Origin of the sequence: Actimicrobium sp. GrIS 1.19 (genome assembly GCF_035984655.1) — a bacterium.
Taxonomy (GTDB): Bacteria; Pseudomonadota; Gammaproteobacteria; order Burkholderiales; family Burkholderiaceae_D; genus Actimicrobium.
Genome location: NZ_JAXCHT010000018.1, coordinates 1 through 57,671 on the forward strand (window position 1 = coordinate 1; position 57,671 = coordinate 57,671).

At 58.8% G+C, this 57,671-nt stretch carries 50 protein-coding genes, 1 tRNA gene and 1 pseudogene (1 of these 52 running past the window's edge); 12 read left to right on the top strand and 40 right to left on the bottom strand.

Features of this window, described 5'->3' with window-relative positions; genetic code table 11:
* Positions 1-644 precede the first annotated feature (644 nt).
* Both RCH09_RS13150 and RCH09_RS13155 read right to left on the bottom strand, forming a co-directional pair.
* The gene (locus RCH09_RS13150; protein WP_326941564.1) at positions 645-992 is read right to left on the bottom strand and encodes a hypothetical protein; all 348 of its coding nucleotides are present in this window, start codon (positions 990-992) and stop codon (positions 645-647) included.
* A 60-nt stretch (positions 993-1,052) separates the two neighbouring features.
* Entirely contained in the window at positions 1,053-1,469 is a 417-nt protein-coding gene (locus RCH09_RS13155) for a ParB/RepB/Spo0J family partition protein (RefSeq protein ID WP_326941565.1), read from the bottom strand.
* Here RCH09_RS13155 and RCH09_RS13160 point away from each other — a divergent pair.
* The 6 genes and pseudogenes from RCH09_RS13160 (at position 1,468) to RCH09_RS13185 (ending at position 5,171) form a co-directional block, all read left to right on the top strand.
* Complete coding sequence (locus RCH09_RS13160) at positions 1,468-1,650, top strand: hypothetical protein (protein WP_326941566.1); 183 nt, start codon at positions 1,468-1,470, stop codon at positions 1,648-1,650. The two genes, RCH09_RS13155 and RCH09_RS13160, sit on opposite strands and share 2 nt — an antisense overlap.
* 228 nt (positions 1,651-1,878) lie before the next feature.
* Positions 1,879-2,094 (top strand): annotated as a pseudogene (locus tag RCH09_RS13165) (transposase); the annotation flags it as partial.
* A gap of 595 nt (positions 2,095-2,689) precedes the next feature.
* Positions 2,690-2,980 carry a nucleotidyltransferase family protein gene (locus RCH09_RS13170; protein WP_326941646.1) on the top strand — a complete coding sequence of 97 codons (291 nt, stop codon included), beginning with the start codon at positions 2,690-2,692 and terminating at the stop codon, positions 2,978-2,980.
* Positions 2,977-3,336, top strand: coding sequence for a HepT-like ribonuclease domain-containing protein (locus RCH09_RS13175; protein WP_326941567.1), 360 nt, complete (start codon positions 2,977-2,979; stop codon positions 3,334-3,336). The genes RCH09_RS13170 and RCH09_RS13175 overlap by 4 nt, the downstream gene beginning before the upstream one ends.
* Positions 3,337-3,657: 321 nt before the next feature.
* Positions 3,658-4,257, top strand: a complete 600-nt coding sequence (locus RCH09_RS13180; protein ID WP_326941568.1) for a type IV toxin-antitoxin system AbiEi family antitoxin domain-containing protein — start codon at positions 3,658-3,660, stop codon at positions 4,255-4,257.
* Entirely contained in the window at positions 4,254-5,171 is a 918-nt protein-coding gene (locus RCH09_RS13185) for a nucleotidyl transferase AbiEii/AbiGii toxin family protein (RefSeq protein WP_326941569.1), read from the top strand. Before RCH09_RS13180 ends, RCH09_RS13185 begins: the two co-directional genes overlap by 4 nt.
* A gap of 39 nt (positions 5,172-5,210) precedes the next feature.
* Here the strand turns inward: RCH09_RS13185 and RCH09_RS13190 are convergent, their stop codons facing one another.
* Genes RCH09_RS13190 through gspG form a run of 11 tightly spaced genes read right to left on the bottom strand, consistent with a single transcriptional unit; the run spans position 5,211 to position 14,995 of the window.
* Entirely contained in the window at positions 5,211-5,807 is a 597-nt protein-coding gene (locus RCH09_RS13190) for a type II secretion system protein (RefSeq protein WP_326941570.1), read from the bottom strand.
* A 6-nt stretch (positions 5,808-5,813) separates the two neighbouring features.
* Complete coding sequence (locus RCH09_RS13195) at positions 5,814-6,212, bottom strand: type II secretion system protein (RefSeq protein WP_326941571.1); 399 nt, start codon at positions 6,210-6,212, stop codon at positions 5,814-5,816.
* A 5-nt stretch (positions 6,213-6,217) separates the two neighbouring features.
* Positions 6,218-6,697 carry a type II secretion system protein gene (locus RCH09_RS13200; protein ID WP_326941572.1) on the bottom strand — a complete coding sequence of 160 codons (480 nt, stop codon included), beginning with the start codon at positions 6,695-6,697 and terminating at the stop codon, positions 6,218-6,220.
* 10 nt (positions 6,698-6,707) lie between these two features.
* The gene (locus RCH09_RS13205) at positions 6,708-9,134 is read right to left on the bottom strand and encodes a secretin N-terminal domain-containing protein (protein ID WP_326941573.1); all 2,427 of its coding nucleotides are present in this window, start codon (positions 9,132-9,134) and stop codon (positions 6,708-6,710) included.
* Complete coding sequence (locus tag RCH09_RS13210; protein WP_326941574.1) at positions 9,134-9,667, bottom strand: hypothetical protein; 534 nt, start codon at positions 9,665-9,667, stop codon at positions 9,134-9,136. The genes RCH09_RS13205 and RCH09_RS13210 overlap by 1 nt, the downstream gene beginning before the upstream one ends.
* Positions 9,664-10,263, bottom strand: coding sequence for a hypothetical protein (locus RCH09_RS13215; protein WP_326941575.1), 600 nt, complete (start codon positions 10,261-10,263; stop codon positions 9,664-9,666). Before RCH09_RS13215 ends, RCH09_RS13210 begins: the two co-directional genes overlap by 4 nt.
* The gene (locus tag RCH09_RS13220; RefSeq protein ID WP_326941576.1) at positions 10,260-10,811 is read right to left on the bottom strand and encodes a PilN domain-containing protein; all 552 of its coding nucleotides are present in this window, start codon (positions 10,809-10,811) and stop codon (positions 10,260-10,262) included. Before RCH09_RS13220 ends, RCH09_RS13215 begins: the two co-directional genes overlap by 4 nt.
* Entirely contained in the window at positions 10,808-11,644 is an 837-nt protein-coding gene (locus tag RCH09_RS13225; protein WP_326941577.1) for a hypothetical protein, read from the bottom strand. Before RCH09_RS13225 ends, RCH09_RS13220 begins: the two co-directional genes overlap by 4 nt.
* Positions 11,637-13,337 (bottom strand): GspE/PulE family protein, encoded by a 1,701-nt coding sequence (locus RCH09_RS13230; RefSeq protein ID WP_326941578.1) that lies wholly within the window; start codon positions 13,335-13,337, stop codon positions 11,637-11,639. Before RCH09_RS13230 ends, RCH09_RS13225 begins: the two co-directional genes overlap by 8 nt.
* A complete protein-coding gene (locus RCH09_RS13235; protein ID WP_326941579.1) occupies positions 13,334-14,527 on the bottom strand; it encodes a type II secretion system F family protein in 1,194 nt (397 codons plus the stop codon). Before RCH09_RS13235 ends, RCH09_RS13230 begins: the two co-directional genes overlap by 4 nt.
* A gap of 21 nt (positions 14,528-14,548) precedes the next feature.
* On the bottom strand, positions 14,549-14,995 hold the full coding sequence (gene gspG / locus RCH09_RS13240) for a type II secretion system major pseudopilin GspG (RefSeq protein ID WP_326941580.1): 447 nt from the start codon (positions 14,993-14,995) through the stop codon (positions 14,549-14,551).
* 61 nt (positions 14,996-15,056) lie between these two features.
* Here gspG and RCH09_RS13245 point away from each other — a divergent pair, with 61 nt between their 5' ends.
* Positions 15,057-15,194 (top strand): hypothetical protein, encoded by a 138-nt coding sequence (locus RCH09_RS13245; protein ID WP_326941581.1) that lies wholly within the window; start codon positions 15,057-15,059, stop codon positions 15,192-15,194.
* A 1-nt stretch (position 15,195) separates the two neighbouring features.
* Here RCH09_RS13245 and RCH09_RS13250 read toward each other — a convergent pair whose 3' ends face one another.
* From RCH09_RS13250 to petA, 27 genes are all read right to left on the bottom strand, one after another.
* A complete protein-coding gene (locus tag RCH09_RS13250) occupies positions 15,196-15,585 on the bottom strand; it encodes a tetratricopeptide repeat protein (RefSeq protein WP_326941582.1) in 390 nt (129 codons plus the stop codon).
* Entirely contained in the window at positions 15,575-16,840 is a 1,266-nt protein-coding gene (locus tag RCH09_RS13255) for an RNA-guided endonuclease InsQ/TnpB family protein (protein ID WP_326941647.1), read from the bottom strand. Before RCH09_RS13255 ends, RCH09_RS13250 begins: the two co-directional genes overlap by 11 nt.
* A gap of 236 nt (positions 16,841-17,076) precedes the next feature.
* A complete protein-coding gene (locus tag RCH09_RS13260) occupies positions 17,077-17,721 on the bottom strand; it encodes a hypothetical protein (protein WP_326941583.1) in 645 nt (214 codons plus the stop codon).
* Positions 17,722-17,732: 11 nt separating this feature from the next.
* Positions 17,733-19,409 carry a putative porin gene (locus tag RCH09_RS13265; RefSeq protein WP_326941584.1) on the bottom strand — a complete coding sequence of 559 codons (1,677 nt, stop codon included), beginning with the start codon at positions 19,407-19,409 and terminating at the stop codon, positions 17,733-17,735.
* 38 nt (positions 19,410-19,447) lie between these two features.
* Complete coding sequence (locus RCH09_RS13270) at positions 19,448-20,137, bottom strand: energy transducer TonB (protein ID WP_326941585.1); 690 nt, start codon at positions 20,135-20,137, stop codon at positions 19,448-19,450.
* 1 nt (position 20,138) lies between these two features.
* Entirely contained in the window at positions 20,139-20,546 is a 408-nt protein-coding gene (locus RCH09_RS13275; RefSeq protein WP_326941586.1) for an ExbD/TolR family protein, read from the bottom strand.
* A gap of 9 nt (positions 20,547-20,555) precedes the next feature.
* Positions 20,556-20,960 carry an ExbD/TolR family protein gene (locus RCH09_RS13280; RefSeq protein ID WP_326941587.1) on the bottom strand — a complete coding sequence of 135 codons (405 nt, stop codon included), beginning with the start codon at positions 20,958-20,960 and terminating at the stop codon, positions 20,556-20,558.
* A gap of 12 nt (positions 20,961-20,972) precedes the next feature.
* Positions 20,973-22,703, bottom strand: a complete 1,731-nt coding sequence (locus tag RCH09_RS13285; protein WP_326941588.1) for a DUF2341 domain-containing protein — start codon at positions 22,701-22,703, stop codon at positions 20,973-20,975.
* A gap of 15 nt (positions 22,704-22,718) precedes the next feature.
* On the bottom strand, positions 22,719-33,359 hold the full coding sequence (locus tag RCH09_RS13290; RefSeq protein ID WP_326941589.1) for a filamentous haemagglutinin family protein: 10,641 nt from the start codon (positions 33,357-33,359) through the stop codon (positions 22,719-22,721).
* A complete protein-coding gene (locus tag RCH09_RS13295) occupies positions 33,359-34,927 on the bottom strand; it encodes a ShlB/FhaC/HecB family hemolysin secretion/activation protein (RefSeq protein WP_326941590.1) in 1,569 nt (522 codons plus the stop codon). Before RCH09_RS13295 ends, RCH09_RS13290 begins: the two co-directional genes overlap by 1 nt.
* Positions 34,928-35,215: 288 nt before the next feature.
* A complete protein-coding gene (locus RCH09_RS13300; RefSeq protein WP_326941591.1) occupies positions 35,216-36,577 on the bottom strand; it encodes a hypothetical protein in 1,362 nt (453 codons plus the stop codon).
* 81 nt (positions 36,578-36,658) lie between these two features.
* Positions 36,659-37,447, bottom strand: coding sequence for a PEPxxWA-CTERM sorting domain-containing protein (locus RCH09_RS13305; protein WP_326941592.1), 789 nt, complete (start codon positions 37,445-37,447; stop codon positions 36,659-36,661).
* Between the two features lie 432 nt (positions 37,448-37,879).
* Entirely contained in the window at positions 37,880-40,249 is a 2,370-nt protein-coding gene (locus tag RCH09_RS13310) for an O-linked N-acetylglucosamine transferase family protein (protein ID WP_326941593.1), read from the bottom strand.
* Positions 40,250-40,306: 57 nt separating this feature from the next.
* Positions 40,307-42,160, bottom strand: coding sequence for a GGDEF domain-containing protein (locus RCH09_RS13315; protein WP_326941594.1), 1,854 nt, complete (start codon positions 42,158-42,160; stop codon positions 40,307-40,309).
* A gap of 151 nt (positions 42,161-42,311) precedes the next feature.
* Positions 42,312-42,812 carry an arsenate reductase ArsC gene (locus tag RCH09_RS13320; RefSeq protein ID WP_326941595.1) on the bottom strand — a complete coding sequence of 167 codons (501 nt, stop codon included), beginning with the start codon at positions 42,810-42,812 and terminating at the stop codon, positions 42,312-42,314.
* A gap of 54 nt (positions 42,813-42,866) precedes the next feature.
* Positions 42,867-43,634, bottom strand: a complete 768-nt coding sequence (gene epsA, locus RCH09_RS13325; protein ID WP_326941596.1) for an XrtB/PEP-CTERM-associated transcriptional regulator EpsA — start codon at positions 43,632-43,634, stop codon at positions 42,867-42,869.
* A 122-nt stretch (positions 43,635-43,756) separates the two neighbouring features.
* The gene (gene phoB, locus RCH09_RS13330) at positions 43,757-44,497 is read right to left on the bottom strand and encodes a phosphate regulon transcriptional regulator PhoB (RefSeq protein WP_326941597.1); all 741 of its coding nucleotides are present in this window, start codon (positions 44,495-44,497) and stop codon (positions 43,757-43,759) included.
* A gap of 253 nt (positions 44,498-44,750) precedes the next feature.
* Entirely contained in the window at positions 44,751-46,109 is a 1,359-nt protein-coding gene (locus RCH09_RS13335; RefSeq protein ID WP_326941648.1) for an undecaprenyl-phosphate glucose phosphotransferase, read from the bottom strand.
* A 49-nt stretch (positions 46,110-46,158) separates the two neighbouring features.
* On the bottom strand, positions 46,159-47,478 hold the full coding sequence (gene epsL, locus RCH09_RS13340; protein ID WP_326941598.1) for an XrtB/PEP-CTERM-associated polysaccharide biosynthesis outer membrane protein EpsL: 1,320 nt from the start codon (positions 47,476-47,478) through the stop codon (positions 46,159-46,161).
* A gap of 98 nt (positions 47,479-47,576) precedes the next feature.
* Positions 47,577-48,368 (bottom strand): CAAX prenyl protease-related protein, encoded by a 792-nt coding sequence (locus RCH09_RS13345; protein WP_326941599.1) that lies wholly within the window; start codon positions 48,366-48,368, stop codon positions 47,577-47,579.
* A gap of 399 nt (positions 48,369-48,767) precedes the next feature.
* Positions 48,768-49,346: an FxDxF family PEP-CTERM protein gene (locus RCH09_RS13350; protein WP_326941600.1), complete on the bottom strand. Its 579-nt coding sequence runs from the start codon at positions 49,344-49,346 to the stop codon at positions 48,768-48,770.
* 253 nt (positions 49,347-49,599) lie between these two features.
* A tRNA-Thr gene (locus tag RCH09_RS13355) sits at positions 49,600-49,675 on the bottom strand.
* Positions 49,676-49,704: 29 nt separating this feature from the next.
* On the bottom strand, positions 49,705-50,220 hold the full coding sequence (locus RCH09_RS13360) for a ClpXP protease specificity-enhancing factor (protein ID WP_326941601.1): 516 nt from the start codon (positions 50,218-50,220) through the stop codon (positions 49,705-49,707).
* Positions 50,221-50,343: 123 nt separating this feature from the next.
* Positions 50,344-50,955 (bottom strand): glutathione S-transferase N-terminal domain-containing protein, encoded by a 612-nt coding sequence (locus tag RCH09_RS13365; RefSeq protein ID WP_326941602.1) that lies wholly within the window; start codon positions 50,953-50,955, stop codon positions 50,344-50,346.
* 82 nt (positions 50,956-51,037) lie between these two features.
* Entirely contained in the window at positions 51,038-51,802 is a 765-nt protein-coding gene (locus tag RCH09_RS13370) for a cytochrome c1 (RefSeq protein ID WP_326941603.1), read from the bottom strand.
* A gap of 18 nt (positions 51,803-51,820) precedes the next feature.
* Positions 51,821-53,227 (bottom strand): cytochrome b, encoded by a 1,407-nt coding sequence (locus tag RCH09_RS13375; protein ID WP_326941649.1) that lies wholly within the window; start codon positions 53,225-53,227, stop codon positions 51,821-51,823.
* Positions 53,227-53,841 carry a ubiquinol-cytochrome c reductase iron-sulfur subunit gene (gene petA / locus RCH09_RS13380; RefSeq protein WP_326941604.1) on the bottom strand — a complete coding sequence of 205 codons (615 nt, stop codon included), beginning with the start codon at positions 53,839-53,841 and terminating at the stop codon, positions 53,227-53,229. The genes RCH09_RS13375 and petA overlap by 1 nt, the downstream gene beginning before the upstream one ends.
* On the opposite strand from petA, the gene RCH09_RS13385 reads away from it, so the two are divergent.
* From RCH09_RS13385 to RCH09_RS13405, 5 genes are all read left to right on the top strand, one after another.
* Complete coding sequence (locus tag RCH09_RS13385) at positions 53,824-54,147, top strand: hypothetical protein (RefSeq protein WP_326941605.1); 324 nt, start codon at positions 53,824-53,826, stop codon at positions 54,145-54,147. The two genes, petA and RCH09_RS13385, sit on opposite strands and share 18 nt — an antisense overlap.
* A gap of 138 nt (positions 54,148-54,285) precedes the next feature.
* Entirely contained in the window at positions 54,286-55,491 is a 1,206-nt protein-coding gene (locus RCH09_RS13390) for an RNA-guided endonuclease InsQ/TnpB family protein (protein ID WP_442785037.1), read from the top strand.
* A gap of 107 nt (positions 55,492-55,598) precedes the next feature.
* Positions 55,599-56,012, top strand: a complete 414-nt coding sequence (gene mscL, locus RCH09_RS13395) for a large conductance mechanosensitive channel protein MscL (protein ID WP_442785038.1) — start codon at positions 55,599-55,601, stop codon at positions 56,010-56,012.
* A gap of 89 nt (positions 56,013-56,101) precedes the next feature.
* A complete protein-coding gene (locus tag RCH09_RS13400; protein WP_326941608.1) occupies positions 56,102-57,262 on the top strand; it encodes a Do family serine endopeptidase in 1,161 nt (386 codons plus the stop codon).
* A 6-nt stretch (positions 57,263-57,268) separates the two neighbouring features.
* Positions 57,269-57,671: the 5' portion of a DUF2461 domain-containing protein gene (locus tag RCH09_RS13405; protein WP_326941609.1), read on the top strand. It continues 266 nt past the right edge of the window; the window shows 403 of its 669 coding nt (coding positions 1-403); its start codon is at positions 57,269-57,271; the stop codon falls past the right edge of the window.

The following is a 57,671-nucleotide window of genomic DNA, read 5'->3' on the forward strand; positions in this document are numbered from 1 at the left end:
GATTTGGCTTGGATTGAAAGATGTTCATGTTGCTGTTCGAACGATGCGTGCTCTACGACGACTTGGCGATCAGACGACTTGTGTATAACGAGGTGCCCTAAAACTGGTTTGCAGCACAGTGCCGCCCTGCCCGGTTTTTCCAAAAAAATAGCTTTACGTATAGGCCAGGGGAAAAAAGCGCGAAAAATTTTCCTGTCCCACTTTATCTTCGAATTCCGCATCATTCGTCTTGCGTAAAAATGATGCCCTATAGAAACACAATCTAGCATAGGCTAGGTCACGAGACCTTGCAAGCGGAAAAATTTCCCCACATTTGATTTATGGACGCAATGTGCGAATTTCTAAAAACCAAAAAATTGTTTCTAAGTGCATGAATTTAAATGGTATTTAATTATTTATAGGAAAAATAGAGGAAATCAGATTTCCCCGTTTACGATTTCTGGACGCGTCGCATCGGTCATTTATTGATCATTCAGATCCGCAGAAACGAATTTTTGACAACCTTTCAGTTATCCAATGGCCTGAGCACGCACCTATGCACGCTGCCAAGCTATTTTTTCCATCGCGCACGTAAAAATCCAGGGGCAGGATGAGGGAACGCCTGTTGGTGGACAAGGCGCTCCCTGGATAATCAGCAAGCGGGATTACGACTCACTTGATGAATCTTGTTTCAGATTGGTTTCCTTGTCTACGATCACCTTAATTAAATTCATGACGCGGCGACCTATGAAAGGATCATCGAATTTCAAATCCAGAGCAATTCGTCGTTTGTCCCATTTTTTGATATGACTGATCTGATGGTCGCCCAATGCGACTGGATACTTTCTCAATGTCTCAGTTTGCTTGCGAATTTTATTCGTTTTATATCCTTGACGCTGACGAACAACGTCACCGCGAGTCGCCCGGTCACTGAGTGCCGCTTCCGCGTCATCGATAACGATTTCACTTCTCACGATGCGTTCGCGCTGCATCAATTCGTAGAGGATACTCATTTCGAGCCGTTCTGGATTTGACTTCACCATACTGAGAATTGGCGCTGGCAATTTCAGAAGTTAGATTGTCTTGTTGACAGTAGGCTGTGGCAGACCGAGCGAAGTGGAGATTTCAGTTTCACTCCGGCATACGCCGATATCGAGAAAACTTTTCCATGAGAAAGCATTGCCGATCACGCTCTGCGGATGGCGATCAACATTCTCTTTGTAAGACAATTCATACAACTCTTTGTCCGTCACGGGGCCGCGCATAATGATCTTGATGGTGTCGATGCCGGCGGCGGTTAATGCCTTCCACCGATAATGCCCGGCGATGAGATGCATCTTTCCATCTCGGCGAGTTCCAGTTGCGGGAACAATTTGCACATCCGCTTTCATCTGCTTGGCAAACATAACAAACGGTGGTGCATGCCTGTTCGTCTTCAATAAGGTATTGGCGCTGCAGCAGGAGAATTCCGCCGCCTGCGGGAAATTCATGCTCTATGAATCGATGGCAAAGGTGCTTTCCGGCTGGCGTAACAGCAATGAGACACTTTGGCTGACTGACCCGCCCAACCACCAGTTGCAGCACGCGCGGAAAGACATCGTCCGCACGTACCAGAACTTCTTTGCCGGCCGCGCCGAATTCCCCGCATTCAAAAAGAATGGGCCGCAGTGACAGCTTCCGTTACCTCGACGCCAAGCAATTGAAGGTGAAGCCAGGCAACGCCAGGATTTTCCTGCATAAGCTCGGCTGGGCCCGCTACTGCAACAGCCGCGATATCGTCGGCAGTATAAAGAACATCACCGTGTCGTCGAAAGGCGGCAAATGGTTCGCGTCGATTCAGACCGAGCTTGAAGTCGTCGAGCCGGTGCCATCGCCCACCAGCGCCGTCGGTGCTGTTGTTGGCAACGCGGCAGCAATGAAAACACCAATGGCTTGCTGCGCCAATACATGCCCAAAGGCACCGACCTGTCGCACCTGACGCAGGATGATCTCGACGCCATTGCTTACCAGATGAATACCCGGTCGCACAAAGTCCACGACTACCGCAGTCCGCTCGAAATCTACGGCGAGATTATCGACAATTTGAAACAGGCCGAATCGGCTACGATCCATTAACGTGTTGCACTTGGTTCTTGACTCCGCCCATGGTAATGTCGGCAACCGGCTCAATTGAAACTCTAGGCAGGAACGCACTCGCCAAGGCGTGGTTAAATAGGGCGATTCACGTTCAGCGCTGCGGCGAATTTTGGCCGCCAGCTGGGGTACATGCTCTACTGGATCGGCGGGTTTTTCATGAAAGTGCCTGTCCACTACAAAAGTCAGACCTGCCCGTGCTGTGGACAGGTCGACAAAAATACCCGCAAGACCGAGTCGGAGTTTCTCCGTACCGCGTGCTGGCGCGAGAACAATGCAGATGTAGTTGGCGCGATCAACTTGCTTGACGGCGCATAAGTACAATTTTGTAACGCAGGGCAGGACACGGCGAGGGTTCCCGCCTGGTGCGCAAGCACTGCCCGGATCGCCTGTGAAGTAATCGGAGCAGTTAGACCGTCAACAACAGGAACCCACCAAAGCGACGTGCAAACGGTTTTGCATGCGCAGCCGCAATCCCTTTCCTTCGCGCACAAGCAGCAGCAGCAGCAGCAAGGCTGTGGTTCGGGAGGGTGTCAAGTGTTGCTTTATTGTTAAACAGGATTATGCTGCGGGACTTATGAAACCATCTGAAGCATTGGCGTCCAACCGCGCCAAAATCCGCCTTGTCGTCGAGTCGCACCGCGCCCGCAATGCGCGGGTATTCGGTTCGGTCTTGCGCGGCGAGGATACTGACAGTAGCGATCTCGATATCCTCATTGACCCGACGCCGGAAACGACGCTGATGGATGTGGCCGCCATCCAGGTCGAACTGCAACGTCTGCTTGGCGTGTCGGTTGATGTGCTGACGCCCAAGGCGTTGCCGGACAAGTTCCGCAGCCTGGTTCTTGCCGAGGCAATTCCGGTATGACCAAAACGTTGCGCGTCGCGGACTACCTCAACCACATCCTGAAGGCGATCGAGCGCATAGACCGCTACACGGCGGACATGGACGAGGTGGCATTTCTGAACAGCGAACTGGTGCAGGACGCTGTGATCCGCAACATCGAGATCATCGGTGAGGCATCGAACAACATCCAGCGCGTGGACGCGGCATTTGCTGCGCAGAACGGCAACATTCCCTGGCAGGTTATGTACACGATGCGCAATCGCGTCTCGCACGGCTACGACACGGTGGATCTGGAAATCCTCTGGAAGACGATTCAGGGCGACCTGCCGGTGCTGTATCAACAGGTGCAGGCGCTTGCGACGCGACGGTGTGATTAAGTCATTGCGCACCACGACAAAAAGCAGGCTGAACGCAAGCCGCGCACTCGATCCACGCCATGCAGACACCGTTATTTTTTGCGCGGCGGCGCCGGTTTCGGTGACGCTGGCGGCGCGGCAACCGGTGGCGCGGCCGCCGGCGCGGCAAGCGCGCCGGACTCGGCCAGATCGGTCTCGGACTGCGCCATGAACTTCCAATCCTGATAACTCGTGTGGGTCGTGAGCGGGCTGGGTCACGGTACGATTCCAATCGTCATTAACATTGTTCCGTTTTGTCGGTAATTATTGACAACTACTGATAAAACGGAACACCATCGCGACATGGAGAATAACCACCAACACATCCTCAATCTCGCCCAGACGCACGGTCTGATTCGTCCGCGCGACCTGGTCCGGCAAGGGCTGCCGCGTGTCGCCCTGACGCGCCTGGTGCAGCAAGGGCTACTGATTCGCGTGGGTCGCGGCCTGTACGCCCGTCCAGAGCGCCGCGTATCCGAGCATGGCGCACTGGCTGAAATCGCCAGCAAATATCCGCAAGCCGTCATTTGCCTGTTGTCGGCGCTACGCGTACACGACCTCACCACGCAATCACCGTTTGAGGTCTGGATCGCCATTCCCAACCGCGCGCGTGCGCCAAAAATCGTGTACCCACCGCTGCGGGTCGTGCGTTTTTCCGAAGCCACGCTGATCGACGGTATCGACGAACATCAAATCGACGGCGTGACCGTACGTGTGACCAATGTTGCCCGCACGGTGGTCGACTGCTTCAAGTTTCGTCACAAAATCGGCCTTGATGTGGCGCTGGAGGCATTGCAGGAGGCTTGGCGCGCCAAGCGGGTCGGCATGGATGCGCTTTGGCGCTATGCCAATCTGTGCCGGGTAGCGAACGTGATGCGGCCTTACCTGGAAAGTCTTCCATGAATGGCCGAAACATCGCGGCATCGGTACGTGCTCGTCTGCTCAACCGTGCACGTGAAATGGGGCAGGATTTCAATATCGTCCTCACCCGCTACGCCATTGAGCGCTTGCTTTACCGGATTAGCGTCTCAAACCACGCTGACCAATTCCTGCTCAAGGGTGCGCTGCTATTCGACCTGTGGTTCGACATTCCGCATCGCCCAACCCGGGACGCCGACTTTTTGGGCTTCGGATCGGCGGAGCTAGCGCACATCGAAAACGTCTTCAGGGAAATCTGCGCGATCGAAACACCAGACGGTGTGACGTTTCAGTCGAACTCCGTACGTGCCGCCGAGATCCGCAAAGACGCCAACTATGCTGGTGTGCGGGTACTGCTGCTTGGCGTGATTGATGGCGCCCGCTGCCAGATTCAGGTCGATATCGGATTCGGTGACGCTGTCACGCCGGGCCCGGAAGATGTGGTGTACCCGGTGATGCTGGCAGGATTCGCTGCACCGAAGCTGCGCGTCTACCCACACTACACAGTCGTGGCCGAAAAGTTCGAGGCACTGTCTACGCTCGGCATCGCCAACAGCCGCATGAAGGACTACTTCGATCTGTGGATACTGGTAATGCATGCGGACTTTGCTGGCGACACCCTCCGTCAAGCAATTCGGGCGACCTGCGACCGTCGTAAAACTGCCTTGTCCGGAAAAATTCCTTTTGGGCTTACCGAAGCGTTTGCGCAGGATCGGCAAAAGCAGACGCAGTGGCAGGCCTTCCTGGGAAAGAACCGGCTGGAAGCCCCGCGGTTGCATGATGTGATCAAGGGGCTTGCAACCTTCATGCTGTCGGTCATTGAAGCGGCCAGTGTCGACGTGGCGTTTCCAGCCCGGTGGCAGGCTGGCGGTCCGTGGCTATCTGCCGAGACAGGCTGAACGCAAGCCGCGCGCCCGATCCACGCCATGCAGACACCGTTATTTTTTGCGCGGCGGCGCCGGTTTCGGTGACGCTGGCGGCGCAGCAACCGGTGGCGCGGCCGCCGGCGCGGCAAGCGCGCCGGACTCGGCCAGATCGGTCTCGGACTGCGCCATGAACTTCCAGTCCTGATAACTCGTCTTGTTCTGAAAATGCTTGAACGGTTCGTCGAAATTGCCGACCTTGATCGGCGCGGCAGTTGACAGGCTGTAGACGCCGACGATGCCGACCCCGGCCGCCGACGGCGCCGTCAGCGTGCCCCAGCCCTCGACGCCGGTGATCGGATCGACATACAGCTTGCGCAGATGGCGGCGCACGTTTGGGTAGCGCGGATCCTTGATCAGGTCTTGCAGCGTCTGCGGCATGGTCATTTGGCCGGCCGGCGTGGTGGCGGCATAGCTGATCAGTGCGGCGCGGAATTCGGCGCCGATGTCGAGCAGTTCTTCTTCTGCGGCGCGCCGTCCGAGCAAGCCGCCGACCTGCAACGAGGCGGCCGAGGCGATGCCGATGATGGCGACCAGGATGATCAAGCTCAAATACGCAAAGCCAGCGGCGCGGCGCATCGGGGCAATCGGCTGGCGACGGGTTGCGCTCATCGCGGGTTACAGGTCGGCGTACGGTTTGCCGCTGTGGGTCTGGCCGACCGCGCCGCTCTTGATGTTGTAGACGCTGTCCTTGGTCGCGCCCTCCGGTGCAATCACGATCCAGGTGCTGCTGCTTTCGGTGATCGGATCGATCGGCAGCGCGCGCAGGTATTTTTTGTCGACCAGCTCGTCCAGCGTTTCGGGATAGCGCCCGGTGTCACCGTAAAACTTGTCGATGGTGTCGCGCGTGATGCGCAGGTTGTCGGCCAGGATGGTTTCCTTGGCGGTATCGATGCTCTGGAAATAGCGCGGCAACGCCACCGTCGCCAGCAGCGCGATGATGGCCAGCACCACCAGCAATTCGATCAGCGTGAAGCCGCGCGACACGACGTGGCGCGGGCGGGTGGAGTGTGGCATTGGCATCACCATTTTCGGTACGGCACTTTGTTCAGGCCGGTGTTGGGCGAGATCGAGTAGACATCGTAAATATCCTCGCCCTCCTGCGGGTCGGCGGCGTCGCTGTCGTAGCTGCGCTTGCCCCAGGATTGCGCTTCGGTCAGCGACATGTCGGGATTCATCGGGTCGCGCGGCAACCGCCGCAGAAAATAGATCTTGTGGTGCTTCGGATCAGTCAGGTCGGGCACGCCATCGACCAGCACGTCGAGGTCTTTCGGATAACCGCTGGCGCCGACCACCTTGAGCATGTGGCCTTCGTCGCCGGATTTCTTGTAGGCGTCGATGGCATGCCGGATGCTCCGCAGTGCGCGTCGCAATTCCTGTTCCTGGCTGCGTTGCACCGCCACCTGCGCCACCGGAATGGCCAGCGTCGACAGCACACCGAGAATCGCAAGCGTGACCAGCAGTTCGATCAGGGTGAAGCCGCGGGGACGGAGGATTCGCATGGCGCGAGGTTTACTGGATGCGCACGGTCTGCGCGGCTGGCGGGACTACCACCACGCCGCGTCCGGCCGCATCGAGTGGCGCAATCGACACGACCTGGATCGCGGAGGCGTCGGCCGGCAGCAACGAGCGGAAGGTGACGGTGGCAACCGTTCCGCTGGTGCCCGGCCAGACGCTGCCATTGGCGCGCGAGCCGTTGAGAAGGACTTGTCCTTTGGTGTCGACCTGATTGGTGAATTCGGTGCTTGCCCCGCCCTGCTTCAGGAAGTCGCCTTCGACCACCCGCACCACTTGCAGCACCTGCGGATCGAAGCCGAGCGTGACCGGCAGACTGCCGATCGCCGTGATCGACTGCATCGTCAGCTGGACCGCAAAGTTGCCGCCGACGCGCGACTCGGTCGGGCCGCGAAACGCGACCTGCGCGGCGTTGGCGGCGGTGTCGGCGCCGGCATCGGGCGCGGCGGCTGGGGCGGCCGGGATTGGGTTGTCGGCAGCGGGGGTGTTGAGTGGGGTGGGCGGAGTTACTGGCGCTGGCGCCGGCGCCGGTGCTGGCTGCGGCGCTTCGCGTTGCGGCGGTGCGATGGCGGTCGCGGTCGCCGCTTCACGATTGGCCGCGGCGGCAGCCGGCGCGTTGACCGCGCGTCCGCCGGAATCCGGCCGCTGGCGCAGGCTGGTTTCGGTGCCGGCGCGGAATTGCGCCGAATCGGCGTTCGGGTGCTGGATGTTGCGGATCAGGCGTGGCGTGATCGACAGCACAATCTCGGTCTTCTGGTTGTCGTCCGCCGCGGTGCCGAACAGGCGACCAAGGATCGGAATCTCGCCGACGAACGGCACCTTGCTGGCGCTGCGCCGGTCTTCGTCGTTGATCAGGCCGGCCAGCACCTGGGTTTCGCCGTCCTTCAGGCGCAGCACGGTGCTGGCAGTGCGGGTGCCGATCTGATAGGCCACCGTGCCGGACTTGGTTTGCAACTGGCTGACGATATTGCTTACTTCCAGCGCCACCTTGATGGCGACATCGTTGTCGAGATAGATGGTCGGCTCGACTTCGAGCTTCAGGCCGACATCGACGTAGGTGATCGACTCCGACACGAAGCCGGTGGCGGTCGCCGTGGTGGTGATGTTCGGTACGCGGTCGCCGATCAGGATCTTGGCCTTCTCGTGATTGCGCGCGCGAATGCGCGGATTGGCCAGCAGGTTGGAGTCGGTGTCGTCGGCGCGCGCCTTTACGGTGGCGGTCGGGCTGCCCACACCGATGGTCGAATTATTCTGATGCGCCAGATCGCGCAGCGCCAGGCCGGTGCCGCTGGCCAGCGACGTCGCCAGCGGGGTCAGCGTCAGGCTGTCGGGCCACTTGATGCCGAGCTCCTGCAGTCGGGTGCGCTTGACTTCGAGGATTTCGACTTCGAGCATGACTTCCGGCTCCGGCACATCATGCAGCGCCACCAGCTTGTCGGCCAGCTTGATGGCATCGGCCGAGTCGCGCACGATGAGCATGTTGAGCTTTTCATCGACCACCACATCCTTGGTCTTCAAGATGGTCTTCAGGGTGTTGGCCACCGTCTTGGCGTCGGCGTTGGTCAGGAAGAACGACTTGATCGCCATCTCCTGATAATCCTTTTGCTTGGCCACCGTGTTCGGATAAATCAGGATGGTGTTGGCGTCCAGCACCTGTTGTTCGAGCTGGTTGGTCAGCAGCGCGAAATACACGGCCGATTCGATGGTGCTGTTCTTCAAAAAGATCGAGGTCTTGACGTCGGTCTTGACGTCCTTGTCGAACAGGAAGTTCAGGCCCGAGGTGCGGGCGATGACCTCGAACACCTGCTTGATCGGCACATCCTTGAATTCGATCGAGATCTTCTTTTTGTAGGCGGCCGAGAGTTGCGATTCGACCGGCAGTCGGGCAGTCTTTTCGCCGATCGATGCCAACATCGCGCGCGCTGCATCATTGTTCGGGTTTTCGGTCGTGACCGTGTTCAGCTTGGCGCGCGCCAGATCGTAATCTTTCTTCTGGATTGCGGCATCGGCTTCGTCCAGCAATTGCCCATGCCGCGCACTCATCTCCAGATTGCGCAAGCCGTCGCGGGCACGTTCATTGGTGGCATCGAGGCGCTGCGCACGCAGATAAAAACTCTCCGCTTCGGGTCGCTTGCGGAGCGCTGCCATGCGATCGCCCTTTTCCAGATACGACTGGATGGCGCGCTCGCGGGTCTGAATGTATGCGGTGCGGTATTCGAAATTGGCCGGGTCGGCTTTGGCGGCGTCCTGAAACTTTTGCAGTCCCTCTTCGACCTTGTCCTGCGCGACCAGCGCTTTGCCATCGCGGAACGCGTTTTGCGCGGCGCAACCGACCACCAGCACCATCACCAGCATGCCTGTCAAAAAACGCCAACCGCTGCGTCGGCCGGATGCACTTGTACTGCGCGCGAGACGACTTGCCATCAGTCGGTTCCTCCAATGGTAAGACGTTGAACCTGCTTGAGCGGCAGATAGATAAGGGACAAGGTAGGCGGTGTGATCTTCTCGACGCGGTAGATGCCGTCGATGGTTTCATTGGCGCGCGCGATGTAGGTACTCTCGCCACGCGCCAGATAGACTTCCCAGACGCCGTCTTCGAATTTCTTGCCGAGATAGGTGAAGGTCAGCGGCGGCGCCACCGGTTTCGGCGGCGGCGCGGGCTTGACCTTCGGCGGCGGCGGTGGCGGCGGGGTCCAGTTGCGGCTGTTGAACAAGACGTCACCGCGACCACCGCCCTGTTCATCACGGATCAGCGACCCACGCGCCTGCAGGTCGCGAATCAGCACAGTGCGTTCGGCTTTCACGCTGCGCACCGGCTCGGCGCTTTTGGCGGCAACCGTGGCAGTCGGGCGGGTGACCGCTTCGGCCACTTCGCTGCTCGGGCTCTTGTCAGCAAAGAAGGCGAACAAGCCGGCGATCACCACTGCGGCCAGCATGGCCAGATGGCGCGGCTTCATCGCTGCACCTTCGCCATTTCCTGCGCAGCGGGACCGCCGGCCAGATACAGCGTGAAGCGCAATTTGGCATCCAGCACATCGCTGCCAATCGCTTCGCGCTTGAAGTTCATTTCATCGAGCGAGGCAAACGGAATCACCATCAACGTCTTTTCGCAAAATTGCCGGATCGCCGGATACGCGCCCTTGACCGGCAGCAGGATTTGATAGGTGTGGGTATCGCTGTTCTTGTCGAAGCCCGCCTTGTATTCGCCCTGGCTCAGGTTCAGGCCGGTCTTGGCGGCGACTGCGAACAGGGTCTTGATCTGCTGTTCGGCGTAGCGTCGCTCACCCAGCACTTCATAAAACTTCTCCAGGCGCTGATCGACCAGCGACAGTGGCTCGGCCGCTGGCTTGGTGGCGGCCACCAGCAACGCCGCCTGGGCGCGCGCCAGTTCGATCTGCTGCACTGCGCCCTGCGCGCGCAAATGCGGAACCAGCCACAACAACACGATTGCGCCGATCAGGCACAACAGCGCTGCCAGTCCCGCGCCCCAACCGATGCGCGCCAGCAGCAGGCGCAGACGCAACCCCAGCAGGTTGAATGCGGCGGCGTTCACGGTGCGGACTCCTGCCATTGCGCTTCAAACTGAAACCGCAGCGGCTTGTTGGCATCGAGTTCGTTGACCTCGTGCTTGATCAGCACCACGTTGGCGAAGAATGGCTGTTTCTTCAATTGCTCGATGTATTCGATCATGCCGCCGCTGGTTTTGGATTCGGCGATGCCCTTGATGCGCTGTTTCTTGGCGTCGGGTTCGAGCGACAGCAGCGCGATGGTGTCCGGTGTGGCGTCTTCGATCGCATCGAAAAAATCGGTCCACGGCAGGTTCAGTTGCAGGATCGCGGCATTGATGGCGTTGGCCTGGGCTTCCGGGATCTGGGCTTTTTTCGGTGGCGGCTTGCGCGTGGTGCGTTCGTTCAGACGCCACAGCGCCGATTGCAGCGCGGCCGTTTGCGCATTCTTGAAGCGCAGCGCGTCGAGCGTGAACACCAGCGCCGTGATGCACAGCACCAGTCCGGCCAGGCAGGCCAGCCACGTCCATGGCGCGGTGGTGAGCACCGCGCGGGCGAAGGTGCGCGGCGCGAAATCAATGCGGATCGGGCTCATCGGTATTGCCCTTTGTTGCCGGTCAGCGCCAGCGCAATGCCGGCCACCACCGAGTTGCCTTCGACATGGGCGTCGAGCCGGGTGCAGCGCACGCCGTCACTGCCCTGCACGGTCCAGTGCGCTGGCGCGTCGCCGCATAGCTGCAGCGCCGCCGGCATGGCCAGGTTCAGGCGCAGGGCTTCGCGCTGCAGATGGCGCGGCAGCCACTGGCGGTCGTGCAGCACCTCGTTGGTCATGGCAGTAGCGCGGACTGCACGCAGACGCTGCTGTGCAATGGCGCCGATGGTCAGTACATCGTCGTGCACGATGGCGAACCAGGCGTCGGGACGCAACTCCTTGCGCCAACGATTCCAGGCCGCGAAGAATTGCGGCGTGATGGCGAGCACTGTCAAATGCAGTTCCAGCGCCACCGTGCGCAGTTCCTGCAACAGCGCGCGCGGCATAGCGCAAGCCAGAAAGAGTTGGCGCGCATCCCAGTCGGCCGCCGCCTCCCAGCCGCTGATCGATTCGCCGTACAGGGTCTGAAACCGCAGCGCGCTGGCGGCTTCGCAATCGGCCAGGCGGGTGGTGTTGTCGGGCGGGGTGACGCTCCAGATGCGCACCAATGTGTCGGACAGCGTGACGGTCAGCGCCATGCCGCGACAGTTCGCCAGCACGCTGCGCAATCGCGCGACGCGCTTTTCCGATACGCTGAATTCGTCGTCGCTCCAGACGTGATCGGCCAGCACCGTGGTGCTCCGCTTCAGCCAGCCAGTGGTGCGCATCAGCGTCGCGCCCTGCGGCGACAGACCCAACTGCACGCTGGCGAGAGATTGTGTGATTCGCTCAAGCATGCAAGGTCACCCGCTTGATTTCATCGAGGGTGGTGGCGCCGCGTTTGACCAGATCAAGGGCGGCGTCACGCAGACTGCGGGTGCCGTTTAGGCGCGCGGCTTCCTTGATCTGGCGGATCGGGCGTTTTTCAATGACCAGTTCGCGGATCTCGTCGTTGAGCGTGAGGATTTCGGCGATCGATTTGCGGCCCTTGTAGCCGGTGCCGCGACAGTCACCGCAGCCTTTGCCATGCTTGAAGTCAAAATCCGACACCGCGCTGCGGCCCAGGTTGACGCGCGCCAGTTCGGCGTCCGATGGCACATACGGCATCGCGCAATGCGGGCAATTCATGCGCACCAGCCGTTGCGCCCAGATGCCGTTCAGCGCCGATACGAACGCATACGGATCGATGCCCATGTGGGTGAAGCGGCCGAACACGTCGAATACATTGTTTGCATGCACCGTGGTCAGCACCAAATGGCCGGTTAGCGCCGATTGCACGGCGATTTCGGCAGTTTCCTTGTCGCGGATTTCGCCGACCATGATCTTGTCCGGATCGTGTCGCAAAATCGAGCGCAAGCCCTTGGCGAAGGTCAGGCCCTTCTTTTCATTGACCGGAATCTGCAGGATGCCGGGCAGCTGGTATTCGACCGGGTCTTCGATGGTGATGATCTTGTCGCGGCCATTGTGGATTTCGGTCAGCGCAGCGTACAGCGTGGTGGTCTTGCCGGAGCCGGTCGGGCCGGTCACCAGCAGCATGCCGTAGGCTTCTTCGGCCAGTCCGCGCAAGGTCACCAGCGACGGCGCGTCGAAGCCGAGCGCTTCCAGCGTCAGCGCGCCGTAGGCTTCGACCATGGCGCGCTTGTCCAGAATCCGGATCACCGCATCTTCGCCGTGGATGCTTGGCATGATCGAGACGCGCAAGTCGATTTCGCGGCCGCCCGACTCAACCCGGAAGCTGCCGTCCTGCGGCACGCGGCGTTCAGCGATGTCGAGTTCGGCCAGTACTTTCAGGCGCGAGATGATGTGTTCGGCGACTTCGATGCCATTGACCGAGGTGGCGTGATCAAGCACGCCATCGACGCGGTATTTGACCGCCAGGCCGCTGGCGGTGCTTTCCAGATGGATGTCGGAGGCGCCGGCTTTCAGCGCGTCATACAGCGTCGAATTGACCAGCTTGACCGCCGGGCTGGCGGCTTCCGAGACCGAGGCGAACGACAGGATGGCGGCGGTCTTGCCGTCGCGCCGGGTGTCGCTGCCGGTATTGACCAGCGTGTCGACCGCGCGCGCGGATTCTTCCTGCTTGGACAGGTAGGCGGCAATATCCGATTGCAGCGCGAGGCGGTAGTCCGGCACGCAGCGCGCCATGGTTTCCAGCCAGGTCTGCAAGTCGATATCGAACGGGTCGGCAATGACGCCGAGCAGGCTGCCGTCGTTCAGGCGCAGCAACACGCAATGGCGCTGCAACGCTTTCGACAACGGCAGCAAATCGAAGGCCGGCGCGAACGACAGCATGTCAATGGTTTCCACCACCGCCAGGCCGAATGGCAGCGCCAGCGATTGCACCAGTTCACGCGGATCGCCGCCGAGCAGTTCCTCCAGTTCGGTGATCAGCGGACGTTGCGACTTGGCCGCCAGCGCGCGCGCGGTTTGCAGCAGCGCCGGGTCGATCTCGACCGGCGCGGCGTTGAATTGGTCGACTGCAGCGTTCAAGACATGCTCCCGGCCAGATCAAAGATCGGCATATACAACAAGACCACGATGCCGCCGACGATGATGCCGATGGCGGCCATCAGCAACGGTTCGAAGGTGCGCGTGAAACGGTCGATCCAGCGCGTGATTTCGCCGTCGTAGAAGGCGGCCGACTGGGTCAGCATCTTGCCCATTTCGCCGGAGCGCTCGCCAACGCGCAGCATGCGCAGCGAGATCGGCGTAGTCAGGTGGTTGTCTTCGAAGGCGGTCGACAGCGGGATACCGGACTGGATCGATTCTTTCGCCAGTTGCAGCCCCTGACGGATGGTGGCGGAGACCATGCCCTGCACGGTTTCCATCGCCGGCACGATCGGGATGCCGCCTTCGAGCAGCATGCCCATGGTCAGATACAGGCGCGACAGTTCATAGATGCGCACGCGCTCGCCGATGCCGGGCAGCCGGTTGATCAGGCGCGCCATGCCGCCATTCGACAAAAAGTGACGGCCGCCGATGATCAGCACCGACAGCGTGACGGCGATGCCGACCAACAGTGCCATCGTATGCGTGCCGGCGAACTGGCCCCATTCCAGCAGCACCTGCGACAGCCACGGCAGATTGCGCCCGGCGCCCTGGTACACCTCGGCGAAGCGCGGCACCACGTAGCCGATCAGAAAACCGCTGACGCCGCCGCCGACCAGCATCAGGATCATTGGATAGATCGCGGCGCTGACAATCTTGCCGCGCACCGCGTCGATGCGCTGCTGGTAGTCGATGTAGCGGGTCAATGAGCGCGGCAAATCGCTGGTGCCTTCGGCCGCCTTGACGATGCCGATGTACAGCGGCGGGAACAGGTCCGACTGCTCGGCCAGCACACCGGAGAAGCGCTTGCCTTCGCGCAGTCCGCCAAGCAGCCGGGTCAGGGTCGAGCGGGTGCCTTCGTTGGCTTCCTTTTCGAGCAGCGCTTCGAGCGCTTCGACGATGCTCAGGCCGGCATTGAGCAGGGCCAGCAGTTCCTGGCTGAACAGCACCACCGACAGGCGGCTGGCGCCCGAGCGTTTGCCGCCGAACAGCGCGCCATTGACCGCCGTGACCTTGGCCGCAAACAGCCCGCGCGCCTCGACCTGACGGCGTGCATCGGCCTCATCGATCGCGTCGATGGTGAGTTGCGATATCAGATGATCGGGCGACAGGGCGCGAACGTCGAACTGCATGGCGGCAGGCTCTGGCGGGAATCAGTTGGTGATGTCAGCGTCTTCGCCGACACCGCCGGGCTGGCCATCCTTGCCCAGCGAGGTAATGTCGTACTCACTCTTGGTTCCGGGCGCGCGGTACTGATAGGCATGGCCCCACGGATCGAGCGGGACGTTTTTCTTCAGGTAGGGGCCGTTCCATTTGGTCGATTCGGCGGGTTTGATCAACAGCGAACCGAGCCCTTCTTCGGTGGTCGGGTAGCGACCGACATCGAGGCGCATGGTATCGAGCGCTTTTTCGAACGATTCAATCTGGGATTTGGCGACGGTGACTTCGGATTTGCCGAGCTGGGCGAAGTACTTCGGGCCGACATACGCGGCCAGCAAGCCGATGATGACAATCACCACCAGCAGTTCCAGCAGCGTGAAGCCGGCGGCGCGTTGAATGGGCCGGGTGCGGATCCCGGAGGCTTGAGCAGGTAGGGTCATATCGATTTTCATTTTGGTATTGTGCCACGCACGCATCTCTACGCCGCACAAAACAGCCAGCGTGCCGCACGTCGGCATTCTTGCATTGGATCGAGGGGTTTCACTGGTGCGGCGTCGTGTTCCGCTGCTGCGCCGCTATTATTTGCTTGGCAAGATGGTGACCGGTCTTTGTGACGCGATCATGACGCTGCGGTTCTGACTCACCAGACCGTGCGCGGATGGTGCAACGCGTGCTCCACCTCGACCACCATCTGTGCCGCGGCGCGCGGGTCGCGCGGCAGACCCAGTGTGCCGTCGCGAAAACCATAGGCCAGCATTTGCGCAGCCAGCAGTTGCTCCTGCTCGGCCGCCTCGCGCAACAGCGCCAGCGCCCGCACCGGGTCGGCCGACACGCCATCGCCGGCCAGCAAGGCAGTGGCCAGCATGTACATTGCGTCCGGATTGCCGAGCGCGGCGGAACGGGCGAACCAGTCCGCAGCGATGCGGTGGTCGGGCGCGCCGCCGTAGCCATTCTGGAACTTGACATCCTCCCCGCCCTCAGCCTGACGGCTGGCGCTTGCGCGCAAAGGACGGAGATTCCTACTGTGCATACAAAACCTCTTGCATGTCGCTTCGGTGGGTTCCTGCTGCTGACGGCCTGACAGCGCCGTTCACTTCACAGGCGATCCGGGCCATGTCCGGCCCTTCTTCATTGCTCGGTTGAGACAGTTGCGCCAAGGCGCGGTCCAGCACGTTGATCGCGCCTACGACATCAGCATTGTTCTCGTACCAGCACACGGTACACAGAAACGCCGACTGGCTTTTGCGATTAGCCTTGTCGACGTGCCCGCAGCACGGGCATGTCTGGCTGGTGTAATGGGCAGGCACCTGCATGAAAAAGCCGCCGTTCCAGTAGAGCTTGTAATCGAGCTGCCGTCCAAACTCGCCCCATCCTTGGTCGAGAATCGCCCGATTCAACCCCGCCTTGGCACGTACGTTCGTACCTGGGGTTTCAATCGTGCCTTTCGACGACCTGGTCATGTTCACGATCTTCAAGTCTTCGACGGCGACCAGCGCGTGGTTGTTGCTGATGGTCGTTGTCGCCTTGTGAATGAAGTCGGCTCTTGCATTGCCAATATCACGGTGAACCCGTGTGACTTTGGCCTTGGCTTTCTTCCAGTTATGGCTGAATTTGACTTTTCTGCTCATGCGGCGCTGGTATTTCGCCAGGCGTTGTTGGTGCTTCTTAAAACTGTCTAACGGTGCGACGAAGGAGCCATCCGACAAGGTGACGAAGCGGTCGATGCCGACGTCAGCACCGACGGCGCTGATAGCCGTTGGTACCGGCTCGGCAACTTCGCGCTCAGTCTGAATCGACACGAACCACTTGCCTGCTTTTGACGACACGGTGATGTTCTTGATCGTACCGGCGATGTCGCGGCTGTTGCGGTAGCGGATCCAGCCGAGCTTGGGCAGGAAGATGCGGGCGTTGCCCGGCTCCACCTTGAATTGCTTTGCGTCCGGATAGCGGAAGCTGTCACCGCGCCCCTTCTTCTTGAAGGTTGGGAAGTCGGCGCGGCCGGCAAAGAAATTCTGGTAGGCGCGATCGAGGTCTTTCAGCGCGTGCTGTAAAGGATGGTTGGGAGCGTCAGCCAGCCACGGGGTTTCGCTGCTGTGGCGCCAGCCGGTGAGCAGCTTCGCCATCGATTCATAGCGAATGAACTTGCCGCCGGCGGCGCGATTGTCCTGCTGCAACGCCAATGCCTTGTTGAATACGAACCGGCATGCGCCGCCAAAGCGTCGCAGCGTACGCTGGTGCAGGCCGTTGGGCATCAATTCGTATTTGAAGGCTTGGCGTCGGATCATGATTGGAAGATACAGACTCGACGTCGATCGTGACAAGAGTAAGGCGAAAACAAATGCAAGGACGGCTGCGCCGTCCGCGTTATCCTTCCCCGCCCCTGAAGGACGAGGTTTGTCACGCATTCCGATCAATCAGGTCGGGCTGTGCTACTTTGCGTTTGGTCATTGGGTTCATTGTGGATGGCAGTCTCCTGCCAAATGACCGATTACACAAAATTATTTACACCCTCGCATTCCGATCAACGCGCTGCCACCGGGACCAGATGAACCTGATCGAGCTTCTCGCGATAGCTTTCAGTAAAATTCTCGATCGCGACCTGCGTCAATCCTGTCAACGGCTCGCGTTGTAACAACGACGTAGTGCACCCCTTCTGCTGATACTTCTCCAGAATCTCCATGCTCAGCTTGTGCTGCGTATCGTTCTTGGCTTCGACCGCGGCCAGCGTTTGCGAACGCTGTACCAGTGTGGCTTCCACCGCTGCTTTGGCTTCTTCGGTCTTGCGCAGCACGGCAGTGGTGTCGGCCTGCTTCTTGCCGGCCTCGACCAGTTTGGCTTCGAGTTCGGCCAGCTGTGTTTTCAGCGTCGCCTTCTCGCTGGCTGACGCCGACAGCTCCTTTTCCAGCGCTGCGCGGCGCCGCGTGACGGCCTCGGTGCCGCGCTTTGCCTCATCGAGCTTGTCCTTGGTGTCCTTGAGTTCACCATCGACGGCGGTCTTCTCGGCCACCAGCTGGGCTTTTTCCTGCTCCAGCTTGCGCTGCGCCTGCTGCATTTGCCGGGCCTGCGCCTGCGCCGCTTTCTTGTCGTCGGCAGCACTGGCCGGCAGCGCGAACGCTGCGGCCAGCACCAGCAGCAGCGTCGATTTCAACATGGTCGAGTGCGTCATCGCGGCCCCCATCAGAAACGTGCGTTCAGGTCGACTTGGAACACGTCGACCGACAGCTTGGTGACCGGCGTGCTGCCGATGCGGCGCGGCACCATCGGATCGATCAGATCCGATTGCAGCCAGCGCGCCGACAGCCAAGTGTTTTTGTCGATGCCGTAATTCAGGCCGAACAGAATGCCCTTGTTGTTGGTGCCGCCCAGACCGAAATCGGAATTGGTGAAGGCGTCCAGCACGGCATCGCTGCCGAGATAGCGATACGCCAGAGAGACATTCCAGTCGCCGCGTTCAGCCATGGTCGGATGGCCGACCTGGACCTTGCCGAGGTAACCGTAGTTGCGGCCGTCTTCGATGCGGAAGCCGGTGCGTTTCTCGATGTCGCTGCGATCAAAGCCGGTGTTCTTGACGTAGTCGCCGGTCAGGATCACGTGCACCGGATTCAATTGCGCCAGATCCAGCGAGGCGGTCAGATTGAGCTCGCGGAACTTCGAGGCCAGACCCCAGTTGACGTTCGGATCATCCGGCGCATTGACGTAGAACAGCGTGTTGCCGCGCTGGCGGAATCCGGCGGCGTATTCATAGCGGGTGACGTAGTCGGTGGCGGTCGCGTGGGTTTCGTTGGTCTCGGACTGACCTTCGATATTGTGGAACTGATACAGCGAGGCGGCCACTTTCAGTTTGGTCTGCGGCGCCAGCTTCCAGTCGAAACCGGTCTGCAGACCGACCAGGCTGCGCGAGGTGCTGCTGCCCGGATTGCCTTCGCGCAGCGGGAAATAACCGGCGGTGGCAAACGGATGGAAGTCGTCCGAGACCTTCGGCTTGACGGTCAGCGCGAAGCCTTCGAAATTCAGGTCGTCGGCCCACAGCAGATCGGTGCCGAAATACGGATTGGCGATGCGACCGGCGCTGAAACTGACCCACGGTTTCGGATCAAGCTTGATGTAGCCGCGATCGAGCACCACGCTGTATTTGTTGAAATTCTGGCCCAGCGTTTGATTGGTCGAGGTGCGATCGGTGGTGTTCCCGGTCGAGAACGTCATGCCAGCCGTGACGGTGTCCGAAATCTGCGCTGTCACGCCAAGACGCGCACGCAAACGGCTGCGGCTCTTGTCTTCCTGGGTATCGAACGACGAGGTACCGCCGATCAGTGCGTTGCCGACGATGTCGGCCGCACGGGTGTACAGGTCGTCGGTGTAATCGGCGCCGGCCAGCGTGTTGTTGCGGTTGAGCTTGGTCTGTTCGTAACGCACCCGCACGTCACCTTCGAACTTGAAGCGGCGCATCCACTCCGGCAACGCGCCCGGCTCGCCCCAGCGTTCGGTTTTGGATTGCGCCAGCACTTCCTGCTTGATCTGGTTGCGCATTTCCAGCTTGACCGCTTCGGAGATGTACGGCACCCGCACGATCTTCTTGCCATCCTTACCCAGCTCCGGCGGCTGCACTTCGGCGGCTTGCGTGGCGGCCAGTTTGGCCTGGGCGCTGACGGCGGCATCCTTGAACAGCTTGTCGGCCTTGGCGCGCGACAGCACGCCGCTGTCGACCAGCGCTTCGATCAGCGAGACGGTGGTCGCGCGCAGAGTTTCGAGGTCGGTGCGTTCATCGCTGTGGGCCGGAAAAGAGGCAGCGATCAGCGTGGTCGCCAGCAGGACGGCGGCGGCGTGCTTCGAATGCCTGGAGCGGGAGGTGGTCATGGAAGTTCTCTCGGATTAAATAAAATAAAAGGAAATGGTCAAGCCCGGCCGGTGCTGTTGATGCGCAGTCGAACCGGCTGCGGCATGTTGGCCGGCGGGCCTTCGGTAAAGCTTGGTGCATTCTTCAGCGCGTCGCGGATCGCTGCATCGGTACTCTCGTCGCCGGTACCACCGACCAATTCGGAACGCTTGATGCTGCCGTCCGGATTGATCCACAGATGGATTTCGACGCGATACACCCGCCGGCGCAGATCACTGTGCTTGCTCAGCGTGCGTTGCAAATCGGTGCGCAACACACCGGCGTAGACATTGAACGGATTACCCAACGGGCCTTTGCCAGTGCCGATCTTGCTCAGGTCTTCGCTGGTGATCGCGCCGCTGGCAAACGCGCTCGGGCCATTGCCGGCCGGCCCGTCCATCTTCAGTTCCGGGCTCGGCGCAGGCGCTTCGACCTTCGGCACCGGCTGGTCGATCTTGATTTCCTTCTGGTCCTTGGGCGGCTCAGGCGGTTTCTTTTCCAGCTTCGGCGGCGGTGGTGGCGGCGGCGGTGGCGCGGTCGGGATCAGCGAGATCTTTGGCGCCTTTGGCTTGGCGCCCTTCTTGCCGCCCAGCAGACTGTACAAACCCCAGCCGATCAGCGAGAACACCACCAGCACCACGACCGCCATGGTGGCGTACTTCTTGCCGTTGGCCGGCTTGGCTTTTTTCTGCAATGACAGATCGCTCACGTCAGACCCCAATCCGGGCCGTGACCAAGCCGACGTTGCTGATCGACAGTCGACCGGCCATGTCGATGATGTCGACCACCCGCGCATAGTTCACTTGCGGATCGCCCTTGATCACCACCGGCATCTCGGGGTCGCGCGCACGGGCTGACGCCAGCCGCGATTCCAGCTCGGGCATGGTCAGGCCGGCGCCATTCAACATCAGGCTGCCATCGGCCTGGATCTGGATGATGCGCACTTCCTTTTTTTCTTGCGTGGGCGGCTTGTTGCTCGGCTTGGGCAGATTGATCTTCAAGCCCTGCACCGAGGCGGTCGTCATCACGATAAAGATCACCAGCAGCACGTACGCCAGATCCAGCATCGGCGTGACGTTGATGGTGTCGTAAGGCTTGGCTTCGTTTTGAACTTTCATCGCATTCTTCTAGGTATTCGAACGACTGGTGACCAGACCGATTTCGGTGATGTCGACTTTCTTCAACACCTCCAGCACCTGCATCACCTTCAGGTATTGCGCGCGCGCGTCACCCTTGATGACCACCGCCTGCGCCGGATTGCCGCGCTTGAGCTGAATCAACCGTTCTTCCAGCTGCTCGAAGGTGACCGGATAGGCGTCCAGATACACATCGCCTTTTTCCGATACCGTGACCGCCTTGATGTGCGCCTTGGCCAGGCTGGCGGTCATCTTCGACTTCGGCAGCGCGACCTTGACGCCCTGCACCGAAGCGGTCGTCATGATGATAAAAATCACCAGCAGCACGTACGCCAAATCGAGCATCGGCGTGACGTTGATGTCATCGAACGGCTGGTTGTCTTCCTGGATATGCACGGTGGTGTCCTGTTAAAGCGAATGCATCTCGGCCGACTTGGTCAGGAATTCGTCGGCGAACACTTGCGTGTCGGCCGAGGTATTCTTGATACGGATCGCCAGCCAGTTGTAGCCAAACAGCGCGGGAATAGCGACGATCAGACCGGCCACGGTGGCCACCAGCGCAGCCGCAATACCTGGCGCAATCGCGTTGACGTTGACGTCGCCGGCCGCAGCAATCGCGGCGAAAGTGATCATCACGCCGACCACGGTACCGAGCAGGCCGAGGAACGGGCCGCCGGAAATGGCGATGGTCAGCAGCACCATGCCGCTGTTGAGGCGCTGGTTCTCGCGCACCATGGCGGCGTCGAGCGAAGCACGAATTGCATCAAGCGACGCATGCGACAGGCTGTTGGCCAGGCCGGCGACGATTTGCGCATCGAAGCGATGTTTCATCTCGCGCAAGCCGATCGCATACAACCCATAGATGGTCGAGCGCGGCATCAGCGGATTGGCCGCCAGCGTGGCGATGGCAGCGCTGCCCGGGGTCAGCAACGCGTCGGACTTGTCGGCGAAGTTCTCCAGGAACTCGGCATTGGCCTTGTTGATCTTGGCAAGTGCGATGGTCTTGGTGATCATGACCCAGAAGCTGATGATGGCCATGACGATCAGGATGCCGATGACGACCCAGCCGTCGATGGTGACCGCGCCGAGCAGAATCGCTGCATACGAAATCTCGGCGGTTTCTTCTTTCTCGTCGAAGCTGCTCATCGGCGAATCCGGAATCTGGCTGGCCGACAGCGCCTTGATGTAGTCGGCCGAACGGGCCGTGCCGGCCAGCGTCAACTCGTCGACTTCGGCTTTCAGGCCTTCGCCGATGGTGACGTCGCCCACACTGTCCGCCAGCGCGAAGCTGTCGCTGCCAGCTGCCGCGCCGTCGATGAAGAAGGCCACTTTGCCGCCAGCGGCAACAACCGCGACATGCTGGTAAATGCCAGGCTTCAGATCGGCCGTGGCCTTGGCTTTGGCAGCGCCCTGCGCGATCGTCAACTTGCCATCGGCGACACCGATGGCGAGTGATTTTGCGCCATCACGCTGGATGAACAACGTGCCGGCTTCCTTGCCGACCGGCTTGATCCAGGCGCTGAACGTGAAGCCGGTGGCCGCACCGATCTTCAGGCTCGGCGAGGCTGGCACGGTAATCTTCGCAGCACCGTCAAACGCCACCGCACCACCGATCGGACCGGCCGCGACCGGCTTGGCGGTCGACTCTTTGGCATTGTTCGCATTGCCGGTCGCATCCTTGACGCCGTCGGCCTCTGAGAAGTGCAGCACCATCACTTGCGTGGCGTCGTAGGTCGCCTTGGCGTCGGCAGTTGGCACCGCTTTCGGATTACCCCAGTGCACCCACAGCGCATCGGTCTTGGCATTGCCGGCCAGCTTCGGCAGCTGCACCCACAGCACCGCCAGTTCGTTGGCAGCGTCGAATTTTTCGATGTGATACGCCAGCGCGGTCTTGTCATCGGCCGCAAAGAAACGCAAGTCCGAGCCATCCGGCTTGACATCGGCAAAGGTGAAATTGCCGCTGTGCAGACGCACCAGCAACGGCAACTGCGCCACGCCTTCCTTGATCTCGGCGCCCGTCGTGGTGGTGTCGAAGTTCAGTTTCTTCTTGTGCGCCCACTCGTCGCCGGCGTGAGCAAGTACCGGCAGGCACAGCGCGAGAACAGCGATGGCTGAACCCAGCCGCTTGATGACATTCATGACGTTCTTCCTTGTTTAATTGGATTGTTTTTTCTTGCGTTTTTCGTCGGCAGGGTCGGATGATTTCGACTCGGCAGGAGCTGGGGTCGACCCGTCGCCGAAGCCGAGCACGTCGACCGACAACGTGGTCGAGGTACTGGCCACTTGCGGAGTTTGCGCGGCGAGGGTTTTGGCGATGTCGTCGACGCGGGGGGTGGCGCTGGTGGGGATGGCGGCGCTGGCCGAGGCTGAGGGTTCGACGGCTGGGACGCCGGAGACGCTGCCTGACGCGACGATGTTGCCCGCGTTCAGAACGAAGGCGGCGTTGATCTGGATTGAACCGGATGAACGCACACCAGCGTCGCCAGCATCGAACGTACCGCGTGGTGCGACAGCATAGATGCTGCTGTTGGGCTGGTCGTCGGCGGTTTTCAGGGTGGCGATACCGGAGCCGGAGATGGAGCCTGAGATGTCGATGACGGTGTTGCCGAATTGGTCAGTTGTCAGTAACGGTGGCGGTGCCGACGACGCTGTTTTGGTGCCCTTGCCGGCATTGAGGTCGCCGTACTGCGAGACCAATGTAATGTCGCCGCCGCCGAGGGTGAACACGCGGCCTTGGTTGACGAGGAAATCGGTCTTGACCAGCGATGCGACTTCGCCACCACGTACCGTGAAGATGCCCAGCGTTGAAGCGAGCTTCTTCAGATACGACGGCGTGTTTGCCAATCCAGCGAACACCGAACCGTTCGGTGCGAACAGATTGATGGATCCGCCCTGCTCCGTCTTCAACTGGCTGCCGAAGACATTGATGTTGCCGCCAGCTGGATTCAGCGTTGGATACAGCGACGCGATCTGGGCATCGAATACAACCAGATCCTTGATCTTGCTCGACTCGGTGAGCTTGGCGAAGAAGATCTTGTTTAGGTCTGGCTTGCGGGCGTCGAGAAACGCGTTTTGATCCGACACCGACAAGGTCTTGAAGGCGACCCAGGCATCGTTGGCCGATGCGTTGCTGCTAATGGCTGGCTGGCGCGCGGCGACGTAGGCAATCATCGCAGTCTGATCCGCCGTCGACAGATCCTTGGCGTCAATATACTTGCGCGCATAACCGCTGTAGTCGGCGCTGTTGCTACCGGCCAGAATATTGATGCTGCTGCCACCAGCCGGGAGGTAAGGATTATCCAGATTGCCGCGCGTTACGATACCGGAGCCGTCACCGAGATCGAAGTTGCGACCGGCGATGAAGTCGACGTGGCCGGGGCCGGTGATGGTGTGACCAACCACGTTTGGATTCAAGCCATCGGAAATGATGGTCGAGTCGACGATGTCGCGACCGGCGACCACACGGGTCACATCACTGGCTGCGAGGTGCTGCACCTTGAAGCCGAGATCCTGAATGTCGCGGCCGGCGATGATTTCGGCTTTCTTCGACAGGATGAGTGAGGCCACCTGATTTTTGTCGCCGACGACATCACCTGTCAATGCGATGACACGAACTGACGCATCATCGACTGTGTGCAGCCCGGTCGGGCTGTGGTACGACAATCCGTTCTGCGTACCGTCCAGCAAGGCGCTGTCGCCTTCGCCGGGATTACTGAGTCTCAGAACCCGGGGTGCACTGTATGGCGAGAACCCATCGGCACCGACGTCCAGCATGACGATCGACACCAGTCTTGGACTTTTCAGATCGACCGTGCCGCCCGCCAATAGCGACAGTTGGCCACGCGGCGCTCCCGCCATCACAAACCCGTTTTCGCTGCTCAGATTGCCCGACATTGCAATGGCATCAACGCTGCCCGGCAAAAACGAGAATAGGCGATTGTAGGTGCCACCATCGAGCGAAATGGTCGGACCGCCGGCAATGCCGAGCAGTCCTGCCCTGTTCGACAGAAGCACATCGCCAGCGGTTGCCGTCAAGCGGACTCCGCTGTCGTCGCCGTAAGTCGAGAAGTTGCTGAATGAATTCGTTCTTTGTGCCGCCAGCAAACTGTTCGGCGTCCTGGTTACACCGTAATTTGCGTTGCTCTGTGGAGTCAGCGTTGGGTTGAACGCGCTTTCCAGCGCAACGCCCTCTCTGGCAGTGACGCCAAATTTCGCGTCGCCAAGAGCAAGGATGGTATTGAGGGCGACGGGGATGCCAGTGGTGCTGGTTGGATCAAGCAACAAATTGGAGCCGGCTTTGATTGCCCCATCCGCGTTGATCGTTCCGACGCCCTTCTGGACGTAGAACGCGCCTCCCAGCACATCGCCGCCCGCGCGCACGACCAGATCACCGCCGCCACTTTCGACCAGCTTCCCACTTGGCGACGTTCCCGGTACGTAGGCATTGGTCACAACACTGGCGGAGAGATCCCTGACGCTACCGGTCTCGGCAATCACGCTGATGTCGCCGCCCCCAAATGTCGCAACGCCTTGATTGAAATAATCGAAGCGCGACCACCATGCGGTATTGAGCGTGGTACTCAACACTTTCGCAAAGACGGTGTTGCCATTGGCATCAATGGTGGTCCGCCCTTGGCGGAACAGCCAGTTGTTGATCAATTGCGGGACGGGTACGCCGACCACGTCACGCATCGCGTGAATTGTCACCCCACCACCACCACCGGCAAACTCGGCGGCTGATTTTGCCGTCGTGGCTGCACCGTACTGGCTATTGATGAAACTCGTCGGCGCTGCGAAGTTATTCGCAGCGACAGTGTCAATGTGCATCCCGGCGGTGTAAATTGTCGCAGCCACCACCAGATTTGGATTCGTATTGCCGTTGGTGCCAAGAACCACGTCGCGGCCGGCGGCAACATCAATCCGCCCGCTGCCGGTACGCACCAGGGAAACTGGCTGATCGGTCAAGCTCGAACTGCTGCGGGCAAACTGCAGACTGACGTCGCCGTTTGCACTGCTGAGGTTGACCGCGAGCGGATTGGCTGCGCCCAGATCGGCACCTCCAGCGAGACGGTAACTCCAGGAAGCCTTGTTATCGAGCGCCCAGGTCGGCATCGAGAGCTTCTTGTTGGCGATAACTGTTGTCTGCGGCTTGACGAAGCCGTCGCTGATCGATCCGGCAATCGTCAGGTTGCCCGCTGCGCGCAAGGTCAGCGCACCGGGTGCATTATTGAAGCGCCATGCATTCAAATTCCAGCCACGGTCTTCCGCATTGGTTGCGGTCTCATTGACCGACACCAACAGGTCACCGGTCGAACGAATATCAATACCAGCCTGCACCGATGCAGCATTGGCCCCGAGGCGAGCGTTGATGGCAGCGACGTTGTTGGCAAAGCCGGTACCTTCGGAGTAAATGAGGCCGACCGGATTGCCAACCGCATTCAGCGCTGCGCTGGCGACCTGCAAGTTACTGTAGGTACCATCGCCGTTGCTGACCGTAGCAAGCTGACTGACTTTGGTGGTGGTGTAGGTTTTGTAGCCTTCAATTGTCGTCTGCGTACTGCCGACGATGTTTGAATCAATATGACTGATCGCCACATCATCGCCACCGGAACTACCGACCCGCGGAGCGCGCAGCAGAACCGAGCCGCTACCGCCCGCGCCAAGTCCGCTGACGTTAATCGTGGAACCCGCTTCAAGACTGATATTGCTGCCCACCGCGTTTGATCCGGCCATGTTGCCATCGGCGTTACCCGTGCCAATAACGACGCGACCGCCGTCACCGGTGGACCCGGCCACATTACTCGCCGCGACGGTAGCCCTGGCCAACAAAGTGGCTCCGTTGGCGAGGCGGACATTCCCGGATGTGCCGACTGCACTGGCCTGCGAAGCGTACAACTCGATGCTTCCGCCCTTGCTCCCGGTGGCGTCGATGGCGCCACTAATCGTAACGTTGCCGTTGTCAGCAGAAATGACGGCTTGGTGTGCCTGCAGCAAGCCTGACAACGTCACGTCATCCTGTCGCACCCGGAAGTCGCGCGACTCGGTGAAGCCGGCGTTGTTGAGTTTTGCGTTCAGGACATCGAACTGGCCGGCACTGGTCAGCCTCGCCACGTCCATTGCAAAGCGACCACGTGTTTGTTCAGCAGACGAGCCGCCCAGCAAGGTACCATCCATCGTGGCGGTACCAGCGACCGCCTTGACGGTCAAACTGCCTGCGGCAGCGCCGACAGCCGACACATCCAGCGTTGCCGCCGTATCGACTGCGACGTTGCCGGTGCCTCCGTTAAGGGTAATGCTGCCTGCGCCGGCATAGGCCGTAGTGCTGCCGAAGGTAATTGAGGAACCCGCGGCGCTGATGTTGCCACCGGAAACCCGCACGCCGTTATCGGCCAGCAGGTTGATCTGGCCAGATGGCGTCTTGATCTGCGCATCCGAAACAATGGTATCGCCGAGAAAATTCAGCCGGCCACCCATTGGTGCGATGGTAGTCGCCGCTAGTGGCTGCGCCGAATTGGTCAGGGTCAGATGTCCCACTGCCTGGACGGTTGCATTGCTCAAGCCGTTGGCAACGATGCGACCTGCTGCCAGTGTCAGGTCTTGTTGCGCAACCAGGCTGCCAATGCCGACCGCACGCGCTTCGCCATTGGCGTTGAGAACACTGTTTCCGTAACCGTTGATGGCAAACGCGCCGGTGCCGAACTCGATATTGCGGGCTTGCACGCCTAAAGCACCTGCGGTCGAACCCGAAGGCGCCAGTGCGCTGGTCGCACCGGCAAACTGCACGGTGTCGGCAACAAGGCTTGCCTGTCGAGGGCGTACGTCGGCAGGCGTATCGTAGCCTTGCAGGCCTGAGCCGCGCAGCGTGAGCTTGGTGGTGGCCGCGCTGCCAAGCTTGACAATGCCATACAGGTCAATCGATGAATAACTATTCAATTCAAGGGCCGACAGGGCGCTTAACGCCGTCAATCCGGCGGTATCAAAATGCAAGCCCGCCGCATCCTGAGGGATGCCATCGCCCAAACTGATGCGGGCAGCACCGAGTCCGAGCGCAGCGCCGCCAGCGAGCGCGAAATTGCCGTTAAAGCGAGTGTCCATGGTCGCATCGAGGTAGGCCGATCCAGTCGCCGCGATCACGGCGCCTTGACGAATGTCGAGAAGGCCGGCATTACGTCCTGGCGCATCACGCAAGATCGATACTGCAGCACCGCCGCTCAGACGCAGCAATGCGCCGTCGGTGCCGATCTGGTTGCCGCTCGAATCGGTTGACGAAATAATCAGGTTCTGTGGTTTCTGGCGCAGCGTGCCCTCGCCTTTGACGACTGAACCGGCATCAACGAGCACCGTATTGCGTGCGGCCAGAATGATTTCCGGACCGCTCAGAACGTGGTTCTGGTCATTCTGTACCGTCACGCTGTTTGCGCCGACGGTGACATGGTTACCATCCGCTTGCAAGTCGCGCAATCCACCCAGCAACAGGCTGTCGGCGCCAAGCGCAGTCAGATCGCTGGCGACGAGCTTGAGTGCATTGCCAGCCACCACTTGGTCCTTGTCGGCCACAACAACGATGTCCGGCGCAGAGATGTCTGCACTGCCTCGGCGTCCCGTTCCCGTAGCGCCAAGTTTGATTTGGCCGGCCAGCACCAGCGATTGAATCGCATCAAATGCCACCCGCCCGCCATCGGCTGGCAGTGCGATTACGGCGACGCCAGTTGCCGCAGCTTGCGCGGTGAAGAAGGCGTTGCCGGTGTAGCCCTGATAATCCCCGCGGCGGCGAATCACATCACCGGAGCTGACGATGAAGCCGGACGTGCGCGCTGCACCGAGACCAAATGCGGTCGTATTGCCCGCAACCGTTGCCGAGTGATCGAGATTGACCACATTGTTGGTCGATGACATATCGCGGCTGTTTGGCGCCAGCGTTACGCTCAGCCCACCATCGAGCAAGGCATAGTGCGCTGGTAGCAAGGTGTAATAACCGGCGGCCAATGCTGGCGTGCCGGGCACTGCGGCAATTGCGGCAGCAGTCGCCGTGGCCGGTACGGCAGCTTTGCCGGGAACAGCAGCGATGGCCGACAGATAAATGCGGTCACCGGGCAGCAGGCCGCCGTCTTGGCCGTACTGGAAATCGCGCGGCGCGACGCTGGACGTGAAGTTCGGATTGATCGCGAACACCTTGGCGGCGGCGGTCGTGCCGCTGCTTTTGAGAACGTCGGCTGTGCCGTTCGAGCCCGGCGTGAATTCGTACGAATAAAGATCCCCGCCGCCGGTCAGGTCCAGGGTTGCGCCAAGGGCTGTCTTGATGCTTGGGGCTTTGGCGGTGATCGATTTCTCGGGCAAGCCGCTTTCGACCAGATTGCCAGTGGCACCAGGATTGAGCTTGAAGGCGACCGAGTTGCCATTGCCATAGTCATACACCCAGTCACGACCATTTTCGACCCGGCCAAACGGAATCAATCCGCTGCCGGCGACCGAAGTAATGCTGTTGGCGGCGTAGTTGATGTCCTCGCGCGCGTCGAAGCGAATACTGCCAAACGGTGCGACGACCCAGCCGTCCTGCACGATGTGATCGGCTTGGCCGATCAGCACGCCACTAGCCGACAGCGGGGTGTCAAGCACGGCCGTGCGGCTATTGTTGGCAAACGACAGGGTGCTATTGGCCCCCACTGCGTTCAATGTGAATTTGCTTAGGGTCGTCGGGTAGATCCGACTGGCGCGAAGAGTCACGTCGCCAGTAACGTCAAGCTGACCAAGCGCGCTCAAATCCGTGCTGTCGGCAGGCTTGGTGGTCTGCGGCTGCGACAAATCGGCCCGGGTAACCCCCACCAGGCGAACATCTTCGGCGGCATTGAAATTCGCTTTGCTGAAGCCTTGCAGACTTGTATGGCCGATCAGATCGATCGTGTTGGCGTTGATCGTCAAGGCGGCCTTGCCGGCATCGGTCGCAATGCTGTTTTGTGCAGTCTGATAGCGGGAATCGGCATTACCAAACTGGACGTAGGCGGCATTGAGAGCGATCACATTGTTGCTGCCGGCATTGGTCGCGGTGAAATTCGGCGCATCCAGAATGATCGATATGGCGGCATTCAATGACAGCGGACCGCCAGTCAGCGAGAACGTCATCAAGTTCTGGCTCTTCAGTCCAAGGCGTGCGAATCCCCCGCCAGAAAACGAGTCGGTTGCCAGCCACGCCTGACCTTCAAGGTCAGCTATTTTGTCGCCGGCTTTCAGGCCGGTCGGAATGTGGCCATTGGCTGCACCATTGGTCAGCGTAAAGACGGGCGCGCCAGTTTCGCCGTTAAGCGCCACATTCTGCCGATCAATCGCAATCGACAGGCTGCCGCCATTCGAGCCAGCGCCACCCGCACTGCCGCGTGCTGCGCCCGAGAACAGGATGCCTTCGCGCGATTGGAGATCAATCGATCCGCCAGCGCTGGATATCTGCTGCAGGTCAGTCACATTGCGCCCGGACAGGAAACTGACCGGCCCCGAAACAGCGCCACTGACGTCGAAGGTGGAACCGGCCTCAGCGACGATGTAACCAGTCGCCGAAGTCAACCCGCCCGAGGCAAGTACCTGACCAATCTGGATGCGTCCGCCATCGAGTACTTCACCGGTGGTGATGCCGTTGCCGTTGGTCGACAGCAAGGCGGCGCTGCCGCGTGCCATCAAGTGGGCATTCGCGCCAAACCAAATGCTGCGGGTGTCGCTATAAAACGTAGTTGCTGCACCGACTTGCGGCGTCAAGCCGGCGATGATCGTTCCGGCTGGCGCATCAATGGTGCCATCAACAGTCAGCTGATTGCCCGCCAGCAGTGTCACTGTCGCACCGGGGTCCGTTGTCAGACTGGCGTTGGTGCCGAAGCGCACATTGCCAATCGTGGGGTCAATTTCGCTGGTGGCGCGCAACGTCACACTGGTCGGGGTGCGAGAACCAGCCGGTCCGGCAACGTCCAGCAAGGCCGGTGCGGCCACGTCACGCATGGAACCGGAGGCCACCGACGCGTAACCTTTGAAGTCGTTGAAGCGCCAGCTGCTGGCGCGCGGCGACAGGCTTGCACCGGCGGCAACGTCAAGATTGCCCAATGCGCCGATATCGAATTTGGTAAAACCGCCTTGCGAGAACAGGGCTTCCTGCAGATAGAGATCATTCTCCGGATTCGATGTAGGGATGGCCCCGCCAACAAAAACATTCGCCCCCTGCAGGTTCAACGTACCGCCCTTGCCCATGCTGTAGGCCGACAGCGACGCCGTGTTATCCAGACGTAACCAGGAGCCACCGGCCAGCGACGCATCGGTGATGATGGCTTTCAGGCTGATGCTGCCGGCATCGCCTTTCTTGAGCTTTTTCTGCGCACTCAACCACGCGCCGCCGGAAACGTCGATCGCTACATTTTTGCCGATGGTTAATTCACTGCCGGACAGGTCGAGTTTGCCGCCCTTGGTCACAACATCGCCGGTCGCATTGCCGTTGCCATCACGGCTCGGGCTGGACACGGCAGCATCGTTGCGCCAGGTGCCAGACAGGTCAAAGTTTGCGCCATCATTGACGGTCGTCGTGCCGAGTGCTTTGGCGCTGACACTGCCACCGCGCGCGGTAACCCCTGCGTTGAACGCGATATTGCCGACCGTGCCCATTGCCAATTCGCCGCCAGCAGCCAGCGCAACCGGGGCGACCACGTTGATATCGCCTGCAGTAACCGCGGTAATGCGGCTGAAGCCAGCTTTGGCCAACGCCACACTATCCAGATCCAGCCGTTTTGCCAGCAATGCCTGATCCGCACTGCCGAGGAGATCAAATGCGTCAGTTGCGGCAGGTGCCACAGCACTGGACGTGGTGGCGCCACCGATGACGATCTCACCCAAGTAACCGGCGCCAAACAGATTGGCAGTCGACAAACTACTGATACTGTCGTTGCCGATGATCAGCTTGCCACCGAGAGGACGAAGGGTGGAGCCGACTTCGCGTTGATATTGACCAAGCACGGTGTCGGCTTTCAATGCGCCTTGCATGACGATGACCGGTGCGGAGAACTGCACGGTGCCCGCGTCCTTGCCATTGAAGTAAGCGGCCTCGAAATTGCGTCCGTTAGGCAGGTCGACGACACCGTCGTAAATCCGGTTGGCCGAGGCAGTACTCAGGTCATACAACGATCCGCCAAATTTCAACTTGGTAGTGTTGACGTACCCGGCCAAATAGCCGATCTGCCCGCCGGAGACATTGATGGTGCTTCCGGCGCGTTGAATGATGTCTCCCTCCGACATCACCGTGACCTTGCCGCCAACAGCGGTGCGCTCGCCGACCCCACTCGCAATTTTCGCAATGTCAGCGCTGATGTCAGCAATTTGCGTGGTCTTGCGGATATCGAAGCGCAGCGTTTTTCCACGCAGCGATGAGGTGCGCAACAACACGTTGTCGGCCACCTCGGACAACAACTGCACGGCAATCACATTGCTGTCGGCTGCCAGTTTGGTGTCCTTGCCGCCGGAGACGTCAATCAAACTGCCGGCGCCAAAATCGACCCTACTGTCGTTCTGGATCACGTCCGGGGACGTTGGATTTGCCCGCGCAGTGATGGAGACGTTGCCGCTCTGCGCCAGAATCTGCGCGTTGTCCTGGATGAAAATGTGCGAACCCGACAAGTCCACCTGCGACTGCTTGAACGCTGGATCGGTTGGTCCGAATGTGCCGGTCGATTTGTCGTCGACCACGCTGATCTGGGTCCGGCTGGCGGCTCCCAAGGTCAGCGTGCCGCCGTGCGTAGCCGTCGCATTGTCAGTAACGGCGCCCTTGTCAGCGCCATCTCTGGCGCGCAGATAAATTGATCCGTTCAAATTGAGGGAAGTCGTCGCCGAGACATTGCCAAGCTGATTGACTGCAAGACCAACCAGCGTGGCATTGCCGCGCTCGACATTGATCATACCGGTGGCGCCATTGGTTGCGGCACCGCCGGCAGTTGTCAAATTGCTGTTGGAAACTTCAACCAAAACGCCGCGCATGCTGGCATCACTTGGTGCGGCCAGATACACCTTACCGCCAGCAGCCAACACGACCTGCCCATCCGGCGCGGACAAGGCGCCGTTGTTGGTAACACTCTGTCCTACCAGTAAAATCTTCCCGCCACGCTGGGCGTTGAGCGAGGCCCTGCCGCTGCCATCGCCCTCAACCAGAACTGAACCGAGCGTGCCTGCATACGACGGGTCGGCGGCAAAAATCGGTGCCAGATTCGGCTGCAGGATACCGCCCAGAAAACGGCTATCGTCAATCTTCAGCGTGGTCGCGACCAGCGTGTTCACATTGATGTTGGCGGTCTTACCAAACACAATGCCGTTTGGATTGTAGATGTACACATGCCCGTTGGCATTGAGCGCGCCATCGATAAAACTCTGGCTGAGGCCACCGTCGACTTTGTTCAGCAACACCGCAGTTGACGAGGGCTGCACGACATTCAAGGTCGCGTCGGAGCCGATGTCAAAGCCCTCCCAGCTCAAGATACCGGCCGGGCCGGTCTGGGTGATGGTTGCGGTATTGCCGCTCACCGAATAAGGCGCGAAGGTTCCGGCCACGGTGCGTGGCGATCGCACGGTGGTGCTGCCCACTGCCAGCGGTTGACTCGCCGGGCCCGTTGGCAAGCTGGTCGCAATCCGCGGCGTGCGCACTGTTTGCGCGGCAGCGCCGACGCACACGAGTGCGCCCGTCGCCATCAGAACGGTAACGCTGGCCAATCCAGGCAAACGTCGATAGAACGATGGCAGGGTGCGCATGATTTTCTTCTTTGATTCAGTGAGCTGGTTCATCAGTAATCCCAAATCAGGCGGGCATGGACCCGGTTGCTGCCGGCTTTGGTGACATCGCCATCGTCAAATGCATGCGCCCAATCGAGCTCAAGCGCCAATGCGCGTGGCGCGCTGACTCGCATGCCGATGCCGGCGCCGCGGATTTGCTGAATGGCGGGTTGGGGCGAGACTGCCTCGAAAGTACGCAGACGTGCGGCGTCGGCAAATGCCAGCGCGGTGACAGCCCACAGCGAAGTTTCGCCAGCGGGTTTGAATTGCGGTGTACGCAGCTCCAGCGAAGCACGCAATGCGGAATCACCTGCCCGTTCGCCTTCCAGATATCCGCGTACGCTTTCGGCACCGCCAGCGGTAAATTGCTCGTTGCTGACCAGTGGGCCGGACGCCAATTGCATCTCAACCTTGCCGGACACCGACCAGCGGCCAATCGGCTGCACGCGCGACAAACCGGTGCGCAACGCCAGATAGTCAGCACTTGCGCCAAAACGTTTGCCGCCAAACTCGGCGTCGTTATTGCCGAAGAAGCTCCGCAATCCCAAGGTCGCCGTCGCGTCGAAGGTGGTTAACGTGTTCTTGCCGAACCAGTTCGCCGTGTAAGTCGCTACGAGTGGCACGTATTTGATCGGTGTTTCAACCGAACCGGCGCCAACTACGGACACCGCCTGCTTCACATTCTTGAAATCCAGTCCGCCCGACAACGTGTAGGCGAAATCGTCGGAGCTCGCTGCGGGCAATGCATAACGGAGTCCAAAGATATCCACGTTACCCAAAACGCCCAGGCCAGGAGAATTGGCCAGCGATGCGACCGAACTGCGCGAGCGCACCGCATACAGTGTCAAGGCATCGCCATCTTTACCGAGCGGCATCACATAGGTGCCGGACAACACCTTCACCTCGTCGGTTTTTTGCGGTGAAGTTTGCACCGACACGCCAATGCTGTGGCCGAGTTGCCAAAGATTGTCGTAACGCAGCGAAGCCGACAGTCGCGCTTCAGAGGTATTTGGGGATTGGCGATTGCTCAATTCGACGCTGCCATGCAGCGGCAACTTGTCTTCGACATCCAGATGTACTTCCACCGTACCGGGCACTTTTCCGGCAAGGAGTACTGGCGTGACCTTCATGTCAGCACCGCGATTGACGGTCCCCAGCTGTGCCTGCATCTGATTGAAGTTCGGCACGTTGCCTTCAGCCAGCTCCGGTACTTGTGCCTTGATACCACTGAGCGTGTGGTATTCGGATCCCTTGACGCGCAAGCGATCAACCGTTGCCTCCACCACATGGAGCGCAACGACACCCGAGTCCACGTTCTGTTCCGGGATCGACACCACCACGGTCAGATACCCGGCATCGTGATAGGTACGCTCCAGTTCGGCACGGGCGGCTTCGACTTCCACCAGACTTTTACGCTCTCCAAGGTAAGGCATCACGGCCCGCTCGATGTCGATATCCGCCAGACGGCTGTTGCCATCGATTTGATATTCGAAGATGTCAAAGCGCGGCGCGTCGGCTGCTTCCGGCGATGCGATTTGTGCCGATACTGGTGCAACCGCGAACGCAAGCGAGAGCGCCAAACACATTCCCGATAGAAGGATGGAAGATGGCAAAAAGGATGGGAAGTGTCGGATTTTCATGGCAACGGGAGTATCTGGTTTTTTTGTTACGTGTTGATGACTGCGGGCATTGCATCGGCACATCGGAAAATGAAGATTCACACAACAGCGCAAGCGAAAATAAGCATTCCGCATTCCCCTCCAGCTAACCAAGGGAAAGTGGAATGCCTAAATCAAAAAAGCGACCCCTCTGATTTAGAGGGGTCGCGGACTGCGACCTTCAGGGTGTTACCACCCTTTTGCTAAGTCTTAGTTGATTGCAGGTTGGCAGTTGTTGCCGCCGCGGTTGACGTACGACTGCTTGCCGCCAGCTGCGTATGTCAAACCGTCGAGGTAAGCGATACCCGTCAGGTTGTGCTTGGTCGAATCTTTCAGACCGGTGATGACTTTTTCAGCCAAGGCTTGGGTGATTGCTGGGGCAGCGGTTTTGTACATTGCCGACATTTCGAAAGCAAATGGATAGCGGCCCGAAGCGAATGCATTGCGGTTCAGCGTATCGGCAGTGCCGTCAGCCTTGAAGTTCGGGCTCACGCCATCGATCTTCACGTAGCGCCATGCGCCAGCGGTGGTCACTGCTGGGTTTTCCAGCGAGATGACACCGATACCGTACCCAGCGACAGCAGTTGCCTTGCCAGTGGTCAGACGATCCGTCACGCCGCCCGTGCCTTTCTCTTCTGTGACCATGTATGGATCTGCACCGGTGTATTGAGCATCAGCAGCGCCAACAGTTGTCAACGCGCCAAAACGACCCTGCAGACCACAGTAGTTGTTTGCAAAGAACAGGTTTGACGAAGCTTGTGTACCCGAAGTGTCGGTGCGGCGAACGACTGTCAGGTTTGTTGCATCGCCATTACCCAACAACTGGCCGGCCGATTTGATCGAACCTTGCACCGAGATCAAGCTGGCGTAGTCAGCACGGGTGATTGATGGCTGGTTTGCGGCAGTATCGCTACCACCGACCAAACCCTGGGCGGTTTGCAGAGCGGAGTACAGGGCCGAGTTGACAACCACGCCAAAACCCTGGAATGCGGTTGGCTTGATGGTCAGGTCGGACAGCGCAACGGCGCCGCCGACTGGGGCCAGAACCAGAGCACCCGGCACCAGCTCGCCCGGATACACGTCAGCCAGCGCCATGTCAACTTCAACACCGTCAACTGATGGTGTCGAGCATGTCGAAGCGTAGCCATTCGGGCTTGTTGCGGTGATTGCCGTAGCAACTGCAGCGGAGCAACCAGCATTACCAACCGTGACGATCTTGCTTTCGGTTTCGTTCTTGGCGTTCGACAGCAACTGGTTCACGCCTTGGGCTGAACCGTTGGTGCTGTTGTAAGCAACGTACAGACGCACTGATGTGCCGCCTGTCAATTTTGCCAGTGACATGCCATAGAAACCGACGGTCTTTTGACCGGCGACTTCGGTGACCTTGATTACATCAGCTGGCGTGGCGAACAAATCGGCGGGAACAACGACCGACACACCACCTTTTTGTGCGGAAGCGCCGCCGATGTAGAACGTCAGTTCTGGTGCTTGCGATGTGATGTCCAGCGGCAGTGCGAAAGCTGAAGCGGAGCACAGTGCGACGCATGCAGCAACGATTGATTTGATTTTCATGTTGATATCTCGATAAGTGGGTTGAATTGATGTTGTCAAGAAAGGTGACGCGCAGATACCTGGCGCGCCACCTTCAAAAAATTACTTGGCCGAATTGCGACGACGAGCGATACCACCGACGAGCATCAGACCAGCGATCATCATTGCGTAGGTCGTTGGCTCTGGAACTGCCGAGACGGTTACAGCGGAGATGCTCGAACCATCGAAGTTGAACGAAAAGGCGTTGTTATAGGCTGTGTTGGCTGCCAGGGCGCCAGTAGTAGTACGTGCAAAATACGTAAACGCTGCAGCGGTACCAATTGCATTGGCATTCGAGAAGGTCAAACCACTACCCAGATTGTTACCGACGTTTGCGGTGAAGTCATACGCATTGACATACGATGCGTTCACAGCAACGTTGGCATCGGCCACATTGGTGGCGTTCAAAGCGAGGAAGTTAGCATTAGCCGCAGCGACAGCGGTGGCCAATTTATTGGTCGACTGAGCGGCCAGTTGAGCAGCTGTAGTACCGGCTGCAACGGTGGTCATCAAGCGTTGGCCATTAACCTGGATTCCGCTACCTTTATATTCACCAACCACGCCCCATGTCGTGCCGGCCAGCGAGCCACCGACTGAAGCCAAGTAGCTGGTCCAGTTGGCGCCGAGCACCGAAGCGCTGAAGTTTGGCAGGGAGGCATTGGTTGGCAAGAAGTTGTTGAAAATCATACCGAGGTCTTGCTGGAACGATTTGCCTTGTGTTGCATCGTAGGCGAAGAACACCAGCTCGCCACCGCCAGCTGCCAGTGCATTACCCTGCTGGATCGAAGCCGAAGCCGAACCAGCAACAGCGATCAGTGCAGCAGCGGCGATAAGTTTAAGTTGCAATTTCATGAGGTAACTCCCAGAGGTTTTAGAGAAAAAGGTAATGCATCAATTTGCGCCAACATCATGTCGGCAGGGCAAGTGAAATTCGGGTCCTGGCACAACTGCTGTTTGCGTCCTGACTCTATGAGCGAGCCACTCTTCAAACCCCTGGTTGCCGGTCCTGCCTGCTTCCCACAAGTGTTAGAACTATAGAAAGAATTGGTGGCACGACTCACCAGCGCGTACACCATTTTTAGGGACTGTTCAGACCATCATTGATAGTCCATTCGGATCACGTAACAATGTATTAACTGTCTTATTCAATGAATAAGTTTCCATGTGGAATTTTTAATTCCAAAAGTTAATTTGTGTGTCTGAAAAGTTCCCGAAAATTTCGATTTTTCGGGTTTTCCGGGATTGAAGAGGAAGCGGATTTGGCGCGTGGAGCGCGAACGAAAATCAGACCGGGGTGCGTGCCGCTGTCTCAATCGCCGCTAACCAGGCTTGACGATAACCGGCTTCCATTGCTGCAGCGAAGCGCTTGCCATCCATCAGGGGACTGGCTTCCAGCTTCTCACGCAAGGTGGCGCGTAACTTTTCCAGACGGTCTCGATCGGACGCCAGTGCTGACGCCAGCGCGATGAAATCGCACTCATTGAAGGCCACTAGTTCGGGATGCCCCAAGTTGTTTGATTGGCTCCATCCCGCTCGCCCGACTACGGTGTGCCCGACCTGTGACACGACCGGCACGCCCATCCAGAGCGAATCAAGACTTGTTGTGTGGCCGTTGTAGGGCAAGGTGTCCAGACACAAATCAATTCGATGATAGGTCTTCAAATAATCCGGCCGCAACTGATGTTCAACGAACTCGACGCGATCGGGCGTGACGCCAGCAATTGCCAACAAATCGCACACGCGTTTCCGATGCTGCGGTCCTTTTCCCGCCAGCAGCAGGAGCCGCGAGGCTGGCGTTTGCGCCATGATCTGACCCCAGCAACGCAATGTGTCGTCAGTGACCTTGCAAAAGTTGTTGAGACACCCAAAAGTGATGTGTCCGTTGACCAAAGCGGGTAATCCGTTGGGTTTCAATTCGTTGTTCAATGGGTCGTAGCACCAGAAGCTGTCGCGCAGCCGGATCGAGGCTTCGGTGTAGTCGGCGTCGTTACCATCGTCCGGGTCCAGCCACGGATCGGTAAAGCGATAATCCATTGCCGCTATTCCGGTGGTGCCCGGATACGCCAGCCACGCAACCTGAATTGGCGCCGGGTTCATGGCGAACAAGTGGGGCCGGCCCTTGGACATATGCATGGTGAGGTCAACCAGAATATCGATCCTGTCGCGCACCACCATCGCCGCTACGGCAGCGTCGCTCTGTAGATGCGTTGTGCGCCAGACATCGGCATAACCTTGCAGTCGCGCAGTGATGTCATCTGGTCGCGCGAGATCGGCATAACAGACCACCTCGACCTGGCTGCGATCATGGTTTGACAGCAACGGAACAGTGAAGAACGATTGGCAGTGTTCCCGAAAATCGGGCGAGACATAACCGATGCGCAATCGACGTGATGGACTTTCGCTGGCCATGTTGTGTGCGGTGTCGAGCTGGCGCGAATCAACGTTATGGGCCAGTCCGAATCGCTTGGCCTCGTCACAAATGCTGGCCTGATCGTAGTCAGGATGAAACGACAACAGATAGACCAGATTGCTGTGCGCCTGGGTGTACTGCGGGTCCAACGCAACGGCGCGACGATAGCTCGTGATTGCATCGTCCAGTTGGCCGACATCCTTGCAAAACAGACCAAGATTGTTGTGTGCCATTGCAAAATCTGGCCTGAGGTCCAGTGCACGTCGACACGCGTTCATTGCCTCATCAATTTGCCCCTGATTTTGCAAGCAGACCCCGAGGTTATTATTAGCCTCAGCCAGATCGGGCTGCCATTGCAGGCTGATCTGATAGCAGCGCATGGCCTCGTCGAATCGCTCGATCATTTGAAATGCAACACCGAGATTGAAATGCCTTACGGCGGACTGGGGCTCCTGTTCGCAAGCACGTTGCAGATACTCGAGTGCCTCGAGATAGCGACCTTGGCCCGATAGCATCTCGGCAAGGCGCCCATGCCCATTGGCGAAGTGGGGATTGATCGCAATTGCTTCACAGAGGCTTTGCATTGCGGCGTCGATTTCGCCTGTTTTTTCGAGCGCATTGGCCAGATTGAAGTGGGCTTTGACATTGCCTGGTTTGCATCGAATCGCCTCGCGAAAGCTAGCCAGGGCTTCGGGAAGTTGTTGCAGCTGCTGAAGCGCCAGACCAAGGCTGTTGCAGGCCTCCGAAAAACCGGGTTTGGCATCGATTGCGCGCCGGTAGTTGGACACGGCCTCAGTTAATTCACCAACCCTACCCTGCGAATTTGCCAGATTAAAGTACGCGTCGCCAAAAGTCGGATTGATGACGATTGCGCGTTGATACGATGCGATCGCGTCCTGATGCAGATCAGCCGCTGCCAACGCGGTACCAAGGTTTGACTGGGCACCGGCATCGGCCGGCAGCAATTCGGCAGAGCGACGAAACGCGCGAAGGCTGTCTTTGCCTTGTTGGGATTGAACCGCACCGAGCAGCTGCCACAGGAATCCGGCCGCAGGAAAGCGCACCAGCATTGCCAGCGCGCGCTGTTCGAGTTCAGAATGCCGCCCCAATCGAAAGAGTTCGGCAAGCTGGCCCATCTCAACGGCCGGTGGTGCAACGGATGCGGCGGATTCTTTCAGCGCGCAACAGTGCTTGTATTTTTTTCCGCTCCCACAATTGCAAGCAGCATTGCGTTGTTGGCTCATCTTATTACCTGGATATTTTTGAGAAAGTACGTGCATGGATGACCGCTACAACGCACATCAAACCTCCTGCACCGCCCCGACCCCACACTCAAGGCGCGGATCAGGCTGGCTGGCGACGTCCGCCGGCAACTCCGTCACCACGGACGGGCCCGCGCGTCGGTCAATGAAGAGGCTGTTACCGACAATCCGCTTGGCCTGTTTCTTGGCTTCGGCGGCAGCAGTGGCGATCTGGTGGTGGGAGCAGTAATGGCCCGGCTCGACGCGGATAGCACCAAGCGAAATGGTCAGCAGCGGATTGAGCATCGGCTCACCGCGGCGGTCTTCGCTGGGATAGCCACCACGCTCAATGTCGGCGGCGCTGAACTGCTGGATTACGTCGGCCGCGAAGCTATCGATGATGGCGCGATAGCGATGTTCATCGTCATCGCTTTGCAGCAGGATCAGAAAATCATCCCCACCAATATGGCCGACAAAATCCAGTGTCGGGTCGCAGTGCTGTTCGAGGATCTTGCCGGTGCGCTGGATCACGTCGTCGCCCTTGCGGTAGCCGTAGGCATCGTTATAGGGCTTGAAAAAATCGATGTCGACATAGCAGGCGGAGAAGCGCGAGCCGTTGGCCAGCAGCCGTTCGATGTGTTCGTTGATCGGGACGTTGCCCGGTAGCTGCGTCAGCGGATTGGCGTAGCGCGCGGCGTGCATTTGCATCGCCGTGATCTCGCGCATCAGGTCGTGGCCGGTACCCATGCCGAGGTACTGTCCCTGGTCGGTGATGATGAAGCCATTGAGCAGGTGGCGCCGATCGGCTTCCACGACTTGCCGGCTCAATTCCTGCAGCGGCGTGTGCTTGTCGGTGATCAGGGCTTCGCGGTCGATAAACATGGCACAGGGGCGTTTGCCGTAAAGCTCGCGCACGAATTGTTCGGCGAAGCGGTCTACCAGCGCGCGGCGCGTAATCAGACCGAGCGCAACGCCGTTCTCCACCACGGGAATGACTTCCAGCTCTGGCCTGCTGACAAACAGCGCCAGCAAGTCGTTGTTCGATAGCTGCGCCGACACCGGCGGCACTACGTGCAGGATGCGCAAGGCGGTGACGACGTTCTGCAGATTGCTTTTTTCTTGCGGATAGACCGCCACGCCGCGATAGTGCAACGCGGTGATGAGTTCCGGTGTCGGGCGCAGCGCGGGTTCGCTTTCCGGCCGGCCGATATGGTAACCCTGGCCGCAGGCGATGCCGAGATCGCGTATGAGCATCAATTCGGTCTGCGTCTCGATGCCTTCGGCAATCACCAGCGTGCCGGTGGTTTCGGCAATTTGCTGTATCGAGCGGACGAACTGCAGCTTTACGCTATCGTGGTTGATGCCCTGAATGAAGTGCATGTCGATCTTGACGTAGGCCGGACGCAGCTCCGACCACAGGCGCAGGCTGGAAAAGCCTTCGCCGAGATCGTCGATGGCGATCTGGAAGCCCATTTCGCGGTAATGAGCGACTGCCTTGCCAAGCAGGATGTAATCGTAGGCCGGCTGGCTTTCGGTCAATTCGATGACGACGCGCTCGGGACTAATGCCGAAAACGCCAACCTGATTGAGCGTTTCACCGTTCGTCAGATTCGCCTGCAACAGACATTCGGGGCTGACATTGAGGAACAACTTGCCGGGCAGTTTTGTGCGCGCAAATTGTTGCAATACGACTTTGCGGCTGAGTTGTTCCACTTCGACGCCAAGACCGGCTTCGCGCGCGACCCGGAAGAGGTCCAGCGGAGACCGCAGCGGGCTATCAGCCGGTCCGCGAATCAGGCCTTCAAAGCCAATGATGTCGCCCGATTGCATGTGCATAATGGGTTGAAACAGGGCACTCAGGTTCTGCCCGTCGATCAACGCACGCAAGTGCGCCACCAGGTTCACTGGTGACACTCTTTGCTGAGGCTTGATACGACCATCGCTGGGATCCTTGACGGGTGGCTGGTGTGCAGCTAACTTGCTCGGCAAGTCCTTGCATTTCTTTTAAGCAAGTTGCAGCCTAGCCAGTTATTGTGACCGCTTCATGACGCCGTGCGGCACAGCGCTACGCCGGCGACTGACCGATCTCGTCCAGCTCATGCTTGATCGCGTGTTTGTCGAGCATATGCAGCGGTAGATGCACGAAGATCGTCATGCGCCGCATGATCTGGTGAAAGATCTTGGCAAAATACTGCTGCTTTTCTGCGTCGGTGCCTTCGAATGCGACCGGATCGGCGAAGCCCCAGTGCGAGGAAATCGGTTGGCCGGGCCAGTGCGGGACAATCGCGCCGGCAACGCTATCGCAGACGGTGATTACAAAGTCCATCTTCGGCGCGCCAGGCTGCGCATACTCTTGCCAGCTTTTGCTGCGCAGATTGTCCATCGGATAGCGTGTGCCCTTTAGCTGTTCAATCGCGAACCGGTTCACGGTGCCAGCGGGATGGCTGCCTGCGCTGAATGCATGAAAGCGGCCTTTGCCCAGCGTGGCGCAGAGTGCCTCGGCCATGATGCTGCGGGCCGAATTGCCAGTACATAAGAACAGAATGTTGTAGGTTTTTTCAGTCATGCGATTCCCCTTGTTTTGTAGAACCAACCGCCGTCAGACCATTGCTCATGACCCCTAATCGAGAAGGCGCAACGCAATACAGCGCGACACCGCCTGCACCCGATTTTGCACGTTGAGCTTCTTGTAGATTTTTTGCAGGTGGCTCTTGACCGTCAATTCGCTGATCCCGAGAATCATACCGATCTCGTAATTGCTCTTGCCTTCCTTGACCCAGCGCAGGATATCGATGCCGCGATTGGTCACCGGCCGCGGTGAGTCGCGCGTTATCGCGGCGCCTTCCGCGTCGATCGACGAGAGCAACCGCAGCAGCGCAAGGTGCAGGTGCGGCAACAGCAATTCGAAGAAAAAGGTCTGACGCACATCCGGCGCTTTCGGCAGGGTGAACAGGGCGAAGAATGACGAGCCGCCCAGCAGGCGCTCGGTGGCGTGGACCATGGCGTGACCGAGCTTGCGGCTGTCGAGCTCGGCGCGAAAGCGCGACAGCGGATGGGTAGCGGCGTGACCGTTGGCGCTGATCACGCATGGCAGGCGCTCTTCGGCACGACAATGGTTGGCCACGCGGACAGCCAGGCCGTCGGTCGGATTGCACAAGAGGTCGAGCGCGACTGGATCAAGCATGACGCCGTTGAGGCACTCGACATGCAGTACCTGGTCGCCGGAGCCGAACTGGATGCACACCATGATTTCATGCGGCAGCAATCCCTGGAACTGTCCTTGCGTCCAGAGGAAAAACTGCCGGCGTTTGCGCACATGCATCGCTGATTCGATGGCGCGCAGTAGATACTCCTGCTCGCGCAGGTCGAGGATGACCAGATCTTCCATGAGAGCTTTTTAAGTTTTTATTCTGCGCGGATCACGTCGCAGGAATTGGTCTTCATCACCGTCGCGACCGGTTTGGGCGACGGGCTCAATGCTTCGCGTTCAACCTCCCTCGGCCGGCGCTGCTAGCCTGCCTTGAACTCACCCTGCTCGACCTGCACCGGCGGCGGCGGTGCGACATTGGCCAGCACCAGCCGGTAGCCGCTGCCGCGCACGGTTTCGATCAGAATCCGGTGCGCGGTGGTTTCCAGTGCTGCACGCAGTCGACCGACATGGGTATCCACCGTGCGTTCTTCGACAAACGCGTTGCTGCCCCAGACCTGGTCAAGCAAGGTGGAGCGGCTATGCACGCGTTCCGGATGACTCATCAGATATTGCAGCAGGCGAAATTCGGTTGGTCCCAGACTCAACTGGTGCCCGCCAACGGCAGCGCGCTGGGTCGCCGGGTCAAGTCGCAGTCCACCGATTTCGACGATATCTGCAGCAAAATGCGGCGCCCGCCGGCGCAACAACGCCTGGATGCGCGCCAGCAACTCACGCGGACTGAAGGGCTTGGTCATGTAGTCGTCGGCGCCGCTTTCGAGGCCGAGAATCTTGTCCTGCTGTTCGCCGCGCGCACTGAGCATGATGATCGGAATCGAACGGGTATGGGCTTGCGATCGCAGGGCCCGGATCAGGTTCACGCCGGATTGCCCCGGCAGCATCCAGTCAACCAGCATCATGTCGGGCAACGCCTCGCGCACCAGCACCATCGCCGCCTCGGCGTCGTTGGCGAGCACCACTTCGTGTCCCGACAGATTGAGGTTGAAGGCGATCAATTCCTGGATCGCCCGCTCGTCCTCAACCACTAAAATTCTTGCTCGCATCAACTTGACCCTTAGGAGAAATCACGCAGTCTCTGGCGCGTTGTTGACTTCTGAATGTCGGCATGGCCAGAGTGATCGGTGCTGCGTCGGTTGCCGCGACGGCGTCCAGCAACGCACCGCCCGGCGCTCCCCGCGCAGGTTCGGCAATGTTGCAGGATGTATCACCTTTCCAACTGTCGATGCATAGTGCAGACTATTTATGACCTGTTGATGACGCGTGTTGCTGCCTTGTTGCGGGATGTTTGATGCTATGTCAGTGCGCGTTCTCGCGCTGGAGAACGACCTTCACGGTGCGCACCACGATCCACAAATCGAGCAACAGTGACCAGTTGCGCAGGTAATCGAGATCGAACTCGATGCGCGCTTCCATTTTTTCGAGGGTGTCGGTTTCACCGCGCAAACCATTGACCTGCGCCCAGCCAGTGATGCCCGGACGCACCTTGTGGCGCAGCATGTAGCCCTTGATCAGCTTGCGGTATTGCTCGTTGTGGGCAACGGCATGCGGACGCGGGCCGACAATGCTCATCCGGCCCTGCAACACATTGATGAATTGCGGCAGTTCATCGAGCGAACTGCTGCGCAGGAACCGGCCGACGCGTGTCACCCGCATGTCGTCCTTGGTTGCCTGCACCACTTTTGCACCGTCCTCGACCACCGTCATCGAGCGAAACTTGTAGACGGTGATTTCTTCGCCGTACAGCCCGTACCGACGTTGCTTGAAGATGACCGGCCCGGGCGAGGTGAGTTTCACCGCCAGCGCGATGATCAGCATCACCGGCAACAACAGCAACTGGATCAGCAATGCCAACAGGATATCGCTGGCGCGCTTGATCAGACTGTTGATGCCGGTAAATGGCGTCTCGCAAATCGCCACCACCGGTACGCCGCCGATATTGTCGAAGCGCGCCTGCATCAGGTCGAAGGTGTAGATGTCCGGCAAAAAATAGATCGAGACCGTGGTGTCCTGCAATTCGTCGAGCAGCTTGTTGATGCGCGGTTGCGCCGACATCGGCAGGCTGATGAACAGCATCTTGATATTGTGTTCGCGCACGTAGGCGGCAATGCTGTCCATCTTTCCGAGCAGCGGCACTTTCAGGCCAGGCGGATGGCGGGACGGATCGCGGTCTTCAAAATAGCCCAGCAGCTCCATCATCAGATTGGGATATTCCTCAATGCGAGCCGCAAGCTTGAGTCCCGCTTCGCTGGCGCCGACGATGACGACCGAGCGCGCTTCCCCATCCTTGCGCAAATTGGAGGTGATCTTGCGTACTGCGAAGTGGCTCGCCAACAAGGCGAACGGCGTCAATATGCTCCACAGGATGAGCACCTGGTCCGAGTATTGATACGACAGCCCGCTGGCATAGCCGATGAATGCAATCACGGCGATCACGATCATCCAGCCAACAAAAATATCGCGGCTGTACGCCAGCAACTTGCCCCGATGCCAGGTTCGCGCCGGATCAATTTGTTCGTACACGAACGACGACACGAAGAACACGATAATGACCAACACCAGGTAATAGCCGGTAAAGCGTTCGTCGTTCAACAGCGTCAAGATGTACAGCAGGCTGATGATGATGAACGGGTCAAGCAGACGCTTGAAAAAGGACATCAACGGGATTTCGTTAGCGGTCGGAGTCACGGTATGCGCCTGTCAAATTTCAGAATGTCGAGCGAACGCTAATCGACATGCCATTGGCTTCGTAGCCGTTCTGGGGGTTGCTTGAACCAAGATTGTCGCGGAACAGCGATGTGCTGAGCTGCAGGTTTTGCAACGCAAACCAGGTTACCGAGAGTGATGCGAAATGGGATATGTCGACGCGTGGGGATGACGACGCCGGGTTGAATGCGGTGGCGTTGCTGTAATCGCGGTTCTCGTACTTGATGAGTCCTTCCACGCGCACCTTCGCGACCGCATCCCACGTTGCGCCAAGGCTTGCGCCTTTGTTGAGCGTATAGCTGGCGGTCAGATCGTCGGCCGGGCTGATTTCACGCCACAGGTTCATCGTCACGTCGATCTTGCCGGTTGCCTGCTGCGAGCCAATGATGCGGAAACTCGGATTGCTAGTGTCCCGCGACGGCAGAAAATCATGCTTGCGTTCGACCCATCCACCGACCATCTGCAAATGCGTCTTGCCCGTGACCTGCCAATCAACCTTGCCCTGGTATTCATTCTGATCGTAACTGTTGTCGATCAGGAAAAATCCAACCTGCTGCTGGGTCGGGTAAGTTCCGCGGATCCGTCGCACCACGACGCCAACCGAGCTGTTGCTGGAGGGCAGGTAGTCGAGACCCAGTTCCCGGGCGCCCTCGCTGCGGTCGCCAATTTTTTGACGTTCGAGGTCGTAACTCAATTTGAGATGCGAGATGGCGCCATGCAGACTCCAGCTCGGATGAAAGCGCCACTTGGCATCGAGGAATTCGCGATCCTGATTGCGGATGCTGCGCTCGCCCGGAATCAACTGTGTATTCGGCGTCAACGCCTGCGAGTAGGTGGCGCCCAGATTGCCTTCGAGATGATTGCCGAATTGCCAGGCCCAATTGGCCTGTGCGTCCTTGGCATCGTTGTCGAGGTTGGTGAATTCGGAGAAATTGGTACGGCTCAGATTGAAATTGCCGGTGACGTGCTGCCGGCTGTAGTACTTGTCAATCAGGATGCCCCCTTCGGCACGGCGAAACGAGTCCGAGGTCTTGCTCAGAAAAGTCTGCGTTTCGGGAAGACGGAACAGATTGCTGTCATATGACCACGCATAGCCCAGATATGGCTGAAACACATCGCCTTGCATTGCCACCGCAGTCTGACAAAGCAGCGCACCGCTCAGCGCACCAGCAAATAACAACTGATGGCGAAAGAGCGCCGAACCCGGCCGATGCTGCGGCGGAGCAGCCGGGCGGATTGCGGAACCCACTGGCTGACCGATGCGCACGGACAATGCGACGAGCGCATCGTGCGGCGTTCCAAATTCTGTTGAATATGTCAAATTATCTTTTTCTGGAATCACACGACCAACCGTTCAATTTAATTTTTGCATCGGATTAAAAGACCGGCTCACGCCGGAATCGCCGCTCGGAAACGGCATCACCAGTAAATCCAGTTGCCCGTCGCGACAATCCAGCATCCCAACATTGCGTTGGTTACGCCGTGCGCTATCACAGGCGACCATAGATTCCTGGTTCGCATATACAGGCCGGCGTACACCACTGCAGCCAACAACCCGGCCAGCCATAAATTGTGTTCAAAGGCAAAAAAAACCGCCGTAATCGCAAACGCTTTCAGCCCTACCCGCGCCGGATCGACGGCAAGAAAATCTGCCTTCTCCAACCAGCGCAGCAGAAACGAACGCCAGAACAGCTCTTCCATGACAGGTACGATCAGTGCGGCCCCGGTCAGTCGCACTGCAACCAATTCCCAGTCGATACCCTGGACTCCACGGGGATCAAAGCCGGTTGGCGTGCCGACAACCATCCATGCGGCGCCGAGATTGATCCATGCAACAAAAACGCCAGCGCCGGCGGCGATTACGATCAGCCAGTCCTTCCGGCGCGGCATGGAAGCAGATCGCAGTTCGTCATAGTTGTTCCGCAAAAACCAAATCGTTGCCGCCACGAACGCAATTTTTACACCATACATCCATCGCAATCCATCTCCGCCCCAATCAAGGCGCTCCAGCATATCAACAACGAAAGTAAAGAAGATATAAACAGCGAAAGGAAGAATGCGCGGCGTCGATGGTCGCCTTGATATCTTATCCAAGCGAACCCGCCAGGCCGACTTCGTTGGCATGACCACAGCGCCGGCTCCGTCTCCGGATGATTTTTTCATACAGGTGACGTCTTCTTTTTTTGCACTGCGGTGCTTGCTTGATGCCATGTACCCATATCTTCAGCGCCGCTTGCGATATTTATCGGATTATTTGCCGTAACGGCACACAAGTGTTCGCGATCCTGCTGCGGCGGCCGCGCTTTAAGTATCCAATAGACAAGTTCTGCATCGGCGTAGCAGTTTATGTCGTGTGTATTACGGTGCGATGACAGCCGCGCGCCGGACCGGCCAATGTAGCGTTATACCGTTAACTTGCCGAACAGAACCAGAAAAGATGTCATCCCGACTTCATGCCAGCCGATCGTCGACTTCCCGACGCACGCGCTACAACCGGCTAAAAAGAAAATACCGCCAGCGGCGGTACAAAAACGATCTCCATTGGGGCCGCTTGCTCTGTTAGGCTGCCCTAACTGTCGTCATTCGGGGAAGAATTTTACAGGGTGAGGACTAGGCCTTGCCGGACTTCTTGCGCGCAACCAGCAGCATCGCTGCGGCACCCATGAGCAACATGCCGTAGTTGGTTGGCTCGGGTACTGGCGAGACATTCAGGACACCCGAATAGCTGCCGCCGAACGTGCCGATAACGTTCCCGCGAATTTCGAGGGTGTAGGTTGCCGCAGCAAGTGACGCCAGCGACAGAACGGTGGTGGAACCCGTCAGGCCATTGGCACTGAACGGTGTGCTCCAGGCTTGCATCAGCGTGGCGGTTGCCGGGCTGAACGGGCCGATGCCTTGATACAGGCGCGCCGAAATATTGTTGATGCCGAAGAATTGACCGAGATCAATCGTCGCCGTCACGCTGCTCAACGAGGCGACTTGCGACAGATTGAACACAAAATCATCGTAGAACGAGACAGCCGTGGGAGCCTGAAACGAATTTTCGTACGAACTCGTGAGTGGCGCCGTCAATGTGCCCAGTGCGAAAGTCGTCGGCGCGGACGCGGTGCCTGCGGCGTGCGCCGCAGCCGAGCAGGCCAGCGCGCCAAACAGAAAAAGGGCTGGCAGTAAGGTCTTGAGACGGGTCATGGGAAGTACTCCTGGATATGGAACGTCGGCAACACGCCGCAATGAAATGGCCTGACTTGCCGGACAACGCATACCGCTTCTAGCCGACTTGGCTAGATTATGCTTTTGATATGTCGCAGTATTTCAATCCTCTGGACAACAAACTGTAGTCCGTTCAGATCATTGACAGTGGCTCCAATGGCGCTCAACCGGCGACCGGCGCGCCACAAACAAAAAAAGCCAGTCACCATAACGGTGCTGACTTTCTTCAAACTGGTGCCGACTGCAGGACTTGAACCCGCCACCCCATGATTACAAATCATGTGCTCTACCAGATGAGCTAAGCCGGCCAGACTACAACGAGCGGTATTGTACTTGATTATTTAATGCGGGTGAGCGTTGGTCGACCGCCTTTTTTGGGCGGCTCAGGGTCGTCGTCCGGACTGTCCCCATCTGACTTTACCGGGCGAATCGACGACACCGAACTCAGTGTGGGTTCCGCAGTGGGCGAGGCCTCATCGGCAACAGATTCATTGGTCGACTGGCCGTCGTGCGGCGCATTTTCAGCATCGCGCGCGGGCAAGCGCGATACTTCGAATGCCATCCCCTGCCCGTTTTCACGGGCGTAAATGGCAATCACGTTTTCAACCGGCACCGAAATTTCGCGTGAGACGCCACCGAATCGGGCGCTGAAATGAATCAGGTCATTGTCCATCTTCAACGCGCTGGTGGCGTCAAAGCTGATGTTCAAGACGATTTCGCCGTTCTTGACGAACTGCATCGGAACGCGGGTCTGACCGTCGACCAGCACCGCAAGATAGGGGGTATAGCCGTTGTCAGTACACCATTCGTAGATGGCGCGCAGCAGGTAGGGCTTGGTGGAGGATTCGGACATGGAATGAGGACAACAAAAGCACGGCAATATAACGAAAAGCGGACCCGCCGCGCACCCGATTTGATCGGCCTGACCAGAATCGGTTCAGGCGAATAACCCGGTGCGCAAACACAATCTGCCGAATTACCGACGCATGACTTTTTCGGAAGGCGTCAGCGCTTCGATGTAAGCCGGGCGGGAGAAAATCCGCTCGGCATATTTCATTAGTGGCGCAGCCGTCTTGGACAGTTCGATACCGTAATGATCCAGACGCCACAGCAGCGGTGCAACGGCCACGTCGAGCATCGAGAATTCGTCGCCAAGCATGTACTTGTTCTTCAAGAACAAGGGTGCCAGCGTGGTCAGGCGATCGCGGATTTCATTGCGGGCTTTTTCCTGCAACTTCTCCGAACCCTTTGCCTTGTCGTTCTCCAGCGTATGCACGTGAACAAACAGCTCTTTTTCGAAGTTGAACAACATCAGCCGCGCTCGCGCGCGCATCAGCGGGTCAGCCGGCATCAGCTGCGGATGCGGGAAGCGCTCGTCGATGTATTCGTTGATGATATTGGATTCGTAGAGGATCAAGTCACGCTCGACCAGGATCGGGACCTGGCCGTACGGGTTCATCGTCGAGATATCTTCCGGCTTGTTGAACAGATCAACGTCGCGAACTTCAAAGTCCATGCCTTTTTCGAACAGGACGAGGCGGCAACGCTGTGAAAATGGGCACGTGGTGCCCGAGTAGAGAACCATCATTTTGTAGTTCCTTAGAAACAAAGGGGCGAGACGATGGACGGCTCACCCCGATCAACATGCCCGCACCTGCGGGCTAATCCAGTTACTTGACTTCTTTCCAGTACGACGCATTCAGGCGCCACGCAATTACGCCAAACAAGCTCAGGAAGATCAGAACGATGACACCCAGCTTGTGGCGCTGATTCTGGGAAGGCTCAGCCATCCAGCTCATGTAAGCCACCAGATCGCCGATCGCTTCGTCGTACTCGATCGTGCTCATCTTGCCCGGCGAAATCTGCTCGAAGCCGACGAACTTGTGTTCTGTCTTGCCTTCTTCGTGCGGGTCCTTGACGTCGGCAAATTTGGCGCCGCGCACGCCTTGCAGTTCCCACAGCACGTGAGGCATAGCGGCGTTCGGATAAACCAGATTGTTCCAGCCGGTTGGCCGGCTATCATCCTTGTAGAAGGTGCGCAGATACGTGTAGAGGTAATCTGCACCTGAGCCCGCCTCGCCGGATTTGGCGCGTGCAATGACCGACAGATCCGGTGGCGACACGCCCAGCCAATCCTTGCCATCCTTCGCCGTCATGGACACCTTCATCAAATCGCCCACCTTGTCCGTAGCGAACAGGAGATTGGTCTTGATCTGATCTTCAGTCAGGCCGATGTCGCGCATGCGGTTGTAACGCATCGACGCCGCCGCGTGACAGTTCAGGCAGTAATTGACGAACAGTTTCGCGCCGTTTTGCAGCGAGCTGAGGTTGGTCAAACGGTCAGGCGCACGATCCAGCTTCGGGCCACCTTCATTGGCCAGTGCCATTGCGGGCAACAGGACAAGTGCCGCGATCATTTTTTTTAACAGTTTCATTCTTGATCCCTTAGCGGCTTAATGCGGATGAAACGTGACACGTTTCGGCACGGGCTTGAATTTTCCAGCGGCGCTCCACCAAGGCATCAGCATGAAGAAACCAAAGTAGATGATGGTGCAGATCTGCGCGACCAGAGTACGTCCATCAGTCGGCGGCAAAACACCCAAATAGCCGAGGATGATGAAGGAAACGCCGAATAGGATGTAGACCAATTTATGCCAGCCCGGGCGATACCGGATCGATTTGACCCGGGAATGATCGAGCCATGGCATTGCTGCCAGAATCAGCACGGAGGCGCCCATCAGAACGACGCCGAAAAACTTCGCGTCGAGCACGAACATGCTGGCGATGGCGACCAGTCCGATCACTGCAACGATCGCCTTGACTAGTCCGGCAAGCCGCGACTTGAGGATCAATAGGGCAACGTAACCGACTACCACCGCCATCATTGCGTATATGAATTGCGACGTCGTCGCCCGCAACACCGAGTAGAACGGTGTGAAGTACCAGACCGGTGCGATATGCAGTGGCGTCTTGAGCGAATCGGCAGGAAGGAAGTTGTTGTATTCGAGGAAATATCCACCCATTTCCGGTGCGAAGAAGATCACGGCACTGAAAATCGTGAGAAAAATGACCACACCAAAGACATCATGGACGGAGTAATACGGATGCGAGGGAATCGAATCCAGCGGATGACCATCAGGGCCCAGGGTATCCTTGACTTCAATGCCGTCCGGGTTGTTCGAGCCGACTTCATGCAGCGCAATCAGATGTGCCATGACCAGGCCGATCAAGACTAGCGGGATCGCAATGACATGGAACGCGAAGAACCGGTTCAGGGTTGCGTCAGAGACCACATAGTCGCCACGAATCCACAACGACAAGTCCGGACCAATGAATGGAATGGCGCCGAACAGATTGACAATGACCTGTGCACCCCAATAGGACATTTGCCCCCAAGGGAGCAGATAGCCGAAGAACGCTTCGCCCATCAGCGCTAGGAAAATCCCCACGCCAAACAACCAGATCAATTCGCGCGGCTTGCGGTATGAGCCATACATCAGTGCGCGCGTCATGTGCAGGTAAATGATGATGAAGAACGCCGAGGCCCCAGTGGAGTGCATGTAGCGCACCAACCAGCCCCATGGTACGTCGCGCATGATGTACTCGACCGAAGCAAACGCCAGATTGGCGTCCGGCTTGTAGTGCATGACCAGGAAGATGCCGGTGACGATCTGCAGGGCAAGCACCAGCATGGCCAGCGAGCCGAAGATGTACCACCAGTTCAAGCTCTTGGGTGCGTAGTAATTGCCCCAGGCGCCGTTCCAGATACTGGTCAGCGGAAAGCGCGAATCAACCCAGTTCAGTGCCTTGTCGGCCATCGGCGCATTGGCCGGCAGCTGTTTTTCGTGGAATGCCATGATTACGCCTCGCCTTTCTCGTCTTTGCCGATGACGAGTTTGCCATCGCCGACAAACATATGCCGCGGCACTGTCAAATTATCCGGCGCAGGCTTGTTTTTGTAGACACGACCGGCCAGATCGAAGGTCGACCCGTGGCACGGGCAAAGGAATCCGCCGGCCCAGTCATCTGGCAGCGAAGGCTGCGGACCGGTTTGAAACTTGGTGCCAGGCGAGCAACCCAGATGCGGGCAGATGCCGACGGCGACGAAGATGTCCGGTTTGATCGAGCGCGTTTCGATATTGACGTACGAGGGCGTCAGATCACCGGGACTGCGTTTTGATTCAGGGTCTGCCAATTCACCCGCATTCTTGTCTGCCTTGAGGGTGGCAACCATCTCCGGCGTCCGCTTCAGGATCCAGACTGGCTTCCCGCGCCATTCGACAATCTTCATTTCGCCCGGCACAAGGCCTGAGATGTCGACCTCCACCGCAGCGCCGGCGGCTTTTGCCCGCTCGGACGGTTGAAATGTGGAAACCAACGCCGCCGTCGTCGCCAGACCGGCCACACCGCCCGCTGCGCATGTTGCGGCGAGCAAGTTGCGTCGACCGGAATCGACTTGCTTTTCGTTACTCATACCAACCCCAATCAGTCAAAATACGAAATCTGTTTGAAACTTCTAGCAACCTTAGATTATATCGGAGCAAGCGATCCTTTTAAAGGGAAACCATTGGTTTTGCCTACCCTACTTCTGTTTTCGCTGCCACTTTCGGGTTTCACCGGCCGCTTACTCGCCCTAAATCCAGCAAATGGCGATTTTTTGGCGCTGCCGACGATGACGATGCACGATTTGTGGGCGGGATCGTCAAGAGCGCCGCTGTTGGCATCGCAGGGACAAACTGTCCAAGTGTCCGGCAGTTCGCGGGCTTCAGGTTGGATTTAAGAGCTAGGTCGTGACAGGCGGCCAAGATGCTGCCCCGCACTCTTGTCACGTTGCGTCCCAACACTGTAATGTTCAAGTATGCTAATTCAACGTGCATACAAATACCGACTGCGTACCAACGGTGCAAACACGCGTTTGATGCGCCGCTTCGCCGGCTGTGGGCGCAAGGTGTGGAATTTGGCATTGAACCTGCAGCAGGCGAACTACGCCGCTGGCGGCAAGTACATCAGCTATGCGGCGATGTGCAAACACCTGACCGGCTGGCGCGCAGCGCCGGCGACGGTATGGTTGTCGGACGCGCCGGTGCATACACAACAGCAGGCGCTCAAAGACCTCGATCGTGCGTACCAGAACTTCTTCGCCGGTCGGGCCGACTTCCCGACATTTAAGAAGAAGGGTCGGGGTGACAGCTTCCGTTACCCGGACGCAAAGCAGTTCAAGGTCGATCAGGGCAACGGACGAATCTTCCTGCCCAAGCTTGGCTGGATCCGCTACCGCAACGGCAGGACGCTGCTCGGCACGCCGCGCAACGCCACCGTCAGCGCGGCAGCCAGCGAATGGTTTGTGTCGGTACAGACGCAGTATGAGGTCATAGAGCCGGTGCCGGTGGCAACTGATGCCATAGGCATTGACCTCGGCATTGTGCGTTTCGCCACCCTGTCAGATGGCGCATTCATCGCACCATTGAACAGTTTCAAGAAGCACCAACAGCGCCTGGCGAAATACCAGCGCTGCATGAGCAGAAAAGTGAAATTCAGCAGCAACTGGAGAAAAGCCAAGGCCAAAGTCACGGCAATTCACCGTGACATCGCCAATGCGAGAAATGACTTCCTGCACAAGACGACAACGACTATCAGCAACAACCACGCGTTGGTCGCTGTCGAAGATTTAGAGGTCGTGAACATGACAAGGTCGGCGCAGGGGACTGTTGCAACCTCGGGCAAGAACGTGCGTGCCAAGGCAGGATTGAATCGGTCGATCCTCGATCAGGGCTGGGGCGAATTTCGCCGTCAGCTCGCGTACAAGCTCAACTGGAATGGCGGGTTTTTCATGCAGGTGCCCGCCCACCACACCAGTCAGACTTGCCCGTGCTGCGGGCATGTCGACAAAGCCAACCGAAAGACCCAGTCGGCGTTTCTGTGTACCATTTGCTGGTACGAGAACAACGCCGATGTCGTCGGCGCGATCAACGTACTCGATCGCGCCCTGGCGCAACTGTCTCAACCGAGTACTGAAGAAGGGCCGGACACGGCCCAGATCGCCTGTGAGGTGAACGGAGCAGTCAGGCCGTCAGCAGCAGGAACCCACCGAAGCGACGTGCAAGAGGTTTTGTATGCGCAGTAGGAATCCCCGTCCTCTGCGCGTAAGCGCCAGCCGTCAGGCTGTGGTGGGGGAGGATGTCAAAACGGTACAATCCTCAAACACTGACAAAAAAGGGGAATAAATTGGGAATGATCACTGAATTCAAGACCTTTGCCATCAAGGGCAATGTAATGGATCTGGCCGTTGGCGTAATTATTGGCGGCGCATTCGGAAAAATTGTCGACTCGGTGGTGCAAGATTTGATCATGCCAATCGTCAGTACCATTTTTGGCGGCCTCGATTTCGCAAATTACTATTTGCCCCTCAAGGGGCAGGGAATGCAACTCTCACTGATTGAGGCCAAAAAAGCCGGCGCCGTTTTCGCCTACGGAAATTTTTTGACGATATTCCTCAACTTTCTCATTTTGGCTTTCATTATTTTTCAAATGGTTCGATTGATTAATCGCGCCAGGCGCACCGAGCCGGCGGTGCCCGCCCCACCCGCGGCGCCGACAGAAGAAGTGCTGTTGCTGCGCGAAATTCGCGATACCCTGCGCAAGTAAATTTTTTCGTCAAGCTGGCAGACAGGACGCTGGAAAACGGCGTTGTCTGCCACCATCTAGCAGTTTCCTTCTTTTTCCTGAATCAACATATGCGACGTCTCTGGCTATTATTTGCCCAAACTGCAACAGTCGGGTTGGCGCTTTGGTTCATCGTGATCACATTGCAGCCTGATTGGCTCGGCCGCAGAGCGCACAGCCCGCAAGCGGCGCCGGCCGGAACAACCATGGCGACCTCGGCGCCGACGCCGTCCGGCAGCAATTCATTTCGCGACGCCGCCGGTCGCGCAATGCCGTCCGTCGTGAACATTTATACGACCAAGGCATCGCAACAGGCGCGCAACCCGCTCCTCGATGATCCAGTCTTCCGGCGATTTTTCGGCGACCGGGCTGACCCTGACGAGAAACAGTTCAGCCTGGGCTCCGGGGTCGTGGTCAGCTCGGCCGGCTATATCCTGACCAACAACCACGTTGTCGAAGCAGCCGACGAAATTGAAGTGGCCTTTGCCGATGGCCGCAAAGCTGCCGCCAAGGTAGTCGGCGCAGATCCCGAAACCGATCTGGCGGTCATCAAGGTCGCGGTGGCGGATTTGCCGGCTATTAAGCTCGCTGATATCGCGCAGGCACGCGTTGGCGACGTTGTGCTGGCAATCGGCAATCCATTTGGCGTGGGCCAGACCGTGACCATGGGAATCATCTCGGCGCTGGGCCGCAATCACCTCAATATCAATACGTTCGAAAATTTCATTCAAACCGATGCGGCGATTAATCCCGGCAATTCCGGCGGCGCGCTGATCGATGTCAACGGCAATCTGCTCGGCATTAATACGGCGATTTACTCCCGTACCGGCGGCTCACTCGGCATCGGCTTTGCGATTCCCGTCAGCACCATCAAGACCGTGATGGACTCGATCATCGGCAGTGGCTCGGTAGTGCGCGGCTGGATCGGCGTCGAGCCGCAGGACATCACGCCTGAGCTGGCCGAGAGTTTCGGGCTGAGCCGCAAATCTGGCGCCATCATCGCAGGCGTTCAGAAAGGCGGCCCGGCCGACCGCGCAGGGCTACGGCCCGGTGACATCCTGGTTGCGGTCGAAGACAAGCCGGTGACTGACACTACCGAGATGCTGAATCTGATCGCGCAACTGGTCCCAGGCAAGCGCAGCAAGATGACGATCATGAGAAAGTCCACCGAGTCGACGCTGGATGTGATGGTCGGAAAGCGGCCGAAGCCCCAACGCCAGGAAGCGGAATAACATCCCATGCATCTTCGCGATCTGATCCAGTTCCTCGGTGAACTGGAAGAAAACAATAACCGCGCCTGGTTCGTGATGAACAAACCGCGCTACGACATCTTGCGCGCCGAGTTTCTGGAACTGGTGACGGAATTAATCGCAGACATCGCGCGCTTCGATCCGCTGGTAGCGGGCTGCAACCCGAGGAAAGCGCTGTTCAGGATCAATCGCGACATGCGCTTCTCCAAGGACAAGAGCCCGTACAAGACCCAGTTCTCGGCCGCCATCACGGCGACCAACCTGAAACGGCCCAGCCAGGGCGGCGGACCGCACTATTATTTTCATATCGATGCGCGCGGAACCGTACTGGTCGCTGGTGGGGAATACATGCCGCCGCCGGAACGGCTGCGGGCGATTCGCCAGCAAGTGA

Bases quoted from the DNA above. Each gene is read 5' to 3' on its own strand.
- RCH09_RS13250 (WP_326941582.1), bottom strand. From the start codon at position 15,585: ATGCACAGTAGGAATCTCCGTCCTTTGCGCGCAAGCGCCAGCCGTCAG.
- RCH09_RS13220 (WP_326941576.1), bottom strand. From the start codon at position 10,811: ATGAGCCCGATCCGCATTGATTTCGCGCCGCGCACCTTCGCCCGCGCG.
- petA (WP_326941604.1), bottom strand. From the start codon at position 53,841: ATGAGTAACGAAAAGCAAGTCGATTCCGGTCGACGCAACTTGCTCGCC.
- RCH09_RS13370 (WP_326941603.1), bottom strand. From the start codon at position 51,802: ATGAAACTGTTAAAAAAAATGATCGCGGCACTTGTCCTGTTGCCCGCA.
- RCH09_RS13195 (WP_326941571.1), bottom strand. From the start codon at position 6,212: ATGCCACACTCCACCCGCCCGCGCCACGTCGTGTCGCGCGGCTTCACG.
- RCH09_RS13150 (WP_326941564.1), bottom strand. From the start codon at position 992: ATGAGTATCCTCTACGAATTGATGCAGCGCGAACGCATCGTGAGAAGT.
- RCH09_RS13360 (WP_326941601.1), bottom strand. From the start codon at position 50,220: ATGTCCGAATCCTCCACCAAGCCCTACCTGCTGCGCGCCATCTACGAA.
- RCH09_RS13400 (WP_326941608.1), top strand. From the start codon at position 56,102: ATGCGACGTCTCTGGCTATTATTTGCCCAAACTGCAACAGTCGGGTTG.
- RCH09_RS13275 (WP_326941586.1), bottom strand. From the start codon at position 20,546: ATGAAAGTTCAAAACGAAGCCAAGCCTTACGACACCATCAACGTCACG.
- RCH09_RS13345 (WP_326941599.1), bottom strand. From the start codon at position 48,368: ATGGCATCAAGCAAGCACCGCAGTGCAAAAAAAGAAGACGTCACCTGT.
- gspG (WP_326941580.1), bottom strand. From the start codon at position 14,995: ATGACCCTACCTGCTCAAGCCTCCGGGATCCGCACCCGGCCCATTCAA.
- RCH09_RS13305 (WP_326941592.1), bottom strand. From the start codon at position 37,447: ATGAAATTGCAACTTAAACTTATCGCCGCTGCTGCACTGATCGCTGTT.
- RCH09_RS13190 (WP_326941570.1), bottom strand. From the start codon at position 5,807: ATGAGCGCAACCCGTCGCCAGCCGATTGCCCCGATGCGCCGCGCCGCT.
- RCH09_RS13300 (WP_326941591.1), bottom strand. From the start codon at position 36,577: ATGAAAATCAAATCAATCGTTGCTGCATGCGTCGCACTGTGCTCCGCT.
- RCH09_RS13160 (WP_326941566.1), top strand. From the start codon at position 1,468: ATGCTCTATGAATCGATGGCAAAGGTGCTTTCCGGCTGGCGTAACAGC.
- RCH09_RS13260 (WP_326941583.1), bottom strand. From the start codon at position 17,721: ATGACGCACTCGACCATGTTGAAATCGACGCTGCTGCTGGTGCTGGCC.
- RCH09_RS13200 (WP_326941572.1), bottom strand. From the start codon at position 6,697: ATGCGAATCCTCCGTCCCCGCGGCTTCACCCTGATCGAACTGCTGGTC.
- RCH09_RS13350 (WP_326941600.1), bottom strand. From the start codon at position 49,346: ATGACCCGTCTCAAGACCTTACTGCCAGCCCTTTTTCTGTTTGGCGCG.
- RCH09_RS13180 (WP_326941568.1), top strand. From the start codon at position 3,658: ATGGAGAATAACCACCAACACATCCTCAATCTCGCCCAGACGCACGGT.
- epsA (WP_326941596.1), bottom strand. From the start codon at position 43,634: ATGGAAGATCTGGTCATCCTCGACCTGCGCGAGCAGGAGTATCTACTG.
- RCH09_RS13225 (WP_326941577.1), bottom strand. From the start codon at position 11,644: ATGCTTGAGCGAATCACACAATCTCTCGCCAGCGTGCAGTTGGGTCTG.
- RCH09_RS13175 (WP_326941567.1), top strand. From the start codon at position 2,977: ATGACCAAAACGTTGCGCGTCGCGGACTACCTCAACCACATCCTGAAG.
- RCH09_RS13205 (WP_326941573.1), bottom strand. From the start codon at position 9,134: ATGGCAAGTCGTCTCGCGCGCAGTACAAGTGCATCCGGCCGACGCAGC.
- RCH09_RS13335 (WP_326941648.1), bottom strand. From the start codon at position 46,109: ATGTCCTTTTTCAAGCGTCTGCTTGACCCGTTCATCATCATCAGCCTG.
- RCH09_RS13365 (WP_326941602.1), bottom strand. From the start codon at position 50,955: ATGATGGTTCTCTACTCGGGCACCACGTGCCCATTTTCACAGCGTTGC.
- RCH09_RS13185 (WP_326941569.1), top strand. From the start codon at position 4,254: ATGAATGGCCGAAACATCGCGGCATCGGTACGTGCTCGTCTGCTCAAC.
- RCH09_RS13170 (WP_326941646.1), top strand. From the start codon at position 2,690: ATGAAACCATCTGAAGCATTGGCGTCCAACCGCGCCAAAATCCGCCTT.
- RCH09_RS13310 (WP_326941593.1), bottom strand. From the start codon at position 40,249: ATGAGCCAACAACGCAATGCTGCTTGCAATTGTGGGAGCGGAAAAAAA.
- RCH09_RS13390 (WP_442785037.1), top strand. From the start codon at position 54,286: ATGCGCCGCTTCGCCGGCTGTGGGCGCAAGGTGTGGAATTTGGCATTG.
- RCH09_RS13285 (WP_326941588.1), bottom strand. From the start codon at position 22,703: ATGAATGTCATCAAGCGGCTGGGTTCAGCCATCGCTGTTCTCGCGCTG.
- RCH09_RS13235 (WP_326941579.1), bottom strand. From the start codon at position 14,527: ATGCAGTTCGACGTTCGCGCCCTGTCGCCCGATCATCTGATATCGCAA.
- RCH09_RS13265 (WP_326941584.1), bottom strand. From the start codon at position 19,409: ATGACCACCTCCCGCTCCAGGCATTCGAAGCACGCCGCCGCCGTCCTG.
- RCH09_RS13290 (WP_326941589.1), bottom strand. From the start codon at position 33,359: ATGAACCAGCTCACTGAATCAAAGAAGAAAATCATGCGCACCCTGCCA.
- phoB (WP_326941597.1), bottom strand. From the start codon at position 44,497: ATGCGAGCAAGAATTTTAGTGGTTGAGGACGAGCGGGCGATCCAGGAA.
- RCH09_RS13155 (WP_326941565.1), bottom strand. From the start codon at position 1,469: ATGAATTTCCCGCAGGCGGCGGAATTCTCCTGCTGCAGCGCCAATACC.
- mscL (WP_442785038.1), top strand. From the start codon at position 55,599: ATGATCACTGAATTCAAGACCTTTGCCATCAAGGGCAATGTAATGGAT.
- RCH09_RS13210 (WP_326941574.1), bottom strand. From the start codon at position 9,667: ATGAAGCCGCGCCATCTGGCCATGCTGGCCGCAGTGGTGATCGCCGGC.
- RCH09_RS13320 (WP_326941595.1), bottom strand. From the start codon at position 42,812: ATGACTGAAAAAACCTACAACATTCTGTTCTTATGTACTGGCAATTCG.
- RCH09_RS13255 (WP_326941647.1), bottom strand. From the start codon at position 16,840: ATGATCCGACGCCAAGCCTTCAAATACGAATTGATGCCCAACGGCCTG.